This is a genomic window from Acinetobacter piscicola, assembly GCF_015218165.1.
In the GTDB taxonomy this organism is placed as follows: domain Bacteria; phylum Pseudomonadota; class Gammaproteobacteria; order Pseudomonadales; family Moraxellaceae; genus Acinetobacter; species Acinetobacter piscicola_A.
The window spans coordinates 1,844,320-1,901,094 of sequence record NZ_CP048659.1 but is presented as its reverse complement, the minus strand read 5'-3'; the positions used below and the strand labels follow the sequence as shown (position 1 = coordinate 1,901,094).

General features: G+C 38.7%; 70 protein-coding genes, 1 tRNA gene, 1 pseudogene and 1 CRISPR repeat array (2 of these 73 cut by a window edge). Of the genes and pseudogenes, 12 read left to right on the top strand and 60 right to left on the bottom strand.

Annotated elements, in window-relative coordinates:
- Window positions 1–40, top strand: the end of a protein-coding gene (locus G0028_RS09315) for a DUF421 domain-containing protein (RefSeq protein ID WP_180045156.1). Its footprint begins 638 nt before the window's first position; the window shows 40 of its 678 coding nt (coding positions 639–678); its start codon lies beyond the left edge, outside the window; its stop codon occupies window positions 38–40.
- Between the two features lie 109 nt (window positions 41–149).
- Window positions 150–2,221: a CRISPR direct-repeat array (repeat unit 28 nt; unit sequence TTTCTAAGCTGCCTACATGGCAGTGAAC).
- Between the two features lie 226 nt (window positions 2,222–2,447).
- Here G0028_RS09315 and G0028_RS09310 read toward each other — a convergent pair.
- The 50 genes from G0028_RS09310 to G0028_RS09065 form a co-directional block, all read right to left on the bottom strand.
- Window positions 2,448–3,200, bottom strand: coding sequence for a TIGR02594 family protein (locus G0028_RS09310; protein WP_180045155.1), 753 nt, complete (start codon window positions 3,198–3,200; stop codon window positions 2,448–2,450).
- Entirely contained in the window at window positions 3,197–3,511 is a 315-nt protein-coding gene (locus G0028_RS09305) for a hypothetical protein (RefSeq protein ID WP_180045154.1), read from the bottom strand. Before G0028_RS09305 ends, G0028_RS09310 begins: the two co-directional genes overlap by 4 nt.
- 74 nt (window positions 3,512–3,585) lie before the next feature.
- Complete coding sequence (locus tag G0028_RS09300; RefSeq protein ID WP_180046642.1) at window positions 3,586–4,029, bottom strand: hypothetical protein; 444 nt, start codon at window positions 4,027–4,029, stop codon at window positions 3,586–3,588.
- 66 nt (window positions 4,030–4,095) lie between these two features.
- Window positions 4,096–4,326 carry a hypothetical protein gene (locus G0028_RS09295; protein WP_180045152.1) on the bottom strand — a complete coding sequence of 77 codons (231 nt, stop codon included), beginning with the start codon at window positions 4,324–4,326 and terminating at the stop codon, window positions 4,096–4,098.
- Window positions 4,319–6,214, bottom strand: a complete 1,896-nt coding sequence (locus G0028_RS09290; RefSeq protein WP_194088764.1) for a hypothetical protein — start codon at window positions 6,212–6,214, stop codon at window positions 4,319–4,321. Before G0028_RS09290 ends, G0028_RS09295 begins: the two co-directional genes overlap by 8 nt.
- A gap of 14 nt (window positions 6,215–6,228) precedes the next feature.
- Entirely contained in the window at window positions 6,229–6,627 is a 399-nt protein-coding gene (locus tag G0028_RS09285) for a hypothetical protein (RefSeq protein WP_180045150.1), read from the bottom strand.
- Window positions 6,624–6,926 carry a hypothetical protein gene (locus G0028_RS09280; protein ID WP_180045149.1) on the bottom strand — a complete coding sequence of 101 codons (303 nt, stop codon included), beginning with the start codon at window positions 6,924–6,926 and terminating at the stop codon, window positions 6,624–6,626. The genes G0028_RS09285 and G0028_RS09280 overlap by 4 nt, the downstream gene beginning before the upstream one ends.
- The gene (locus tag G0028_RS09275) at window positions 6,923–8,200 is read right to left on the bottom strand and encodes a hypothetical protein (RefSeq protein WP_180045148.1); all 1,278 of its coding nucleotides are present in this window, start codon (window positions 8,198–8,200) and stop codon (window positions 6,923–6,925) included. The genes G0028_RS09280 and G0028_RS09275 overlap by 4 nt, the downstream gene beginning before the upstream one ends.
- Before the next feature lie 55 nt (window positions 8,201–8,255).
- A complete protein-coding gene (locus G0028_RS09270; protein WP_180045147.1) occupies window positions 8,256–9,875 on the bottom strand; it encodes a hypothetical protein in 1,620 nt (539 codons plus the stop codon).
- Window positions 9,875–11,842, bottom strand: coding sequence for a hypothetical protein (locus tag G0028_RS09265; RefSeq protein WP_180045146.1), 1,968 nt, complete (start codon window positions 11,840–11,842; stop codon window positions 9,875–9,877). Before G0028_RS09265 ends, G0028_RS09270 begins: the two co-directional genes overlap by 1 nt.
- Before the next feature lies 1 nt (window position 11,843).
- On the bottom strand, window positions 11,844–12,254 hold the full coding sequence (locus tag G0028_RS09260; RefSeq protein WP_180045145.1) for a hypothetical protein: 411 nt from the start codon (window positions 12,252–12,254) through the stop codon (window positions 11,844–11,846).
- Window positions 12,255–15,212: a tape measure protein gene (locus tag G0028_RS09255; RefSeq protein WP_194088763.1), complete on the bottom strand. Its 2,958-nt coding sequence runs from the start codon at window positions 15,210–15,212 to the stop codon at window positions 12,255–12,257.
- Between the two features lie 108 nt (window positions 15,213–15,320).
- Complete coding sequence (locus tag G0028_RS09250) at window positions 15,321–15,548, bottom strand: hypothetical protein (protein WP_180047557.1); 228 nt, start codon at window positions 15,546–15,548, stop codon at window positions 15,321–15,323.
- 79 nt (window positions 15,549–15,627) lie between these two features.
- A complete protein-coding gene (locus G0028_RS09245; protein ID WP_180047554.1) occupies window positions 15,628–16,422 on the bottom strand; it encodes a hypothetical protein in 795 nt (264 codons plus the stop codon).
- Window positions 16,412–17,734: a DNA recombination protein RmuC gene (locus G0028_RS09240; protein ID WP_180047552.1), complete on the bottom strand. Its 1,323-nt coding sequence runs from the start codon at window positions 17,732–17,734 to the stop codon at window positions 16,412–16,414. The genes G0028_RS09245 and G0028_RS09240 overlap by 11 nt, the downstream gene beginning before the upstream one ends.
- Before the next feature lie 65 nt (window positions 17,735–17,799).
- Window positions 17,800–18,414, bottom strand: a complete 615-nt coding sequence (locus tag G0028_RS09235; RefSeq protein WP_227554796.1) for a hypothetical protein — start codon at window positions 18,412–18,414, stop codon at window positions 17,800–17,802.
- 19 nt (window positions 18,415–18,433) lie between these two features.
- Window positions 18,434–19,174, bottom strand: a complete 741-nt coding sequence (locus G0028_RS09230) for a hypothetical protein (protein WP_180047551.1) — start codon at window positions 19,172–19,174, stop codon at window positions 18,434–18,436.
- On the bottom strand, window positions 19,158–19,334 hold the full coding sequence (locus G0028_RS09225; RefSeq protein WP_180047550.1) for a hypothetical protein: 177 nt from the start codon (window positions 19,332–19,334) through the stop codon (window positions 19,158–19,160). Before G0028_RS09225 ends, G0028_RS09230 begins: the two co-directional genes overlap by 17 nt.
- A gap of 8 nt (window positions 19,335–19,342) precedes the next feature.
- The gene (locus tag G0028_RS09220) at window positions 19,343–19,780 is read right to left on the bottom strand and encodes a hypothetical protein (protein WP_180047549.1); all 438 of its coding nucleotides are present in this window, start codon (window positions 19,778–19,780) and stop codon (window positions 19,343–19,345) included.
- Entirely contained in the window at window positions 19,770–20,267 is a 498-nt protein-coding gene (locus G0028_RS09215; protein ID WP_180047548.1) for a phage virion morphogenesis protein, read from the bottom strand. The genes G0028_RS09220 and G0028_RS09215 overlap by 11 nt, the downstream gene beginning before the upstream one ends.
- A gap of 6 nt (window positions 20,268–20,273) precedes the next feature.
- A complete protein-coding gene (locus tag G0028_RS09210) occupies window positions 20,274–20,720 on the bottom strand; it encodes a gp436 family protein (RefSeq protein ID WP_180047547.1) in 447 nt (148 codons plus the stop codon).
- A 7-nt stretch (window positions 20,721–20,727) separates the two neighbouring features.
- A complete protein-coding gene (locus G0028_RS09205) occupies window positions 20,728–21,012 on the bottom strand; it encodes a hypothetical protein (protein ID WP_180047546.1) in 285 nt (94 codons plus the stop codon).
- A 10-nt stretch (window positions 21,013–21,022) separates the two neighbouring features.
- A complete protein-coding gene (locus G0028_RS09200) occupies window positions 21,023–22,099 on the bottom strand; it encodes a major capsid protein (RefSeq protein ID WP_180047545.1) in 1,077 nt (358 codons plus the stop codon).
- Between the two features lie 12 nt (window positions 22,100–22,111).
- Window positions 22,112–22,489: a hypothetical protein gene (locus G0028_RS09195; protein WP_130075324.1), complete on the bottom strand. Its 378-nt coding sequence runs from the start codon at window positions 22,487–22,489 to the stop codon at window positions 22,112–22,114.
- Between the two features lie 3 nt (window positions 22,490–22,492).
- Window positions 22,493–23,449, bottom strand: coding sequence for a hypothetical protein (locus G0028_RS09190; protein WP_180047544.1), 957 nt, complete (start codon window positions 23,447–23,449; stop codon window positions 22,493–22,495).
- Window positions 23,424–23,627: a hypothetical protein gene (locus G0028_RS09185; RefSeq protein WP_180047543.1), complete on the bottom strand. Its 204-nt coding sequence runs from the start codon at window positions 23,625–23,627 to the stop codon at window positions 23,424–23,426. The genes G0028_RS09190 and G0028_RS09185 overlap by 26 nt, the downstream gene beginning before the upstream one ends.
- A gap of 3 nt (window positions 23,628–23,630) precedes the next feature.
- Window positions 23,631–24,896, bottom strand: coding sequence for a phage minor head protein (locus tag G0028_RS09180; protein WP_180047542.1), 1,266 nt, complete (start codon window positions 24,894–24,896; stop codon window positions 23,631–23,633).
- A 2-nt stretch (window positions 24,897–24,898) separates the two neighbouring features.
- Complete coding sequence (locus tag G0028_RS09175; protein ID WP_180047541.1) at window positions 24,899–26,365, bottom strand: DUF935 family protein; 1,467 nt, start codon at window positions 26,363–26,365, stop codon at window positions 24,899–24,901.
- Window positions 26,366–26,367: 2 nt separating this feature from the next.
- Window positions 26,368–27,927, bottom strand: a complete 1,560-nt coding sequence (gene terL / locus G0028_RS09170; protein WP_180047540.1) for a phage terminase large subunit — start codon at window positions 27,925–27,927, stop codon at window positions 26,368–26,370.
- On the bottom strand, window positions 27,905–28,381 hold the full coding sequence (locus G0028_RS09165; protein ID WP_107009939.1) for a DUF2280 domain-containing protein: 477 nt from the start codon (window positions 28,379–28,381) through the stop codon (window positions 27,905–27,907). Before G0028_RS09165 ends, terL begins: the two co-directional genes overlap by 23 nt.
- A gap of 57 nt (window positions 28,382–28,438) precedes the next feature.
- Window positions 28,439–29,077: a putative metallopeptidase gene (locus tag G0028_RS09160; protein ID WP_180047985.1), complete on the bottom strand. Its 639-nt coding sequence runs from the start codon at window positions 29,075–29,077 to the stop codon at window positions 28,439–28,441.
- 57 nt (window positions 29,078–29,134) lie between these two features.
- Window positions 29,135–29,584: an XRE family transcriptional regulator gene (locus G0028_RS09155; RefSeq protein ID WP_180047987.1), complete on the bottom strand. Its 450-nt coding sequence runs from the start codon at window positions 29,582–29,584 to the stop codon at window positions 29,135–29,137.
- A complete protein-coding gene (locus tag G0028_RS09150; RefSeq protein WP_180047988.1) occupies window positions 29,581–29,808 on the bottom strand; it encodes a hypothetical protein in 228 nt (75 codons plus the stop codon). Before G0028_RS09150 ends, G0028_RS09155 begins: the two co-directional genes overlap by 4 nt.
- A gap of 62 nt (window positions 29,809–29,870) precedes the next feature.
- A complete protein-coding gene (locus G0028_RS09145) occupies window positions 29,871–30,299 on the bottom strand; it encodes a hypothetical protein (protein ID WP_180047990.1) in 429 nt (142 codons plus the stop codon).
- A 36-nt stretch (window positions 30,300–30,335) separates the two neighbouring features.
- On the bottom strand, window positions 30,336–31,007 hold the full coding sequence (locus G0028_RS09140; protein ID WP_180047992.1) for a DUF4760 domain-containing protein: 672 nt from the start codon (window positions 31,005–31,007) through the stop codon (window positions 30,336–30,338).
- Window positions 31,008–31,306: 299 nt separating this feature from the next.
- The gene (locus G0028_RS09135) at window positions 31,307–31,546 is read right to left on the bottom strand and encodes a hypothetical protein (protein WP_180047994.1); all 240 of its coding nucleotides are present in this window, start codon (window positions 31,544–31,546) and stop codon (window positions 31,307–31,309) included.
- 161 nt (window positions 31,547–31,707) lie between these two features.
- Window positions 31,708–31,783 (bottom strand) — tRNA-Arg (locus tag G0028_RS09130).
- Between the two features lie 415 nt (window positions 31,784–32,198).
- A complete protein-coding gene (locus G0028_RS09125) occupies window positions 32,199–32,534 on the bottom strand; it encodes a hypothetical protein (protein ID WP_180047996.1) in 336 nt (111 codons plus the stop codon).
- A gap of 111 nt (window positions 32,535–32,645) precedes the next feature.
- Window positions 32,646–33,134: a hypothetical protein gene (locus G0028_RS09120; protein WP_180047997.1), complete on the bottom strand. Its 489-nt coding sequence runs from the start codon at window positions 33,132–33,134 to the stop codon at window positions 32,646–32,648.
- A 5-nt stretch (window positions 33,135–33,139) separates the two neighbouring features.
- The gene (locus tag G0028_RS09115) at window positions 33,140–33,535 is read right to left on the bottom strand and encodes a hypothetical protein (RefSeq protein ID WP_194088758.1); all 396 of its coding nucleotides are present in this window, start codon (window positions 33,533–33,535) and stop codon (window positions 33,140–33,142) included.
- Window positions 33,532–33,879, bottom strand: a complete 348-nt coding sequence (locus G0028_RS09110; RefSeq protein ID WP_194088762.1) for a hypothetical protein — start codon at window positions 33,877–33,879, stop codon at window positions 33,532–33,534. Before G0028_RS09110 ends, G0028_RS09115 begins: the two co-directional genes overlap by 4 nt.
- Window positions 33,872–34,432, bottom strand: a complete 561-nt coding sequence (locus G0028_RS09105; RefSeq protein WP_180045546.1) for a hypothetical protein — start codon at window positions 34,430–34,432, stop codon at window positions 33,872–33,874. The genes G0028_RS09110 and G0028_RS09105 overlap by 8 nt, the downstream gene beginning before the upstream one ends.
- A gap of 48 nt (window positions 34,433–34,480) precedes the next feature.
- Window positions 34,481–34,642: a hypothetical protein gene (locus tag G0028_RS09100; protein ID WP_180045547.1), complete on the bottom strand. Its 162-nt coding sequence runs from the start codon at window positions 34,640–34,642 to the stop codon at window positions 34,481–34,483.
- Window positions 34,639–34,821, bottom strand: a complete 183-nt coding sequence (locus G0028_RS09095; protein ID WP_180045548.1) for a hypothetical protein — start codon at window positions 34,819–34,821, stop codon at window positions 34,639–34,641. The genes G0028_RS09100 and G0028_RS09095 overlap by 4 nt, the downstream gene beginning before the upstream one ends.
- On the bottom strand, window positions 34,818–35,579 hold the full coding sequence (locus G0028_RS09090) for an ATP-binding protein (RefSeq protein ID WP_180045549.1): 762 nt from the start codon (window positions 35,577–35,579) through the stop codon (window positions 34,818–34,820). Before G0028_RS09090 ends, G0028_RS09095 begins: the two co-directional genes overlap by 4 nt.
- Window positions 35,579–36,421 carry a hypothetical protein gene (locus G0028_RS09085; protein ID WP_180045550.1) on the bottom strand — a complete coding sequence of 281 codons (843 nt, stop codon included), beginning with the start codon at window positions 36,419–36,421 and terminating at the stop codon, window positions 35,579–35,581. Before G0028_RS09085 ends, G0028_RS09090 begins: the two co-directional genes overlap by 1 nt.
- The gene (locus tag G0028_RS09080) at window positions 36,418–36,684 is read right to left on the bottom strand and encodes a hypothetical protein (protein WP_180045551.1); all 267 of its coding nucleotides are present in this window, start codon (window positions 36,682–36,684) and stop codon (window positions 36,418–36,420) included. The genes G0028_RS09085 and G0028_RS09080 overlap by 4 nt, the downstream gene beginning before the upstream one ends.
- Window positions 36,681–36,914 (bottom strand): hypothetical protein, encoded by a 234-nt coding sequence (locus tag G0028_RS09075; RefSeq protein ID WP_227554795.1) that lies wholly within the window; start codon window positions 36,912–36,914, stop codon window positions 36,681–36,683. Before G0028_RS09075 ends, G0028_RS09080 begins: the two co-directional genes overlap by 4 nt.
- A 196-nt stretch (window positions 36,915–37,110) precedes the next feature.
- The gene (locus tag G0028_RS09070) at window positions 37,111–37,431 is read right to left on the bottom strand and encodes an XRE family transcriptional regulator (RefSeq protein WP_180045552.1); all 321 of its coding nucleotides are present in this window, start codon (window positions 37,429–37,431) and stop codon (window positions 37,111–37,113) included.
- Window positions 37,432–37,439: 8 nt separating this feature from the next.
- Window positions 37,440–37,652, bottom strand: coding sequence for a transcriptional regulator (locus G0028_RS09065; RefSeq protein WP_130075292.1), 213 nt, complete (start codon window positions 37,650–37,652; stop codon window positions 37,440–37,442).
- A gap of 139 nt (window positions 37,653–37,791) precedes the next feature.
- Here G0028_RS09065 and G0028_RS09060 point away from each other — a divergent pair, with 139 nt between their 5' ends.
- The 9 genes from G0028_RS09060 to G0028_RS09020 all read left to right on the top strand — a co-directional run bounded on the left by G0028_RS09060 (window position 37,792) and on the right by G0028_RS09020 (window position 44,540).
- Window positions 37,792–38,553 carry a helix-turn-helix transcriptional regulator gene (locus G0028_RS09060; protein ID WP_180045553.1) on the top strand — a complete coding sequence of 254 codons (762 nt, stop codon included), beginning with the start codon at window positions 37,792–37,794 and terminating at the stop codon, window positions 38,551–38,553.
- A gap of 274 nt (window positions 38,554–38,827) precedes the next feature.
- Window positions 38,828–39,187 (top strand): hypothetical protein, encoded by a 360-nt coding sequence (locus tag G0028_RS09055; RefSeq protein WP_174492742.1) that lies wholly within the window; start codon window positions 38,828–38,830, stop codon window positions 39,185–39,187.
- A gap of 274 nt (window positions 39,188–39,461) precedes the next feature.
- The gene (locus G0028_RS09050; protein ID WP_174493590.1) at window positions 39,462–40,691 is read left to right on the top strand and encodes an acetamidase/formamidase family protein; all 1,230 of its coding nucleotides are present in this window, start codon (window positions 39,462–39,464) and stop codon (window positions 40,689–40,691) included.
- Window positions 40,692–40,891: 200 nt separating this feature from the next.
- Window positions 40,892–41,356, top strand: a complete 465-nt coding sequence (locus G0028_RS09045; RefSeq protein WP_174493591.1) for a hypothetical protein — start codon at window positions 40,892–40,894, stop codon at window positions 41,354–41,356.
- On the top strand, window positions 41,356–41,652 hold the full coding sequence (locus tag G0028_RS09040; protein ID WP_180045554.1) for a DUF3820 family protein: 297 nt from the start codon (window positions 41,356–41,358) through the stop codon (window positions 41,650–41,652). Before G0028_RS09045 ends, G0028_RS09040 begins: the two co-directional genes overlap by 1 nt.
- An 11-nt stretch (window positions 41,653–41,663) precedes the next feature.
- Complete coding sequence (locus tag G0028_RS09035; protein WP_194088761.1) at window positions 41,664–42,458, top strand: hypothetical protein; 795 nt, start codon at window positions 41,664–41,666, stop codon at window positions 42,456–42,458.
- A 10-nt stretch (window positions 42,459–42,468) separates the two neighbouring features.
- Window positions 42,469–43,749 (top strand): hypothetical protein, encoded by a 1,281-nt coding sequence (locus G0028_RS21295; protein ID WP_180045556.1) that lies wholly within the window; start codon window positions 42,469–42,471, stop codon window positions 43,747–43,749.
- A gap of 137 nt (window positions 43,750–43,886) precedes the next feature.
- Window positions 43,887–44,195 (top strand): response regulator, encoded by a 309-nt coding sequence (locus G0028_RS09025; protein WP_180045557.1) that lies wholly within the window; start codon window positions 43,887–43,889, stop codon window positions 44,193–44,195.
- Window positions 44,196–44,252: 57 nt separating this feature from the next.
- A complete protein-coding gene (locus G0028_RS09020; protein ID WP_180045558.1) occupies window positions 44,253–44,540 on the top strand; it encodes a DNA-binding protein in 288 nt (95 codons plus the stop codon).
- Here the strand turns inward: G0028_RS09020 and G0028_RS09015 are convergent.
- Window positions 44,537–45,556: a tyrosine-type recombinase/integrase gene (locus G0028_RS09015; RefSeq protein ID WP_174492748.1), complete on the bottom strand. Its 1,020-nt coding sequence runs from the start codon at window positions 45,554–45,556 to the stop codon at window positions 44,537–44,539. The two genes, G0028_RS09020 and G0028_RS09015, sit on opposite strands and share 4 nt — an antisense overlap.
- Before the next feature lie 144 nt (window positions 45,557–45,700).
- The gene (locus G0028_RS09010; RefSeq protein ID WP_180045559.1) at window positions 45,701–46,285 is read right to left on the bottom strand and encodes a YceI family protein; all 585 of its coding nucleotides are present in this window, start codon (window positions 46,283–46,285) and stop codon (window positions 45,701–45,703) included.
- Between the two features lie 412 nt (window positions 46,286–46,697).
- Between G0028_RS09010 and G0028_RS09005 the strand changes: the two genes are divergently transcribed.
- A complete protein-coding gene (locus G0028_RS09005) occupies window positions 46,698–47,969 on the top strand; it encodes a mechanosensitive ion channel family protein (protein ID WP_174492749.1) in 1,272 nt (423 codons plus the stop codon).
- A gap of 102 nt (window positions 47,970–48,071) precedes the next feature.
- Window positions 48,072–48,734: pseudogene (locus G0028_RS09000) on the top strand (transposase).
- 224 nt (window positions 48,735–48,958) lie between these two features.
- Here the strand turns inward: G0028_RS09000 and G0028_RS08995 are convergent.
- From G0028_RS08995 to argC, 8 genes are all read right to left on the bottom strand, one after another.
- Window positions 48,959–49,600 carry a hypothetical protein gene (locus G0028_RS08995; protein WP_174492750.1) on the bottom strand — a complete coding sequence of 214 codons (642 nt, stop codon included), beginning with the start codon at window positions 49,598–49,600 and terminating at the stop codon, window positions 48,959–48,961.
- Between the two features lie 95 nt (window positions 49,601–49,695).
- Entirely contained in the window at window positions 49,696–49,911 is a 216-nt protein-coding gene (locus tag G0028_RS08990) for a hypothetical protein (protein WP_130073642.1), read from the bottom strand.
- A 183-nt stretch (window positions 49,912–50,094) separates the two neighbouring features.
- Window positions 50,095–52,083: a transketolase gene (tkt, locus tag G0028_RS08985; RefSeq protein ID WP_180045560.1), complete on the bottom strand. Its 1,989-nt coding sequence runs from the start codon at window positions 52,081–52,083 to the stop codon at window positions 50,095–50,097.
- A gap of 350 nt (window positions 52,084–52,433) precedes the next feature.
- Window positions 52,434–52,787: a YnfA family protein gene (locus G0028_RS08980; RefSeq protein WP_130073644.1), complete on the bottom strand. Its 354-nt coding sequence runs from the start codon at window positions 52,785–52,787 to the stop codon at window positions 52,434–52,436.
- A 74-nt stretch (window positions 52,788–52,861) separates the two neighbouring features.
- Window positions 52,862–55,138: an ATP-dependent Clp protease ATP-binding subunit ClpA gene (clpA, locus tag G0028_RS08975; protein WP_130073645.1), complete on the bottom strand. Its 2,277-nt coding sequence runs from the start codon at window positions 55,136–55,138 to the stop codon at window positions 52,862–52,864.
- Window positions 55,139–55,147: 9 nt separating this feature from the next.
- On the bottom strand, window positions 55,148–55,564 hold the full coding sequence (clpS, locus tag G0028_RS08970) for an ATP-dependent Clp protease adapter ClpS (protein WP_130073646.1): 417 nt from the start codon (window positions 55,562–55,564) through the stop codon (window positions 55,148–55,150).
- An 18-nt stretch (window positions 55,565–55,582) separates the two neighbouring features.
- Entirely contained in the window at window positions 55,583–56,332 is a 750-nt protein-coding gene (locus tag G0028_RS08965; protein ID WP_130073647.1) for a DUF6776 family protein, read from the bottom strand.
- Window positions 56,333–56,411: 79 nt separating this feature from the next.
- A protein-coding gene (argC, locus tag G0028_RS08960) for an N-acetyl-gamma-glutamyl-phosphate reductase (protein WP_174493592.1) crosses the window boundary here: on the bottom strand, window positions 56,412–56,775 show its end. 692 nt of this gene lie beyond the right edge of the window; only the last 364 of its 1,056 coding nucleotides appear in the window; the start codon falls outside the window, past its right edge; it ends in the stop codon at window positions 56,412–56,414.

The window sequence follows — 56,775 nt, the reverse complement described above, 5'->3', positions numbered from 1 at the left end:
GCATTGGGTTTTATCTATTAATACTAAAAGAAGTAAATAATATCAAAGTGTTCAACTTATAAAACAAGTTATACAGAACAAACATAGATATTTTAATTTCAAATCTCACTCACCTTCATTGCACTCACTTTAAGATATCTGATTACATGTTTCTAAGCTGCTTATACGGCAGTGAACATACGGCACACCCGTATTTAATGCATCTTGCACTTTCTAAGCTGCCTACATGGCAGTGAACCGAGCACTATAATCCCCGCTTTGACTTGGCTTTTTCTAAGCTGCCTACATGGCAGTGAACAAAAGCAAACGGAGGCTTAGCTTTAAATAAATTTTCTAAGCTGCCTACATGGCAGTGAACGAAAAGCGATGCAGATGTTAGCAGATGACAGATTTCTAAGCTACCTACATGGCAGTGAACGTACCTGAACCCCCAAAGAACTTTCTGATTGATTTCTAAGCTGCCTACATGGCAGTGAACGGCTCAATCGGTTTTGTTTATTGGGTTAAGTTTTTCTAAGCTGCCTACATGGCAGTGAACATTTAAGAAATGCCAAAGGTTTGTGATTTCGTTTTCTAAGCTGCCTACATGGCAGTGAACATGTATCATTCATTGCCTGCGTTAATTGTTCTTTTTCTAAGCTGCCTACATGGCAGTGAACTAACTTCCCCGATTATCCAAGTTTTGCAAATTTTTCTAAGCTGCCTACATGGCAGTGAACCACGGTTCAGTGCAGAGAGCAAAAGACTATGCTTTCTAAGCTGCCTACATGGCAGTGAACATCACTCATTTCTAATTTAGATATATATTCTATTTCTAAGCTGCCTACATGGCAGTGAACAGCATTGACCCTACTTGTGTACCTCAAGAAGTTTTCTAAGCTGCCTACATGGCAGTGAACGTTACTTCATACTCAATGCTTAAATCAGACGATTTCTAAGCTGCCTACATGGCAGTGAACGTACTGCTATCTCAAAAATGGACACCTACACATTTCTAAGCTGCCTACATGGCAGTGAACTGGTCGTGGCTGTTCAATGGCAAAAGAGGGTTTTTCTAAGCTGCCTACATGGCAGTGAACTATGCCCACACCTGACAAACTTTTAAGCAAATTTTCTAAGCTGCCTACATGGCAGTGAACTTGATTTCGTTCAACTGTGAGCGTTTTAGGTCTTTCTAAGCTGCCTACATGGCAGTGAACAATTGTGAATCGCTGAAACGCTCTGATAGTGTTTTCTAAGCTGCCTACATGGCAGTGAACTGGCAATCTATCATTTTTCAATTAAGAACATATTTCTAAGCTGCCTACATGGCAGTGAACAAGAAGTAATCCGCAAACAAAATGAAGCTGTTTTTCTAAGCTGCCTACATGGCAGTGAACCGCCTTTTCAATGCCGCCGACTTGATCAATTATTTCTAAGCTGCCTACATGGCAGTGAACGTGATAAAAAGACAAATAAGCTCGTATGTCTATTTCTAAGCTGCCTACATGGCAGTGAACGCAGCTACCATCGGATCAGTAAAAATATTTAATTTCTAAGCTGCCTACATGGCAGTGAACCAAAACTATATAAAATATAATGCGATTTTTGATTTCTAAGCTGCCTACATGGCAGTGAACCACCTTTAGGCATCTAATAGCTCCTTGTAATTTTTCTAAGCTGCCTACATGGCAGTGAACAACTTGATCAACACTAGACCCAAATATTTGCATTTCTAAGCTGCCTACATGGCAGTGAACTTTTACGCTTTATTAGTGGATTTAGCTTTGGTTTTCTAAGCTGCCTACATGGCAGTGAACGCATCTTATGTTTCGGAATGCTCGCTATGATTTTTCTAAGCTGCCTACATGGCAGTGAACTGTCAAAAGGTGGGCGTGGTTCAGGAAAGACTATTTCTAAGCTGCCTACATGGCAGTGAACGATAAGTTGAACGGATCTATTCCTTTGCTAGATTTCTAAGCTGCCTACATGGCAGTGAACTTCTCATTGATGACTTCATGACTTATTTGGATTTTCTAAGCTGCCTACATGGCAGTGAACGAAATTGGTGATGTGTCATATACTTTTGTTGATTTCTAAGCTGCCTACATGGCAGTGAACTCAGGAAATTCATTTGCTAGTTCATTCGGAAATTTCTAAGCTGCCTACATGGCAGTGAACGGCTCAAAAAAGAGCAAAAGCGGTTTTTCAGAGTTTCTAAGCTGCCTACATGGCAGTGAACAGTAATAATATAGTAAAAATTAAAGATATAACAGTGAGTTAAAACTTAAAATATCAAAATACCCAAGTTTTAAACCATGTTTATAACCTATTGATTTTATAAATATGTTAAAGAGTCAAAAAATATTGGGTAAAATCATCTCTTACCCAATAACTTAATTTAACATCTACTTCTATTTAAGGCTATATATCTATCATTTAGTATAATGAATTAAAACTTTAGTAACTTATGATTCACTCAACTTCGTTGCACTCACTCCATCTAGCAATGCTAATTTGTAACGAGACTCTGCAGGTCGACTAGTTTTCCCATACCAACGAAATTCTTGAAAATCTGAATCACTATATAAGGCATAAGAAACAGCATTGCCTTGGTTTCCACCTAAGCAGACTAATTTTTTAGTTTTTTGATCACGACCAACTACGAAACACACATGACCACCACCCTTGCGGGTTTTAATTGCAACACACCCATATGCAGGCTTTGCGAGTTTAGATCCGTAGTTCACATAATCTAAGGCGCGGTACCAATGCTTTGGATATTTCACACCTGCCACTTTCAAACAGTGCGCCACAAAGGTCCCACACCATGGCGTTTCATCATCAGTGAACCAACCGCCAAGTCCTTTGATCCAAGACAGGATTGTTTGGTTATGTTTTTTACCTACAATCTCACGTAAACCAATATGTTTTTTCGCTTCAACCATCCATGCTAAATCATTTGAATTTTGCGGTGTGGCCAAAAGACTATTGATACCATTTAGCTGCGGTGCATGTAACTCTGGTTGATAGATCTTCTTGCCGATCAAGCCGAGTAGTGGAATTACAATTCCAATAATGATGCCTTCATGTTCTTTTGGAATGAGTTGGAAATCTAATGCCCATTGCAAAAGTGGAATTAATACAAGCATAAAAAAAGCTCCCAACATCGGGAGCTTGACTGACAAATATTGCCATGGGTTTTCATTGATTAATTTCATTTATTATCCTCTCGATGGCTTTGCATAATCGCCATATCTTGTTTAAGTTGATTAATTGAATTGATGGTCCATGTGCCACCAGACAATGCAACAGTCAGCACCACACCAAGCCCCCACTTCAACATCGCAATCGCACCCTGTGCTTTATGGTTTTGCTGCTCAAGCAGTTCCACTTTTACTCGTTGCTGATCAAGTGCCTGGTGATACCCTTTATTAATTGCATTAGTTTCCACCAACTGCTCTGATACTCTCTGCAGTCGATCTGATACTTCATTTAACTTTTTCCAAAGTGATGCGCTTGGCTCATTCACGTATGCCCCCTAATTTTTGGCAATAAAAAACCACCCGAAGGTGGTGTGTTTCAATTTTTTACTTAGGTTCAAGCTCATCTACATTGATTAAGTAATGCTTTTTTGAGTGAGCCATCCCCATCAATAATATCTGAGATTTTGCATCTATTTCCCTGACAATCAACTTTATAAGTCACTTTCTTCTCTTTATAGAATTCACCATAAGGAGCTAGTGTTACTTTTACAAGGTTTTGTCCTACTTTTTGAAAAGAGGGTTTTTGACGATATTCTGGATCTTGGCTTTGCCACATTTGATCCTGCCAAGCTTGACCACAATCTTGCCATCTACCTTCTCTTAAATTGTTTTGAGCCTGCTCTAAACTCTTATCATAATACAAAGCTAATAACTCATCTCCTTTTTCCAATTTTTTACCTTGCTGATAAATTTCTTTCAATAACTGAATCTGAGGATCTGTATTTGCAAAAACACTTCCACTCAACATGAATGATGATAATAAGTAAATAATTTTATTTTTCAAAATACACCCCATATTTAAAAATCATATTGAAAATAAAAACATGATTATAAATAATATTTTAAAAAATCAAACATCTATTTGAACAACTTCACCATTTGGTGCAAGTCGTTTAATCTCTTGATTTGATACAAAAACCCGATCATTTAGTTTGTACACTGTGCTACTTGTGCACATCACAAGGCCCGAATCATCTGCAACTAAAACCTTATAATTCGGATGATTCACACTTGTAATTGTGCCAACGAATTCAGGTGCTTTCGGCATCAAATCAATTAAACGCTGTAAAACATTACTCATTGAGAACACGCTCCACTGTTAGATTTTGATTGACTATAGCGTGCGTAAATGACACTGAAACACTTTCTACAATACCCCACCACTCAGCATTGAAAGCAATCACATCACCCGGTTCACATTCACCTACATCTTTTTGAATTGGGATTTCCAAACTATGGGTTTCGATCATTCCTGCTTTAGCGAGTAACGCTTTACCATAGCTGCCCATAGATACTGCTGTAAACAATGGATTACTGACTGTTTCTTGCAGTACATCACCTGCAGTGCCTGTACGCTTCACTTGCCCTGTAAAACCTGTGCGGTCATTTGTCAGGGTGACACCGTTATAGTCAGGATAAGGCTCATAATCAGTGGATTGGCTTGTCACTAAGCTTTCGGGAAGTAGTCGATCATAGTCATCAAATTGCATTGCATCCCAAAATGTCTTTTTGTATTTGGGTCGAATGCTTAATGTGTTAGAACCCTTTTCACTATAAACAAAGCCCCCACCTGCTTCAGCAATTTGTTTAATAATTGTGATTGGTGTTTGATTGGCATAGCTCAGGCTGTTTGTTGGCACGATCCAACCAAGCTCATCAATTAGTTGCCAATTTAATTGTGTATCACTATTCACTCGATCCAATTCAGCCTGTACTAACTGTACTGAAGTGCGTTCATTTTCTTGTAAAAATGAACGTGTGGGCGAGTAAGGTGCATCAAGTAGTGCGGTTTGACTACGCCCTGTCAGTGTCCAAACGTCTTCAGCAAAACGTCTTGAGCGGCTGCGATTCTCAAGCAACATGTGATGAATATTGTCATTCACTTGAATTTTCAGAATGACAGGTTGTGCATTGATTGGCTCAAGTTTAGCAATCTCGGATGCAGGTACAGTTAAGTTGTAAGACCAGCACCACTGGCTGCGGCTTGTATTGTAGCTGCCATCAATGACCTTTATTTGCTCACCATTGTCTAGACGGCTAACTTCTACTTTATTCACGATATACCACCAATTTCGAGGCGCAAGTCTCGGTATGCAGTCCTCATCACCAAAATTCAAAACAACATTGTGCGAATCCACTTCATGTAGTAAGCAGATAAAATTAAGATCGGTTGACCCACTATATTGAGGGATTTCAGGTTGTGGCCAAGGTAGAACTGGATGCTTGCGATAATAAATTGAATGCGCTTGCTGCCAAGGAATATCGGATTTGGTGATGAGCTCTAAGCCTTTATCCCAGCTAAAACCAATCCTTTTTTCAAAAATATGAGCAACTTCATGCGAGAAAGTAAACTGCTTACGTTTTCTTACCAACTCATCCCAATGATTGTCGCGTTGAACTCTCAATTTTTTACTTTCATCAAACAATACATTGCGAGCAATAACGCATTTTTCAGCATGATCCCAAGACACACTTTTTGCAGTATTTAAACCTGTACTTTCTTCAAAAACAGCTTGAATGTCACGCTGTAAAACCCGTGTTCGCTCATACTGATTTGAAATATAGCGACTTAAACTTTGCGCTTGCTCAAAATAAAAAGCGCTATTTTGTGCTCTAAAAATTGGCTTTGACCAAGATGCCCTTACAGCACTTAGATTTGTAAAAGCGCTTTGAAATCCTAAATCACTATTTAGTGTCACACCCACGATATGGTTAATATCAAAAGTACCCACAGCATCAAAAGCAAATGAAGTGTCAATATGGATATTTGCTGAACCATGTACATCAATTGGTGGCTCAACTATTCCAATCGCTCTAAATCTAAATGATGTATCAATGCTGATGTTTGCGTAATTAAACCCATCTTCAGCACCGAAATTTAAAACCAAATTGTGAGAATCAATTGGTTTTAATTCTTGGGTAAAATTTAGAGTGACATTTAAAGCATCGGGTGGTGTGTAGTCAGACATTTACCACCTCATTTTTAAAGCTGTGGGCTTAAATAAATCACATCAAGTTTTGTACTTGATCCTATGACAATGTCATGATTATCTAAAACAATATCCATTCCAACACCTACATCAATATCAACAACAGCAATTCCTTCACCATTAAATAATCTTGCCCATTGTGCAGTACCAGATTTTGTTGCAATACCCGCATTGGTTGGATGTAACTCAATATTGCTTTCATTTACTGCTTTAGTACATGGTTTTTGAAGATCAAGTACTAAAAGTTTTGCTGAGCTGTTTGCATTAACACTCACTGATGCAGGTTTAGCATCATCGTAAAAAACAAGGGTAGCATTTGCGCTACCCTGATCTAAGAAATTTGCTGTTGCTTGAAGCATAACTAAGCTGGTTTTTAGCGATGGCTTGCTCATTTCGGCACCACATTATCTTGAATGACTGCGTTGTATTGTTTTGCTGAATCAAAAGCAACAAGAAAACAATCAAGTGAATTATTTAACCCGTGGATTTGGTAATCTCCATTTGAATCAGGCTTTCTAACTGCAAGTGGTTGTAAGTTTGCTTTGTTGTATAAAACCACCAAACAATTTTTATACTTTTCACCTAGTTTTTTGGTTGAGCCCTTAATGCTTGCAACCGTATTTTTTGCTCCAAAACCAACATTTTGCAATAAATTTCCACTTGGCATGGCTTTTCGAGAAATCGGCTTCATTCAAGTTCTCCAAGATAATAAACTAAAGATCCTACAGTGCTAGAACCTGATACCCAAGCAGAATCATAGATATACATTGATGCATCATCTATATAAGAAACTGTTGCATTTGTAGAGCCAAAATTCTTCCCATTATAAGATATGTGTTTTAGATTTCCTCGCAAAATTTTTGAGCTATCATAAAATGGGATTTGCAATACAGCAGAACTCCCACCACCATATAAGTCACTATTGCCCGAAGTAAAGTCGGGTAAAATAGGAAATGCGGAAGAGTGGGCTTGCTTTGGTTGCGCTTTATTAAGAAAAGGTGTTATGAAGCGTGCGTAACTCTCTCCATGAACAAGAGGACTCCCAAACACTTCAGTAGACAAGTAGTTTGTGCTGGCATTAGCAAGAGAGATTCTTGACATTAAGAACCAACTTGGATCAATGCTATTTTTAATACTACCATCATACAGTCCTGCACCATAAACCCGTTTATTCCATGCAGCAGTTCCAACAGGCATTTGTAAGTAGAATGCATTACTGTCACCAGTCAATGTAAAATTTCTATCTCCATTTGTAATTCCACTAGAATCAGGCCAACTTTGGTAAAGATTTCCTGATCTAGCCCAAATCCATCGACTCCAACCTCTTACAACATTTGCACCCGTACCTGTGATTTTCCAATTCTTTGCAGGATCGGCTGGATCGAAAGGAAGCTGTAAGACTTCAGGGTTCTCATAATCATCAATATGAGTCATATTTTCAAGCAAACCCACCATTGCGTATTTCGCATAACTTGAATTGTAAACACCACTTGTGCCATCTGGACTTGTGAGTGATTCATCTACACGAATAAATGGATGCTCAGCACGCGGATTTTTAGCACGATACACACGCTTTACATCATTCTGATCACGAAAAACAATCTCATAGCCAAGTGATGCAAGTTTTCCTGTACCTTTGGTGGTAACGCTCTTCTCGGCAATCGCTGTGCTTGGCTTTAAAATCAATTCAGTTGCGCTTGGTGTGCCTTTGATTCGATATTTTTGATTTAAAGAATTTGGTGTAAAACCTGATAATTCTACAATTTGAAATAATAGTGCATTGTGCGCAGAGTACAGCGTGATATGTACATCACCCTGAGCATCAATTGAAGCTGCTGTGATTTCTGTAAATGCAATCCCTGTAACCAGTGTCTTATCTAATAAACGTATCAAGTCCCCCCAATTATTACCCAATACCAAACCATTTAAGTGGCTGAAATACTGAACATCTACATCTGTCGCCATATTCTTTTACTCATAAAAAAGACCGCACTAAGCGGTCATAAAATTAACTTAATCTTTAAACAACGCGATCAATATCACCACGTAACATGATCTGAAATTGATCTGAAATTTGAGTGGGTTCTGATTGCTTCACAGTACGAATACACCAGATCGGAAACGTTGCAGCAATCGTATTGAAGCGTAAAACATTACCACTTGCCCAACCTGCACCCCAGCCTTCCTTTTTAACGCTGAAATATGGTGCGCCTGTCACCGGGTTGATGGGTTCACAATCTGTATTCACAGTGCCTGTGCCAATTTGTCCCGATGTTTCACCAATAATTCTAAAATTCGTATTGTCGGTGAACACCAGTGCCCAACGCTCCTGTGCTGCACCGTTATTTGTGACAGCAATCGGATATAAAGCATCATTATACTGTGCTGAAATTGCACCACCTGATGCTTCATCTTTCCAGTCATTATTCCATGTCTGTTGTACAAACTTGCGTGTATAACGTGCTTGCATATCACCAATGACTAACGCAGATCCAACAATCGAGTCGGCAGCACTGTAGTTGTGTGTTACAGGCTTAGTAAATGTCACTTGCCCATTGATCTGCACATCTTTAATCAAACCCATATCTTGATAACGATATTTTGCAGACAACGGTGGAACCAAAGCATTTAAAGCAAAGTCACCGCTTAGTGTGAACTTACCGTAATCATAATCTACAACATACATGTCATAAGGCACTTTGGTGCCAGCACTATCTTGTAACTCGCAATACGCAATCCGCTGGTCATCCAATGCATAGGTTTTACCCGCAACATGATCGGCCATTTGATACATTTTTGTCGCACTAATAATACCAATACCGCCTGCGCGGAAAATCGGAACACGCCCATCAAGCGGTAAGCGTGTTGCACTCAGTCCAAGGATCTCAGAATCAAGCGGAATATAACTGTACGCCACAGCATTGTAACGCACAGATTCAGGTGCAACCCACACTGGATAATTGATATATTGTTTACCATTTTCAGCGTATTCAAGCTCTACGCTATACCAATTTTTTGCTTCAATTTCTGCGCGATTTTCAGCTGTGATTTCCGTCTTTTTATAGAAATATAGATCGACAAAACCTGTATCGTAATTAATCCCACCATGCGCCTCAGCAGTTTCAATCACACCATTGTCATCAGCTCGTAAAGTGAGTTGACCAAATTCCAAAGTGCCCACGACCACAGTTAAAGAGCTTGGGCGAATCGGAATAGCCGGTGTTCTAAAACTCACTTGGTTAATCGGTGGGATATCTGTTGTTGTCGCTAGACTCTGTAAGACAAGATTATTATCAATGTTTGGTGTCCAGCTACTTAGCTCGACTTTGCCTGTACCGTACTGAACTGTACCCGACAATGTTCCGCTGTTGTTCGATGGATCTACATCACGATACAACGTGCCAACACGATCAATAAACGTATTATTACCTAGTTTGAAGCGCACTGATCCTGTAATAATTTGCTCATCAAAACCATTCGTTAAATCAAACTGTAGTTTCTCAGCAGTGATTTGCTTCACATCAGCATTGGTTCCTGAGCTATCACGATATTTAATCTTAATATCAGGGCTACCACTATATGCAATGTGGCGCGAATTAACTTTTTCAATTTCAGTTGTTTGCGGTAGAAAAAAAGACATTAGGCAGTCCTCACTCCAGACGACATATATCGCACACCCTTAAAGTGCATTTTCTCTGTCGTTTTGTCTAAAAATGGGGTAACACTCACCAACCCCGAAGCATAAGTAATAGTGCCTTGCACATTACCAAATAGATCGACCATGTTGCCTGTAGTGGCATTGATTGGCTGATCGACCAAGGTGACTTCTGCGAGTGTAGAACCGCGCACAGGCACCACAATTTCCACACTATTTGGCTGAATTGCTGCACCACTACCAATGTTAAGCACTAATTTTCCATCCGCATCAGGACTACTGACTTTGCTTTGTTCAAGCGCAGTGCCGTAGTTGTAATTCACCGTAAATACCGTACCTTTTTGCGGTAGCTTATTCGGGACCAGTCGCCCTGTACCTTTGGCGTAGTTTATTGTGCCTGTGGCATCACCAGTGAATTTTCCCTGTGCATTTGATGTTGCTGTTTTGCTTTGCCCCTCAAGCATCCAAGTGACCGTCACACTATTTGCAGCAATACCCTGTTGTGCCAAATCAAATTCAAATGCTGCAGGTTGCACTGCGAGATTTGATCGAATAAAGGTGGTGATGGGTGTGCCCCAAAGTAGCAAAATTGGTGTATCCACATCGGGTAAAGCGCCTGTAGTGAGTAGCCAAGAGCCTGTTTCATAGCTAATGGTACCTGAGCCAAAAGACGAACTCGCACCTTTTAACATCCCTGAACCGTCGTCTTTCAACACATAGAACTTACCTTGTGCCATGTATGAAATGGTGAGAGATCCAGGTGCAGGAATCGGAGTGATGACTCCCGTCCAATTGGTACTTTGATTGTTCTGCGTCACGGGTAAAGCATAAGAGTGATATGGCTGTACAGGTGCGGAAGCAGGCTTAAATGTGATATTTAAAGTTGTATTGCCTGTACCTGCGGATTGTGTCCATCGAATCAAGCCACGTTGATAATCAATCGCACCCACCTGAACGCCATTACTATTTTTTAAAATACCGCCCTGGTCTGTGATTGACTGATTAAATAAGATAAAAGCAACAGTACCTGGCATCACGCTTGATGCTAAATACAGATTTTGATTTTCGCCAATCGTGGTTGGATAACTCGCTGAGATGGTCCCATTATTCCCTGCAATTAATGTCATATTTTCAGAGTTGGCATTCACATCAATAATCGGAGTTTCAGACTGAGCAGCAGGAATAAGTTGAGTAAACATACTTTTTGCATTGACTGTATATGTACCTACATTCACATCATCTGCAACACCTGTGCTTGAATAATAATTTCCTGTGTCTGCGACAAGCGTTTCACGTAAAATCGAAGTAGATTTTTCACCGTTGTACCACTGACGAACAGACACTCCGACAAAATCCATAAGTAGAGGATCATTCAAAGTATAGGTAGCAACTTTATATTCGACCTCCTTATTATCAATGATCATTTTGCCAATGCGCGTTTCAACTTTTGTGATACGCACGTATTGCTCAAACTCTAAAGCACCACCTTCATTTGAAATAATCACGAAAGAATTCCCCGCACTGAGTTCCGTTTCACTTGGAAACATCACAGTTTGCAGAATCTTCATACCTTTCCAGTGTGTATCGAGAGGCAAGCCGACTGCTTGACCACCTTTTGCCAGATAGCTTTCAACACGGTTTTGCGCACTTTGACGCTCGTCTGTCCAATCTTTAGTACTGAACAGTGTTGCCGAAACGTTTGGATCTTCAGGTAGTTCAGAAATAAATACCGTAGCACCCATTAAAACATCGGTGTCATTTGTCGTCACAGCAGGAAATATCTTCCGCATCGACACATCACCCATGGTGCGGTCGAGTTCTGAGATGTCGTTAAATAAATTATTACTTTGGCCATCAATAAGCTGTTGACCTGAGTACTTGCCGCCACCATCAGTGGTATCACTCAACCGTTCAGACTTATAAATGACAAGGTTATTGGTTTCAATTGGCATGTTATAACTCCAAGAATTTCAGTGTTGCTGAGTAATAGTCATCTTCAGAAACAGTTGGAATATCCTTGACTGTTTTAGGGTTTGAAATTGCACCTTCTTGGTGATTAAACATCACATTAAAGCGACGATTGTCGTGTGGGTAATCAAACTCAAGTGTGAATTGTTCGTCTTGCAGTGCTGACCAATCTTGTAGTTTTGACAACTCGCGACGCTTGATCCACCCCATGCCTTCATTGGCTGGCACTAAAGTAATAGGTCGCCCTGCCTTCTTTTTGCCTTCTTGAATAATCAAAGAGCCATCAATTGCAAACTGCTGTTTCTGCTCAATCGGCTTGTAATCAAATTCATCAGACCAAAAAAAACCGTTCTCAATTTGAACGGCTTCACTGGTTGCTACACGTATTAGTTTCATTTAACTACTCTTTTTAATTGCTTCGAGTTCTGAGAGCATTGACTCAAGATCTTTTCCTGTTGATGGATTTCCGTAAACAGCAGCTGACTTGTTGCCTGCTGCAATTTCATATTTCACTGTTTTACTTGGCTCGCTCAAATTTGCAACATTGGAGTTTGGTACATAGTTTTGGTACTTCTCCAGGGCTTCTTTGACAAAATAAGTGTTAGAAATCCCACCACCACCGCCTGCAAATGCACCAATTGGATCATACCCATTTTTAGCAAGCCATGTTGTAGATGCACTCTTGTATCCATCCATTGGATTTTTAGAACTATTGTAAATGCCTTGGGCAATTTGCTTCGCTTTCTTTGAGTCATACCCCATTGCTTCGAGTTCTGCTGCAATTTCTTGAGCATTATACGCCATACGGGTTTTTGAACCTTTAACACCTCTATTGGCTGTGCTTTTTGCATCAAGTGCTTTTGCCCACGCTTCGGTTGTTGATAATGCCTCTTCACGTGCTGTGGCACCAAGGTCACGAAAACCTTGTTGCGCACCATGAGCTGCATCACGGACACGGTGCATGGAGTGTTCCATTTGAGTTCCAGCATCCACTGTAACTTTCCCCGCCTCGTTTACTGAAGAAGATAATCCAACAGATGCAAGCTTTGCTTCATACCAAGCGATTTTTGCAGCATCACCTGAAGCATAAATTTTATCCGCCATGTTAATGAGTGCTTCTCTTACTTGTTCTGTTGATGCAGTGCCTGACTGCTGCATTACATTAAAAGCATTCATTTGTGCGGATGCCATTTTGCTTGCTTCAGCACTCGAAGTCACACCAAGCAATTTGTAGGCTTTTTCGATTTCAGAGATATTTTCAGGTATCTTTCCATTTACTTGGTCAAGATACTCCATTCCCATTTGAACTTGTTTTGCTGAAAATACGCCTTGTTTTTCAAACTCAACTAACTTGGCTTTTGCAGCATCGATTTCAGATTGATTCTTGGCTGCTGAAGCCCATTTTTCCCAGCCCTGATACAAAGCTTCTGTTGCTTGAACTCCTTTACCGCCTAGTTGCTCTATACCAGTTGCGTAGTTATCTAAATGAACTCTATTTGCTGCAAACTTTTCTGAAACCCTATTTAAAGCAACGTCAAGATCAAGCCCTAACGCTTCTGCTCCTTTCCTTGCTTTCGTCAAGGTATCAGTTTGAGTGTTAATAGCATCAGTTCCAGTTGTCATTGCTGACACAATGCCTTTCCCTGCACTATCAAATTCAACCTTCAAGCCCTGTGCTGCCATTGCGGTTTGCAAGGTTTTTTGTGTTGCAGCATCAGCAGCTTTTTGCGTACCATCAGCAGCCGTTAACTGTGCATTTACCCAGTCTTGAGCTGCTTTGATTTTCGCATCCTGAATCTTTTTACTTTCACCCTGATAGGCTTTTTCTTTGGCATCTAGGTCAGCCAACCCTTTCATTGCTAAATCTATAGATGCTTGATTTCCAGTCTTTCGTGCTTCAAATAATTGCTGTTCTAAAGCAAGCCTCTGATCACTAATAGCCTTATAGTCAGCAGCATGTTTTGATTCTTGTGCCTTTAATTCATCTAATTTTTTTTGATTATTAGCAATTGATTCTTGATTTTTCTGCTCCTCAGTTTTTCCAATATCCTCATAGGTTTTTACTACAGCCCATTTATGGTTTTCTGCGAGTTTGACCGCTTCGCTACCGTTCTTTTCGGCTTGAGCAAACATTCGGTCTGATGCATTTAAGGCTTGTTGCGCTAAAGTATCGAAACCCAAGAAACCTAAGACTTGCGAACTAAGTGCATACAAACCACCCGAAAGAAATTGAATGCCTGATAAAAGCAACTTTAAGCCAATATTAAAACCTGTAGCTACGTCTGAGATTGTCGCAAATGCCATTCGCAACATGTTTAAAGCAACCTCTAACCCATTAACCTCATCTTTGCCACTTAGTAAGGCTGCAAAAAGTGGGGAGACTGCATCTAGAGCAGTTGTAAATGCACTCCAAATGGTTTCACCTAGAGTGGCCACATTTGAGATTAGAGATTTTACAGTTTCGTAAGCATCACTAAGCGTTGATTTAAGTGTGTTTATTGTGGAGGAATCGATGCTTTGTAATTTATCCCCGATCCAAACAAAACCCTCCCCAATATCATCAATAAATATTTTTAGGTTTTGAATATTGTCTGCGAGCATCGTTAGCCATTGCGCTACTTGCGATGATGTTCCACTCGCTTGATCCATCTGCCCAATCAAAATTTCCCAACTTGTTGAGATACGTTGCAAGGCATTACCAATGGTTGTTGGGAATTGATCATAAGTTTTTTGGACTGACTCAGCTTGACTACTAATCGCTGTAACTACACGTTCAGATGAAAGCTCCCCTGCTTCTGCCATCTTGCGCAGTTCGCCTGTAGTTACACCCAAGCCTTTTGCTAGTGCTTCAGCTAAACCGTAACCACCTTCCATGATTGAGTTAAATTCTTCACCGCGCAGCACACCGCCTTGCATCGCTTGGATAAACTGAGTTACGGCTGCATCAGCTGCTTCGGCAGAGCCACCGCCGATCTGAATCGCTTGTGTGACTGTTTTAGTCAGGTCTAATGCTTGTTGTTGAGACATCCCCATGTCTTTTGTGACAGTGTTTAAGCGTGTAAATAAGTCAGCAGTCGTAGTTAGATTTGAGTTTGTGCTGAGCGCAATTTGATGTACACCTGAAATCGCTTGCTCAAAATTGCCGCTTTCTTTTGTTGCGATATTGATGCGCGTTGAAAGATTGGTGTATGAATCGGCTGCTTGCGCTAAACCTTGTACACTTAGACCAACACCCACCGCAGCCATAGCAGCAACCAGAGCATTTACAGCAAATTTGGCATTATTCATGCCTTCCTGTAGCCCCTTAGTGACTGCATTTAAGGTTAAGTTGAAATCCATTGATCCTGCAGCCATTTTGTATCCTCAACTTTTCTATAGGCAATAAAAAACCCCGAACTAAAAGTTCAGGGTTTAGAAAAAGGTTAAATTTAGGTGTTAAAAAAGCACCCTAGGGTGCTTTCATTAATTTCCACACTGAGAACACACCCAGCGATTTACAGCAGCTGAGGCGGGCTTTGCAATTGCATGCCACATTAAAATTAACACCCAGACAATCAACCACAAACCACCTGTAAAAATAGTTAATACCAAATGCATTAACCAACTTATTTCTTTTGTATTTTTTTGATGCAATGTTTTTCTACCGCAAGAATTGCACATCATCATTTGTTGAGCTACTTTTTTAGCCATTCCCCCACCCTTTTTGAATAAACATTTAAAGCTATTTTAAAGTGTAAATATAGCATGCACTTAGGTAAAAGCCTTTGGATTACCTAAGTTTATTAAAATAAGACTCACGTGCTATTCTAGAATTCTCCATCTCCAATTCCCTTATCTCTATATTATTTTTTAATAATTTTTGAACAATTTCAGATGCTTTTAATTGATCCATATCAATATTTAATTTTTTACATAAATTACTTATTTTTCTTTTCACTGTAATTTTATTATTCAAGAATTTAGCATTAAAATAACTCTGTAAAGCTTCTTCATAATGTTCATTTCTCTCCATTAACTCGGCTCTAATTTTAAAGACCTCAGCTCCACTATAAGCACCATGAAAAGTATCAAATAATAATGGAATAGTTTTATCTATCGAGCTTATTACACGCTTACAAGCATCTTGAGAGAAATTTTGCCTTTCAAGGTATCTTTTTAAAAGATAAATTGAACATTCACCACCTGCATTCAAACAATTTCGATAATAACTCTCAATATTAGGAATTTCTCCATTTTGATTTATCTCGAACTCCCCATATTCAGTAGAAATAAATAGCCTATCGCAATTATCAAAATAAAATTTCCCCCTTATTCCACACTCTAAGATTCGACCAAATAGTACATTACCGGCAACTAAATCAAAAAGAAAACTTTTATTACTATCCTCATGATCACTTCTAAACAATTGAATAAAAAAATATTTACCAGTCAGAGATAAAATTCCATCATTAGATAATGCATTAAGCACTCTAGAGAAAATTATTTTTTTATCTTTATAAATCGTAATACTTGTTTTTAACTGATCACAATTACTTACTACTTTCACATCATAATTATTCTTCACTTTCCAACTCCAACATTTGATCAGCCTGTGAACTCGGCAATTCCTGTACTTCTTTTAATTTACGCCCTACAGCTCTAGTTCGCGTCTGTGCAGCATCGATACTATTTGAGGCTTCTTCGAGTTTCTTCTTCACTTTATCAAGAGCGTCACCATATTTAGTCCACTCAGTTTTAACAGCACCAAGTGTGTTCCATACTTCACTAGATCTTTTTTCAATAGCTAATGTTCTAAATCCCATCTGTAAGCTATTTAAAATTGACCATAGTGTGGTTGGACCTGCAAAAACCACCCGATAATTACGCTGCACCACATCAACTAAATTTGCTCGCTTAGTAACTTCAGCAAATAAACCTTCAGTTGGTAAATACAATATCGCAAAATCTGTTGTAGCAGGTGGATTGATATACTTTTTAGAAATATCACTGGCACACTGCTTAATACGCAATTCCAATTCTTTAAGAGCAGACTCTACACCAGAAAGATCTGTATTCTCCTGTGATTCCACCAAACGTGCATAAGATTCCATAGGAAATTTTGCATCAATTGGAAGCCAAACAATTTCTTGATCCTTATTTTTACTCGGAATCTTTACCGCGTATTCAACACGCTCAGAATTGTTTTTCGTTGAAACATTAGCAGCGTACTGATCAATCGTTAAAACCTGCTCAAGCATTGCACCGAGTTGAACCTCACCCCATGTACCACGAGTTTTCACATTGGTTAATACTTTTTTGAGATCACCAACACCATTCGCTAAAACTTGCATCTCTCCCAAACCTTTATGTACAGATTCAAGGCGTTCACTGATTAATTGAAATGATTCAGATAAGCGTTTTTCTAATGTGCCCTGTAATTTCTCATCTACAGTTTGACGCATTTTCTCCAATTGCTCAGAGTTATCCTTTTGCAAACCAATCAATCTCTCTTCAATCTTATTTCTTAATTGTTCAGCTTGTAGATTATGTGATTGATTTAAAGTACTGATTTGTTCGACAAACGAGTTCAAGTGTTTAGTCTGCTCTTCAGAAATCAACTTTAAGCTTTGATGCATAGTTTGTGCATACGATTGAAGTTCTGCTTTTACAGCACCTCCAAGCTCTTCACGTGTTTGACGAGATTGTTGGTTTGATTCTTCTCTATTACGACCAAACTCATGCCCTGTAAAACGTTCAATTTTTTCAAAAGCTTGCTGGATAGGATTAAGAATTTCATCCTTATCACTTGATGATGAATTGCTTTTTAATAAAAGTAAGATTTGTAATATTGCTATTATTAAAATCCCCACAACCATAATTATCTCTACCAGTTCCACAAACTCCCCCATAAATTAAAATATTTTATGAAGTGATCTTAGCTTATTGTTTTAAATCATTATAGCTATTCCTTATTAATCTCTTTTGTATAACTCGTATAACCTTTTTTATCAGCATAATAAGCAACGCGCATTGTAGTGCTTTGGCTTAAAATATAGTTTCTCTCATGACGTTGAGCTGCTTTTAAATATTCTAAAAACGCACCAAAGCTATAATTTAAAATATCTTTATGTTTATGCCCCTTACTAATTAGTAATTGAAACGAATCAAACCATGTTGTTTTATCATTTTTAATTTTTTTGGTTTTAATATCTTCTTGATCAAAGAATGCTTTATTCACATTGATCACATCTTTAAATAATTCAATAAATCTATCTGCATCATTTTGAATTGTTTCATCAATTTGCGCACCTGTTACATCTGTTACAAGCAAGCACATCGATATTGCTTTAAACTTATTAGCTTTAATTGCAGCTTCAATACTTTCATCTGAATAATTTCTTTTAAGTGCTATTCGAATAGGCTCAGCAACTAAAGCCCAGCTTTCCATTTCTTTAACTTTAAATTGCCTAATTTCTTGATTATATTGGTTGATATGTACATCATTATTTGCAAGAAAAAAATCATTCATGATGAAATCCTTAAAAACAGGCACAAAAAAAGACGCTAAATGCGCCATCGTTTGTGCCTATGTTATTTTAGATACGGAAACGGTCAATATGTCCGAAAATACCGACTTCATTATCTTTTGCTTTACTAATGTCTGCTAAACATTCACCTGAGATATCGCAACTATTCCATTCTTCATTAATCAAATCGAGTTCTGTTTCTGGAGAAAACTCAACTCGCCAAAGCGTCACAGCAACCTTATCGCCAGAGTAAGTATCAATACCTTTAAAAAAGAAACGATATTCACCGCCTAAGTTATCAGCAACAGTAACGCGATCAACAACACCCGCTGTACCTGACCACTTCACATCACCTGTTACTGCTTCATTAAACACTACAGTACCAAAAGCTTCATCAACTTCATATTTCGTGTTTGGGATTGCAACATCAGAACCATCTTTAAAAGTCATATTACTTAAGTTGCGATAACCAAGATCAATGATTGAATCCTTTTCAATGCTTCCAAGAGATGCATCCGCAATTGGACTGCTTGCCACCTCAATTGATTTACCACTTAAAATCAAAGCAACATTTTCTTTATTCAGCTCTTCAAGTGTGCCGCTAATTTCAACACCTGTTTGCTTACGAAGTACTGCATCTTTGGCGCGATTACCTGTTTTACTTTCAAAATGATCAACCGATTCTGATTTGATTGCTAACTTTAAATCAGGCATATTTCCCACAGAACGCAAACCTGCAGGTGCACCATTCATCATTTTTGCTAAAAATAACTCGCCTTGCAGGGAGATTAAATCAGGTTTGTTCGACATTTTTTACTTCTCCTGCTTTTTTAGATGCTGGCTTAGCTTCTACTTCTTCAATATTGCCTTGCACCAAATGATGTTTAATTTCAGCTTCAGTGAAGCCGCCAACATAGTCACCTTCTTTAAAGCGACCGATTGGCTTTAGAGCCTTATATTGTTTAGTCATAAGTTTCCTTAGGTTTTAAATGATGATTCAAAAAGAAATGGGAAATAAACTCGACCCGCCTTGCCTGCAAAGTTCACGCCCGCAGAAACACGTACAAACGGCGTTACACCTACAAGGTTTGGTCTAAACCCTTGCATTGCTTTTAAGATATTGCGAATGTGTGGATCTGCGAGTTTTCGGATATTCGTTGTTTGACCTGATTGAGCCGTTGGGTCATAGATCATTAACACCACCAACCATTGTTGATGTACTGTTGTTCCTCGTCCATTCGCTGCACTTTCTCCCACCCGATCACCTACATAAATAATGGCTACTGCGGTATTTTGTGGGCTCATTGAAAATAAGCTTTCTACAAAAAATGGGGTAAGTACTTCGCCAATGTCTGGCACTTCAGTTTCAATTCGCTTTTTAATCTCATCTTCTAATGCGAAATAATCATTTAGCATTGTTTAATGCCTCCCTTAAATATTCCTCTATTTCAAATAAGATCTCTTGTGAATCATCTACTGAGATACCCAAAAATGGACGTGCTGGAATCGTGACAGATTTAAGTTGAACCCAACCACCGAGTGGCGTTTTAAACTTTAGATACTCCCCTTTCTTAGGTTTAACTACACCACCAAAATGCATCAATGGTGCATATATCAAGTTTGTTCCGACATTTATTTTATTTCTCTGAACTCTTGCGATAATAGATTTGATTAAATGCCCATCTTTTCGCAAAGTCTGACCACCTTTCTCTTGAGCACGCCACGACTTTTGCCATGGTTTGTCATCAGTACCTATTCCTGTATAAAATCTCTCTTCTGTGTTATGAACTAGAATATCGCCAATATCACGCCAAAGGTCAGACGGATCAGCAACTTGTTGCTCAACACGGCGCATGAATTCAATAAGCTTATCTTGCCCATGCATCTGGATGGAGTTAGCCATAGATACCTACTCGATGCTTGGCATCATATCTAACACCACATCACCAAATACACCACCTCGATACGTCGTACCAATCGGCATTGTTTGAGGTGATGTATCTGCTTTTACAACTTCTTCCTGACCTGCAGTATCAGTGATCTTGATTGTTAAAATTGCCTTACCATCTGCAACGCGCTTTAAAAATGCGATTGCATCTTCATAGCGTTTACGGATTTCCTCACTCGCTTCATTTTTCCAAAGAAAGTAACGAGCGATATCACAAATGATAATTTTCAGATTCTTAGGAACTTCAGGTAATGGGATGGGGTATTTCACCCCCACATAACCATCAGCAATATCTGAGGCATCTTGAATAGCGGAATTGATTGATTCAACTCCATTTAGCGTGTTCTCAAGATTGACAATTTCATATTCACTGAAACGCAGGACCATATCACTACGATCCGCGTACATAGATCACCTATTTTTCAGGCGCTGCTGTCTTTTTAATTTCAGCAGCAAGTTTCTTTTCAGATGCAGCAAGCGACTTTTCAAGCTCTGTCACTTTGGCTTTTAAGTTAGCATTTTCAGCAGTCAAGCTCGCTAACTGAGCTGCTGTACCATCATCCTTTTCAAGCTCTGGCTCTTTCGGCTCTGCGATAGCACCAGATACTAAAAGGGCTTGAATGCGTTCATCACTCAAGCCCTTAATTTCATCACCTGGCATAAAATGCCCGATGGATTGTTGCGCAATATACTTTGGCATTTTTTACTCCCTACACAATAAAGCCTGTACCACCGCACACACCATTTTTATTTGATGGCACAGCCAATGGAGCAGATTCGGTCATTAAGAAAATACCGCTTGGATCTTCGTTATACCACTGACGGTCAAAATATTTCTGTACAGCGCCATTTGCTAATGTGTTTTTAATTTTGCACTGAGCAATAGAACCATTTAGATCAGAGATAGCACCAAAATAATCATCAGGAATAAAGCGTTTAACACCAGATTTCAAGCGATAGGTGCCGTCATAAACCCAAAGCTCCTTATCATCCAAGTAACCTTTAAAAGAGGCATCTTCTTGAACATTTAGGCTTGGTTTATATGGCACAGCAATACCTGCATAAGGCTTAATGAAGCGCTCTTTAAACTCTTCATTTGCAGATAATGCAGCCCAAACCTTGCCTGACATTAAATAAGCTTTCGAGCTTCCACCATTTGCGTCAAGTAGTCGCTTTTCAATCAATTCCAAATCTGAAACTGGTTTTGCACCTGCTTGATTCCACGGAGTTGCAGGTGTAAATGTTAAGGATGCATCACGATCGTAATCAACCATGTTGTATTCATAGTCATCTGACTGGAGCAGATATTTACCATTCAATAATAACTCGGTTGCCATCAGTAAAATCGAGTTATCAATCGCATCATGATTACGCTTCATTACTGCAATTTGAGCAATGATCATTTTCTCTTGATCAGATAGCTTTTGACTACCTGTTGAGATAATACCTGCGGTACGCAAACGCTCCATTAAAGCTTCATCAAATGACGTTGCAGCAGTGACCATATTTTTAGGTTTGTAATACGCAGGCTTAACAAAATCAACTTTTGCAGCGCGTTTAGTGTCAAATGGTTTACCAGGTTGATGTGGTGAAACCAATGGAGCAAGATCATGAACCGTATTAAGTTCAGCCAGTGGAACTTCATCGCGATCAAACGCAGGGCGATTTGGATAAAACTTTTCTAAAATCCAAGTGCTCATTGGTTTGTAGTTTGAGTGGATCAGCGCCAACTCGCCTACATCAAGTAATTCGAGTGGTGCACCATCAATAATAAATGATTGAGCCATTAATTTAGATCCTTATACTTTTGAGAATTCAATATGGTTTAGGGTTGCTTTGGCGCGTGCTGCATCATATTTGGTAGGATCTAAATACACACCAGCCAAACAGATCGCTTCAATATTAAATACACCACCAAAATAAATCGGGATTTCTACCCCGTCTGATGCCATTTTTGTTGCCTGAGCAGCTGTGACATCTTGGCCACAAACAACGGTCCATGTTTTTTCATCAAGTGCATGATCAACCACATTGGCTTCAGATAGTGTTAATAGATCACCTGCTTTATATGCCTTCGCGGTTGTAACCTTGGCATTCGCACGGCGCAATTTAGAAACATCTAAATTAAATGGGCGCGTTTCGCGAGTTACCGTACCTAAATATGTTGTATTACTCATGGATTAAGCTCCCTTGTTTTGCGCTGCAAATGCTTGAGCACCTGTAGTAAATTGGTGCTTCTCTTCACCACCCTGCTGCAAAACACTTTGCCCGCCTATTGCTTGATGGCTAAACAAATGTGCAAGCTGTGGTGGTACCGTGTTGTTTGGCTGTGGTGCTGGTGTAGGCTGCCCGCCTGCAAACTGCTTCATTTGTTGTGACATGAATGCAAAAGATGAATCATCCATATTGGTATAAGATGTTTTTTCTTCTGCGCTAAATTGCTTATTCAATACAGTTTCAAGTGATTTGATATCTTCTTCACGCTTATCTGCTTTAAACTTTTGGATATCTTTTTCAAGATTTGTATTTTTCTCTTCCAGCTCTGCAATACGAGCTTTCGCTTGTTCGAGTTCGGTCACGTCTGTGTCCTCTTTGCTATTAAATTGTTTAGGTTGATGGCTTGCTGCTACGGCGTTGGTATTATCATCTGCGCCCAATGCACAGAAAGACACTTCACGAATACGTCCACCACGAAACACAGTGATTGGGCCTTGATGGATCTTTCCATTGACTGATACGGATGCACCTGCCTGAATTTCTTCAATGGCTGATGGTTCAATTCGCACAGACATCTGCCACGGAAATCCATCGTCCGAGTCTTGGGCGACCTGAGTGCCAAACTCATTACTCATCAGATCACCTGAAACAGTTAAACCTGTTTGATGGTCAATAGAGTGTGTATTAATTGCCCCTGCACGTTGCCGTGGTGAATGTTCTAACAAGGCAGGAATACGCCCTTTCACTTCCATAGAATCCAAATCAAAAACGACTCGATCCCAATACCAATGGTCAGTGATGGGTTCTCCACTATAAGCAACACCCGAGAAGGTACGTTTTTTCTTGCCCTCTTCGGCTTGATTGACATTCAACTGCCCAAGCTGAAAGCAATATTCACTTTGTTTGTTTACCTCTGGCATTTTCATGCTCCATAAAAAAACCACCTGATAAGGTGGCTTTAAATTTGATTTCTTTATCTGCTTGGATGTATTTAATAGCGTATGTCATTAACAACATGTAATACCGAAGATCATCCCATTTGCTTGGGTATATCTCGTTATCCTGATATCCGCTTTGCATCACGTCCCAATCATTCATACATCACCCATAGAAAGCTATAAGCTCACCATTGGCCACAAACAACCGCTTTGCAACTTCATCTGTGCGCTTCAACACAATATCTGTATCAGTCACACTCACAACTTCAAGATTTAAATCAGGCGCAAGCAATGAGCCATTTAGACCATTGATTTTAGACAGATCAATCGCATGACCTTTCATGTCTAAAATCGTGATGTTCTTCCCTGCTTGTTCCGCTGTCTTAAACAATGTTGGTGTAACAATTCCAATCACATTGCCTTTTTTCAAATTGAATGAATCAAAACCCTTTAGATTATTGCCTGTAAGCTTGCTTTTCAGATTCTTTGCAAAACCAAACACCGACTTAAAAGAATCCATCATCCAATTGACAATAGATTTTGACTTTAAATCAATATCTTTCTTCTGCACTGAATCTCGCAGCAGATCTGTAAGCTTCTCATTCTCAGTCGTTAACTCAACTACAAAACGAGGCGCAGACGGCGCAATATCTTTGCCTTTGCTCGCCACATCTTCCATGAAATCATCCAACACTTTACGATTTGCTTGATCAAGCGGCTTTATTGAATCAACAATCGCTTGTTCAACTTCCTGTTCAATTAAAGCCTTACTCTTGATCTCAAGAATTTCTACTGAATAAGGAATATCAAGCAAGTTATTCGCTATCTTTTGATCAAGCACTTCATTCAAGTGCTTTCCGTAAGTTGCTGGATTAAAGCTCCATCCTAAATTGCGGGCCACATTTGGCAAATCATCATCCGAAGTAATACCGTATTTTTTCGCTTGCTTCTCGGTCAGTGCTGTCACATGGCATCGACACATAAAATCCCACGGCGGGTAATACAGTGTCCAAAACGTATCATCAATATGCCGAATGATTCGATCTAAAGCTAAATGAGTTGGGCGAACTCGACCATCATTGATTGCGCTATACATCAAATAGGGTCGAGTTTCTTTGTTTGCTTGCTGTTGCTCCCATCGACCATGCGCATAAGCCATTTGCATATTGGTACGATAGATATTCGCTAAATGATGCTCTGAAAGACTAATACCCTCAGCTTCAACTTGTTTTTTAAAGTCATTGAAAGTACTGCCATTTTCAAGTGATTTGTTGACAAGCTCAAGCACAGTCTTAATTTGATCAATTGAAGCCAATCGACTCACTGTAGCTGCATAATGACGAGACTTTAAATCCAACAAATAGAATTCTTCAGGCAATACAACATTACGACCACGTGCATAGCGTAGTGCTTCAACATAATCAACCATGTTCACTTCCCTTGCTGTGCATGCACATACCCCATAACATCAGCCATATATAGTGCCTTAGCCATGATCACTTCAAACTCATCAACAGATGCGCCTTTAGTCACAGAATAAAGCTTGTTCACCAATTCATCTGAGTCTTTTGAATCTGCAATAATTTGTTCTAGATCCGATTCATTCAGTAAAACCTTAGGTTGATTATTTGCAACCTTCTCAAGCTCTACTTGTTCAGGCTTAAGGTTTTGGACTTGCGATTTAAAACTAAAAGCATGTCTTGGTAATGCATGAAATTGGGTCTGTGGCATCGATACAGGCTCAGCCACATCCCCATCTTGCAAACCATATTCACGTTGGAAGTATTGTGGTGTGAGGTTAGCACCAGCGTTTTTTAACTTCACATCACGATCTGCTTTTTTCTCATCAAGTGACTTTTCTTCACCAATGATGATGCGATGTGATTTCCATCCATTAATGTCACATAATGCATTAATGATGTTTTGAATGGTTGGCACGATCATTCGAATATCAGCGCCCAGTTTATTTCTCTCAACCTCTAAATGCACATCTCCTAATGCGCGAGATCCACCACCATCTGTACCACTGGTGAGTGTTCCACCCAAAATTACTTTTTGAATGCGTTTTTCAAGCGTTCGATCAAAAGCTTCAAATGCTGCGCTACCACCTTGATTGCCTGATGCAGAAACCATCTCTACTTCATCTAGGCGATCAATCGCAATTACAGATAAAGCGTGCGCATCTAATAATGCTTGCTTCATCTTTTTATTATCGATGGATTTACCTTTGAGCAAAGGGTTACCAAATCGCTCAACAAATTTAGCCCAAAACTTAAATGCTTTTGTCTTAAAAAACCACACCCAATATAAGCGGCTTAGAAGTGCTTCACCATATGGCTGTTCATAGGTTGCTTTGCATTGAGTTAGAAAGAACTTTAAGCGCTGATCAACCTCAATAGGTTGAGCCATTCCATCCTGACGATACAATAAACGTCCGTCATTTTTAGGCTCAAACCACTGCATTGGCTTTTCACCTAACCACTCCCACCCCAAATAAGTTGTATTTGTGTCTGCGTGATACATGGGAATTTTTGAATAGACAGCCTCAAACACTGAATAACCAAACCAACGCGCGTTCTGAGTACCAATAACGATCTTGGACCACCATTTCCGAATCTGTTCATTAATAATGATTGACTCTGTTGTGTCAGCAGGTTCAATCCGAAACGGCGCTGCCTCAAGCTTATCTTGTCTCTTTTCGACACACTGATAAATATCATCATCTGAAAGTAGAACACGCAACTTGTAACGCGGCACACCTGCTTTGCGCAACACATCATCAATATCGGGCGCTTTATTACTCATTAAGTATGAAATTAAAGCACTCTCAGCTTCATGTGAATACAATCCGCCAGCTTCAGGATTATTACTAATCACTGTTTTTTGTTTCTTAGCCATATTTAACCTGTCTCTGGTTCATTGTAGTTTTGCAATACCACAGCCTCATCAACCGCATCCATCAATGTGTCCACTTGGTCATCATGGTCGTGCGTCATATTTGCCACAAGTGCTTCACATTCTTCTAAAAATGGCGCAACCCACGGCGTATTAATTGGCAGCATGACAAAGCGATCTTCAGGACGCATTTCATAACCATTTTCAATATGCGGCTGCACATCCATTAAATGCGTTAATTTGTCGATATTTCGCTGAACTGGCACAACCTGAATTCCACTATATGTGCCTAGTGTTTGAATAAGCTGAGTACCTGCTGCCTTGTCCTCTACTTTCATATAGCGAATAGGCTTTAATTCCCATGTGTACTCTTTATGCTTATCTAAAAAGTTCTTTGCTTGTTGATTAAGCTCAGGTGCAGTCCACTTTCCTCGCAAAACATCAATAATGTAGAGCTTCCCATCTACACCCAGACCAGCCAACATAAACACAGACCAGTCGTTATGCTCTTTAGTCTTTTGTGCCGTGTCGACAAATACTGCTCGCCATTGCAACTCAGGTAAGTCTTTATATCGACCAAACCATTCGCCTTTAATCAGATCCCCACCAAGTTTCTTTGGTTTTTGTTGATACTGACTGTTGAACGTATAACGCGAGACTGTTGCACCATCTTTATCCTTGCCACCTTTTTCAAGTTGCAATAATGATTTTAAGGATTCTTTCTTTGGCCAATAGCTTTGCCGCCCTTGCTCATCACGCTCCACATTAAGAGGTACAAGCTTTTTGATCTCTTCTGGCAAGGTTTCAATAAAAGCATCATCAATTAGTGCAGGGATTGAAACATGCTCCCATTCACCCGGCACATTTCCAGTAATAACAAAGTTGGTTGGATCCTCAACATGCAAACGCTGCATAATCATGATAATCGGGGTATCTGATTTAGCTTTACGCGAGTTCACGGTGTTTAAAATCTTACGATTCGCCTTATCACGCGCAGGCTTACTAAACGCATCCTCGGGCTTTAAAGGGTCATCAAGGATAATGCATCCTGTGAAACCATCATCAGCTAAAGTACCCGCACGGCGACCTGTAACCTGACCACCCATAGAAGCTGCATATACATGCCCTGCTTCATAACCATCCACCGTGGTCTTCCAGCTCGCTTTTGCATCTGTACTTGTAGAAATATCAGTCGACCAAAGATTTTGGAAATCCTCAGATTTCACAATATTTCGTGCAGTTGCAGACACATCCTCTACGAGTGACTGAGAAAAAGATAAGTATAAAAATCGAGAACGTGGATTTAAACCTATACCACGTGCAATTAAATTTGTTGTTAGTTCTGTTTTACCCGCACCTGGTGGGACATTAATCACAATATTGGCAATATTACCTTTAACAACTTCATCGATAAGCCATGCCACATAAGCATGATGCCAATTCACTGTAAATTTAAAACCCATACGAGGTTTAAAGAAACGGCGTGTGAAGAACAGGTGTTCATCTTCACACTTGGTACGCTCAACTTCTAATTTTACGGGATCAGTATTCACTCTCGAGTTCATCAATCGCCCGCCTTACATCTTCTTTGGTTGCAGTCACATAGGTCACGTTCTCATTTTGAATAGGTCCGCCATTTTCACCCGTCACTTCTGTTCGGTTGGTGTATTGACCACCGATGTCTTTAGCTGCTTGTTCTTGAATTTTTAATCGAAGAACATTGTTCTTTGTAGCTAAAAACATATTTTCGTAACGCTGCAGTCGAACAACTAGATTTGCGATTGGAATATGTTCGGGTTTACCTAAAAACTCCGAACGCGTTATTTCAAATTCTTTTTTAAACTCTTCGCTTAAATCTTTACCTGCTCTTTTGGTTGGATCGTAACGCTCACACTGTTGTCGAGAAACATTTAAGTTTTTATATTCTTCGTTGACGAGCTTTGCTGTTTCTTCAGGGGTATTAAACTGCGCAAGTGACCGAACAATAAAGAGTTTCACCTCTTTTCTGAGGGCTGCCATAAATATCCACCTGTCAACGTACGTCAACGTAAATAACCAAAAAAAGAGCCCTTAGGCTCAAATCACACACGTCCCACAACACTTAGAAATATCAACATCAGGAACAAACGGCGTATTCTTTGTGATTTCGACCAAACGCTTAACTGATTCATTCGCTCCCCAACGTTTGACCACGCCAAAGAACTCTTCAACATCATGACCTGCCAAATAATGTTTAGGTAAACCTGTCATATCGCTATACAGCATTTCACCATCTTCATCGCGTTCTACACCAATGTGATAAAGCTCATGATCTAATAACGCGCAAAAATTACGGTCATTGGTGTTTTCACAATAACTCGCATCGATCGTAATTAAATACGTCGGTACAAAGCCAAACCAATCCCGCATCTGTTGTTCTTGTCGTGCTTTCTTCCAACCGCCAACGTTGAACATCACCTTTTCACATTGACCTAACACCATACGTTTTTTAGATTGAGCCGCAGATGATGCCCAAGCAAATGCTAGAAACTCGTCATTGTCATGAAGTAGCTCAGCAATGTGGTCATGGTCAGGATTATGTAACGCACCACCAATAGTCAGGAAATTTGCCACAACCCAAGCTTTTAGATCTACAGCGGGTGCTATACGAATGCTTTCTTCTCCCTCAGCCTGATCAATCAATTCAGCTGGTGGGAATGGTCTGATTTGTTGCATATTTCACCCAATAAAAAACCCACATACAATGTGGGTTTTAATCAATCACTTCACTTTTTAAACCAAGGCACTTGCCACTTCATAATGTGCTTTATCTAATTTCCCTTGATTAAATAACCAAGTTGCCACTTCTGGCCATGAATACATCGCTGACTTTGAAGATAGTCCATACATTGGTTTTGGGAAATTCCCATCCCCACGCTTATTTAATGCATACAGTGATAATACTTGGCGACTTAAGCTCGCACGTTCTGCCATTTCCGATAAGGTAGAAAAACCTTGCTCTTCAACAATTAAATCTTGATAGCCTAATTTACGAATATCATTTAATGCTGAGCGTATTGCTGTTACTGCATCAGCAGCTTCACGATCAAATTCTAAATAAACTGTATCATTGTAGCTACATAGCAATGCGTCATCACAGCCTGCTTCAAAAAAGCGATCTTCTAAATCTGCAAGATCTGAACGAGCATCACGTACCACAATGGTAAAATGATAAGTATTCATTGTTCATCTCCATTACATTGCTTCACTTTACGCAGGATTTGTTTAGCATGCGTTTCAGGATCTTTCGGCGTACTCCAAACACTCATTTGATGTTCAGTATGCCCCAATATGCATTTTAATCTACAAAATGCATGTCCTGATTTACCCGTTTCAACAATATCCCATCCATTCTCAACTGCATATTCAATCGCTTCTCGGATATGCTTATTTGGATGTTTTTTCATGTCTTATCCTTAGAGAATGCTTATTATTATACGCTAGTGTTGTCAAGTGTCAACAAAGTAGATTATTTAAGCTGCTGAAAATGAGTTCCCTCTTCTTCAAATCTCTCCAATTTCCCTTTAATCCAACGAATTACAGAACCTGACTCAACTGCATGTGGTTCAAATCGTTCAATCGTATAACCCATGTTTTCAGCGAGTTCATATTTATTAAATGCGTTTGCAATCTTCTTACCACCACGGCCCACTGACCATGAGCTACCCACAATTTCAATAAGAAGATTGAGCTTCACAATATAGAAATCAAATCGCCAATTTTTCGTGGGCTCAAATTGAAATTTTCTTCGATAACCAATGTTATTTTCTTCTAGTTCTTGGAATAGGGTTTCTTCAGCTTCTAAATATTTTTGTGTTGCTTTGGGTAATGGGCGAGTTTTGGATTTAGGCTTTAATGGTTGCTTCTTGGTAAGTGCGGTGTATTCGGAAGTCTCCATACTTTTACCCCATAAAATAAACCACCCGAAGGTGGTTTACTTGATATCTTCTGATTTAAGAGGATTTGCTTTCCAGCGATTAGCTAAACACTCGAATTCTTTAAATAAAGTATCCTTTTTCGCAGCCTCTCTTAATTCAGAAACAGCTCCATTGCAAATACCCCAAAATTTAAGCATTGTTGAGCAATACATTCTTTTAAACATTTCCTCGTCTAAAAGATTTTTATTTATGCCAATAGCATAAAATTCATAACGATTTAGTACTTTCAACAAGTGCATCCTAACTTCTGCTTCATTTTTAGTTAAGGCACTTTCCTTAACACTCAGGAGTGAAGCTAGATGCTCTCTAGTACTCTCACTATCGCTCAATAAAGCATAATATTGTTTAGGATTCTCATTAAACCTAAGAACAACCATCTTTGAATGAAAAATAGTCTCATCTTTATTATCATCCAAAATAGTATCTAAAGTAGCTCTTTCTCTTGATGTTTCTTTTGAAGAATGGATTGTTGTGTATGCTATATAAGCCGAAATGGCAAACACTATTAGTTGCGAAAAAACTAGCCAATCACTAATTTTCCACCCACCCAAATCTAAGTAAGATAAAACATCATCCGAGATTAAGAACATAGATATTAAAAAAGCAGATAACGCTAAAAAAAACGTTATTCTGCTTTTGGTATTCTGTGAAGTTAGGGTGTTACCCATCCCAACCCTCGAAAGCACAAGTATTTGATGCAATAGCTTTATCTTTATTAATATAATTCATGAACATAGCCATAAATACCTCCAAATAATAGTGATAAAAAAGCCCAATTGATCATTTGATATTAGGCTTATTCACAACTATATGCACTATGACCATTCCTGTCAATGCCTAACTGTAATGAATTGTCAAGCCCTACAGCCTGCTTGGATGTTAAATACTGTCGTGCTACATCACCCGTACATGATGTCACCTTGATGTGGGCAAAAAGAAACCCTCCAAAGAGGGTTGATATATTTAACTAAAGCACATCTTGTAATCCAATATCTGAAACACTATAAAAAAGTATTTCAGTTCCAATTGGGTGTTTATCTAAAAGGATTTGAGTAACCTCATCCTTGTCTATAGCACCATCCCTATTGGTAATTTGACTAGATTTCACATAAGTCGTAAAAGCAACATTATCTGCAAAATAACTTATCAAGTGCGCAGGCTGCTTTCCTAGTGGTGGATTCATTTTTACTTCAGTTTGAAATCCCATATCTTAATCCTAATTAAAAATTAGATTAAACGATAAGCTATTCACAAACATTATTCAAGCCAGAATGTAGTTACAAGTATATGTTTTTTATAAAAAAATACACTATTCAAAACTATTACATTATCCAAAACTACTTATCTTATTTATGTTGAGTAAAAATATGGCACGCCATACAGGATTCGAACCTGTGACCATCCACTTAGAAGGCGGATGCTCTATCCACTGAGCTAATGGCGTATTAAAAAGGACATGGCAATCTGCCACATCCTGCCTTTAATTTCGATACTGATCAGCTCGGCAACTGATCTACCGCTACTCAACACTACTGCTTCTCAAAGTTAGCTATTGATACGCTTTGTGTCTTTCAGTCTCTTTTGGTCGGGGAGTCACCCACAATTTAAGGCTCTGAGGCTAACTCAATGTGTGACGAAATCACATTGGATTCAAACCGATTTATACGACTAGTTTCGCATCACACCCTTTGCGCTTATAGCTATGTAATTAGATTACACAGCGTCACAAATCCATGTTGCCGAAGCTAACTTTTTCATGAGTCAATCCTCAATTATTCACACATGAATAGCACATGCACCTTTTAAAATATAGGCGTAAAAAAGACGCCTAAGCGCCTTAAAACTATGTTTCTACAAGTTTATTCAGGATTATCAACCAAACAAGTCGCTAATAAAACTGCATATTCATAAGTCATATTAGACGTATATTGTGAAATATCCTGTTCATTACTTTTATAATAATCATCATTATATGTATCTTCCACTATTTCAGTGAACTCTTTCGTTAGGTTTTTATCCGTCTTTATATCCGTATATAAAACTTCTAAACCTTTTACTCTTTTTAGCGCTATTTCTTTTGACACGCCATCAATTTTCCAAAATCCCGTAAGTACATGTAGTTGAGCAATTTTTTCACAATAATCTGCATGAGCAAATGAAGGAATAAGCATTAAAAGAAAGATTATTTTTTTCATATAATTTTATACTCAAAACAAAACCCCGCAAATGCGAGGCTCTAAAACTTCAGTGGTTTGCTTAAAACTTCGTCCACTATAACAGAAATATGCCATATCTCGTGCGCACACTCAAGAAGTTTCTTTAAAATCTTCAAATTTAAAATGGCTGAATCGACTTCTAATAAATGCCTTACCGCACTTTATGTCTTGCCGAATTTGATTAACAGTAGTGTCAGAACTTACAGCAATTTCACGTAATGAATTACCTAAGACATGATGTGACCAAATAGATGATAGCCAATCTTGCAAAATCTCATCATTAATAGATTGAATATCTAAAAACAAACGTTGAATCGCACGCGCCTCATTACTATCTAACTCGCAACACGTACCCTTACGGCGTACACATAAACGATCCTTTAGCTCTACATCATTCATATACATGGCGAGTAGCTTTTCACGCTGCTGCTGCGTAATACGTTTTGTTGGCATAGTCTTTACAACTCGCACCATCGTTTCATTATCACCATTGATCCAAGCACCAAGCTGACGACACCATTCTTCGAAACTATACTTCTTCCAATCCGTTGCTTGCATAATCGTAACCGCTGCATTCATACCCATCACTCCACCAACCGTCTAATCTCATCAATCGCCTTACCGCTTTTCACCTGCTCAGTGCTATACCGATACACTGAATAACCCAACGCTGTAGCTGAGTTGTATTTCTCCATATCTGCTATGTAGCCTTTCCCTCTTGTGTGCCTCCCACTACTCCAAATCCCACCTTCAACCTCGATCAAAACATTGCTACCCACAATATAAAAATCCGCCCTCCACTTGCGTTCAGGATTAAATTGAAACTCTGCCTGAAACTCGATGTTGTACGACTTTAAATGCTGTGCGAGCGTAGCCTCACCCTCACTGACTACTCGTTCTTTTTTCACTGTCATGCGGCGCTTGCTACGGCGTGGTTTTGCATACTTGGCTTTGTATTCAGCGGTTGATATGCTGCTCAAATCACTCGCTCCAACATTGTCAAACATGAACGATATGCAAACGCATATTCTGAGTTGTTATTCTTTACAGCATCACTCACAGCAAGCTTTAAGCATGAGATTAAATGCAAATGCTGACTATTCAGCTTTGACCATTTACTCTTGTAATGCTCAAGCTCTTTTTCAATAACCTCTAAACGCTCAACCGATTCAACATAAGAGAGTTGGTTAAAGCATTCGCCATATTTGCAATATCCCGCCTCTGGACAATCCTGTGCAGCATTTTGGCAACGACTTATTGCATTGCCATAAATTTCATGATCAGTGCTTAGTAGATCAGCTTCACACGGGATGCGCTTAATCATACTCACCTCGCAAAATCTCTCCCGATTCATCTTTTGGATTAACTAAATGATTTAAGTGACTAAGCAACTTTGGTAAGACTTCCTTATGCGAAGCATGAGTAGATGCTAATACGTCTAAAAATTGACGAACATAAAACTCCAAGTCTTCAATCCGTTTGTCTTTCTTCTTTAGCTCCCTATACAGACAACACTGACCTCCCGCCAAGTCATCGTTATATTGTTGAAGCAGCTCAACCTCAGCCTGTTTTAATTGCCACACATCTGACATTAATTGAACTTCTGGCACCATAAATCTGTAGTCAGAATGATTTATTCTCTCCTGTTGAAATAAGATTTTTGGCGATCTATTAGGGAACTTTGTAACAACGTATGCCTTGAACTCTTCGGAATTACCTAATAGTTGGTCTACCTTTTTTCTAGCCTCACTAAAATCACCAACCAACATTGCGCCACCTTCAATTTTCTCATGGCTTAACTCTGCATAAGCTGCAAGTTCTTCCGCCTCAGATCGTCCGTAATAGTGGTGTTCAATAGCAGTGCTTAATGTTTCCAAATCAACCCAATCACTATCCGAATAACGTGTTTGCCATTTACTTTCAAACTATTGCTCCACAAAGTATCCAACTTGTCGAAAGTATGTCTTAAAGCTCAATCCCCACTTAACTGGAAAATTAGATTCAGGCGCACCTGCAACAATCGCCTTCGCTTTTTCAATACCACCCACTTTTTCGATCAAGCTTTCATGGTTGTTTATAGTTGTCATGCCGCACCTCCAAACACCTTAGGGCCATCCCAAGCCTTACAATCCTCAGCTTTAACCCAACCAATTGTGTTTGAGCCAAATCCTAACCATCTCACACCCTTGCTAATACGGATTTGCTTGATCTTATTAGGGCGACCTGTACTCGGGTGTGTGACGTAATTGCCTATTTGAAAATTCATACCGCACCACTCTTTTGCACACGCTGATCTGCCCAATTACACTCAACCACCGTCAAACCATCATGTTGAAAGCGAGACCAAAGACGATCTCCTAAGTCTTTTTGCAATTCAGCTAAAGTGAGATTTGAAATCAGCATGGTCGGCTTACCTGCGTCATAACGTGCATATAAAACTTTATGGACCAGTTCCAAGCGCTTTTCGCGATCGTGTAAACCGTATTCATCCAAGATCAATAAGTGGTATTGAGTAAAATCATGAATTACAGATTCTTCAGATTGACCTTTGCTGTCCTTATCCCAAGCATTCATGATTTTTTGAGTAAGTTCTTCGCTGGTGATATAGCGAACATACAGTCCTTTGCTGAGTAGAGTTCTTGCTGCTGCACACGCTAAATGTGTTTTACCAACGCCAGTACTACCCACCATGATTAAATTTGATTTAACGCCCATTGCGATTGATTTGGTGTAACTCACACACTGACTTCTCGCATTTGCTTGACCAGGATTGTTTGAATCCAACATGTAATTTCTAAATCCTGAATTTGCATGACGAGCTGGAAGCATTGCGCTTGAGAAATGTTTATCACGAACCATACGATCTACTTCAGCTTGGCGATCTTGATTGGTTGTTTCAACGTGATTCACGGCGCACTTAGGGCAAGTTTGAAATGGACCAGACTGAACCTTAGCAATACGGTGTATGGTGCAATATGCTTCCACTTGTTGAAAACCGTGGTTGATTAGAGAAATTGCATTCATCAGTAAAAATCCTCTGGTATGTCAACATGATCAACAGGTCCTTCGTACTGTGGTTGATTTGCCCATGCTTCGTTGACATTGCGATTTGCAGGTTGAGTTTTTTTGTTTTCAGCGCGTGGTGGTTTTTTCGCTGTTGATTTATTGCGCTTAATCCACTTCACAAAATTTGAATACATTTGAGTGTCTGTGATTTTTCCTAGTTTTAAACTTGGCGAATAATGCGAGTTCACCTCAATCAAAACTTGCTCAGCTTGATCTTGAGTCATTGCTTGTTCACCAGAGCGCTGTAACCAAGAATTCAAAGAATGCAAATCAGGTACCCAAAGATTTAAAACTTCATCGACAGAATTTTTAGGCGAATTCTCTTGTGTGTTTATATCTGTAGTAATCTCTGAAGTAATCTTGTGTATAACGGATTGATGATCTGACGACCCCGAATTAATGTTTTGCTTATCCCCGAACGCTAAATCTTCATTTCGGGAATTTGCAATTTGAATTTCGCTGATTTCAGCTTTGATTACGTTGGTTTGATACCAATGATCGAATACAGCAATATCTAATTTATAGAAAATCTTATGCTCTAATCGTTTTTCAGTCTCAACTAGAATACCTAGTGAACATAGTAATTTTCGAGCTGTACGCTGTTGGCTATATGTTAGCCCTGTTTCTGCCGTCCACTCTTCAGCAGTCTTATAAACGCCAAGCTTATTATCAGTTTTATCACTCCAATAGATCAACTGAGATAGCATGATGCCAGCAAGTGGATTACCTAATGCAATACCAATAGCGGGATAATAAGCAACTGCTCGACCTAGACCTTTTAGTGTTGAATAGTGACTCACGCTACACCTTCCTTGATCTGTAAAAATCGACCGTAACGTGCCACTCTTCCAGCACGTACCAAGCTTGCAGCGATTTCACTCGCTTGCCACAAAGAGATCCTGTGGTAGTTCATCAATGATTCAATGAATTCTTGCTGTAACACCATGGCATTATTTTCATCACGATTGATCTTGCGTAAATTGGCTTTGCGCACTGAGAGCAATGAACCAAGCGTGTGTAACGCAGGTTCATGCCAAGATTGAATGATTTGCTCAGTGTTCATGACACCTCCGCTAAAGCATGTTCAGCTTCGGTTAAACGGCGGTTGGCGTGGAGTTCAGCGACGGTGGCTTGGCGTATATTTCTAACGCTCACGCAAAATCCAGCGGCAATTGCCATAGTTTTGCTAATGCCAGATTTAAATAAACTAACTTGTGCTGTATCACCTACGGCATTCTCAAATACATAGAGATTGTTGGTATTAGGTCGCCAAGCCTCTGTTATACACACCACATCACCGACCAAGAAATCACTTTCAGTCGATTCTAATTCCAGCGAATTCGAGGGAATTAAACAGTGATTACACGGCTCGTTTTTAAACTCGGTACACTTGTTAGTGCATGGGTGTTTTGGTATATTTGATTTCATATTCATTGGTTTCCTACTTGTGAATTGAGACCGCTTTCCTGTTCGCGCAAGAAAGCGGTTTTTATTTAAATAAAATCCGCATGTAGTCAGGAGAATTAAAACAATTTCTCAATAGTTCTCGTGTCGCCTCTGCTGTTTCAACAGAACAATAAACATCGTCTGCAGCGACTATCTTTAAGCCAATAAGCTGCAACAGTTCGCAAAAAACATCTAACTCGGACAAACCATTGTTTTTCTTTTCATTTTTCATCTTTGAAAGTGTTGTCGGATCGAGACCTAATTTGCTCGCAATCTCTCCATTGTTTACAACTGCAAGAGATTGCAAAATCATCGATCTTGCATTTCTAGCACTTTCTGATAATTCGATTAATACTTTGCTCATGAGTTCTCCTAAGCAACAGCCTGATTTGTAGCTTCTTTATTTGTGTTTGAAATTTCATTTACCAAAGCATCTAGAGCAGCACCTTTTTCATACTGAACGCTTTTTTGAATTGAACTGAGAATGCGGGAAACGGAACTTTGCTTAATGCCCGTCTTAAGCTGAATAGTTTGTTGCGTATATCCCTTAGATTTTAGAAATAAAATCTTCTCTTTTAGTGTCATGGTTAAAATCCTCACAACGTGACTAATTCTTATTTTATGCATATTTGCATAATAGTCAATGCAAATGTGAGTTATTTTAGTCTAAATATGCTTTTTCGCATAATATAGTTAATGCGATTTTTTATAGGTATCGTGATAAATGAGTTATCTCAAAAGCAATATTGATTATTTGCTAAAGAAAAATAAAACGAATCCAAATGATTTAGAGCAGAAGCATCCACAAATTAAGCAATCAACTCTATTTCGTATTCAGAATGGAATTACCAAGGATCCACGTAGATCTACGCTTGAACCTTTTGCTAAATGGGCTGGTGTAACCGTTTCTCAACTGATTGAAACCGACTTATCTCAAGTGCCAGCAGATGAAACGGCGCAAAGTAAAGTTTCTTTAGCAAAAGACAAAGATGTTGAATTTGCCCCTGTTAGATTTCGTGAGGCTGATATTCCTGTTAATCCTAATCATGTACGAATACCTATTTACAAAAACATCAAAGCTGCTTGCGGTGCGGGAATTGAGAACTTTTTAGAAGACATTAGTGATTATCTGCAGGTTGACCCACTTTTCTTAAAAATGATGGGTGTTGAATCAAATCCCCAAAACTTAAGAATTATTTATGCAGCTGAATACAGCATGTACCCAACAGTGGCACCGAATAGTCCATTGTTTGTAGATATTTCAGATAAAGATCCGAGTACATTAAAAAGTGGCAATGTATATGTCTTCATGCATAACTACGAATTAAGAATGAAGCGTATTTTTGTTAGCTATGGATCTAATACTGTAAGGCTTGCTAGTGACAATCCTGATAAGAATAGATATCCAGATGAATTTATAACGAATGAACAGCTTAATGAGATTAATTTTGTGGGACGTTTAGAGTTGGCTTTGGTTAAGCCATAAAAATTAAAAACTGCGAACCCGACGCAGGCCTTTGGATCGGGTGGAGAAAATAATGGGGATACTTGATAATATTATTTACATGCCATCGGTAAGAACTAGTAAGTATAATTTAGGGGCTTTAAAAGAATTAAGTTCTGCCGTTAAAGCACAAATAATACCTAGGGTCATATATCACTAAAATATCAATTGAGCACAGCCACATCCCCCATCCCTATGATGGCTTTTCTTTTTCAGTATAATTGTATCTTTGACATTTAATATAAAGGGTAAAAACTTGAAATACTTAATCGGTTCTTCACTAATTGCTATCGCATTGACACTAACAGGTTGTAACTCGTCTCCTATACAATCAACCAAACCCGTGGAAAGCACACCAAGTATTCCTGCAGAAACCCAAGTAATTAACTTTGTAGGACCAATGGATCTTACCATCCAACTAAAATCATCAGACAACTTTGAAACGGCAGAAATGACTGATAACTCTGGACGAGTAATTCACTTAAAAGCTGCAGTATCAGGAAGTGGTGTCCGTTTGGCAAATGATGATGGTGTATCTATTCATTTTAAGAATGGTGAAGGAGTGGTTGAGTTCGTAAAAGGCAGACCAGTTAACATTACTGAATACAAAAAATAATCTTTAAAATAAAACCCACATGATGTGGGTTTTATTTCATATGAGCCAAATAAAATCAGAGGGCAACTAAAAGGTGCATTTTATGCATCAAAAAATAGTTCTTCTACAAATCTTGTGCAATATCAAATATAAAATAATAATATTCGATAAAATACCGATAACTATGTCTCACTCTCACCCCAGAATTTGAGTGTATTTCTTAAATATTAAATTGGCATCGAATTTGCAACTAGAAAACTACAAATCTTAAAATTTACTTAAGAACGGAGTTTTTATTTTGAAAAAGTCACTTTTATCACTATTCGTTGTGGGTTGCTCAATCTTTAGTTCTGCTTATGCTGATGATTTTGTTGTACTAAAACAAATCTCTGATAAACCTACAATTCTTAAAAGTGGACCTTATGCTGGTAACTATTATGTTCCATCTACACTTTCAACAATTCAATGGGGCTACTTGCCAAACAAAGACTCTAAATCTGTATTAACTATCCCATCTGGCAGTACAGTAACATTTGATACAGTTTCTCATGAAGGTTTACTTGAGGATCAAGGGCGTGATGCAGAAAAGTATTTTAAATCTAAAGGTGTAAAATCAGATTCTATTTTGGATGAAGCTAAATTAATTACCAAATCAAAACTAAAACATGACTTCTTTAAAGATGGTCCACACATTATTACAGGTCCTGTAGCGATTGAAGGTGCCATGCCTGGTGATGTACTAAAAGTAGAGATTCTTAAAGTTGAGCCTCGCGTTCCTTATGGGGTAGTTTCAAACCGACACGGTAAAGGTACACTGGTTGGTGAATTTCCTAAAACACCAGCAAGTCCAAACCCTTCAGTTGATAACCCTGCATCATTCGGTAATGTTTCTATCTTTACCCCTATCGAAAAAAATGAAAAAGGTGAATATGAAGGTGTTATGAAAACAGCCTCAGGGAAGTCTATTCGCTTTCCGTTATATCCATTTATGGGAACCATGGGAGTTGCGCCAAATACAAGTGAACCTGTGAATTCAGTACCACCATCATTCTTTGGAGGTAATATTGATATTAATGAACTCGGTGCTGGCGCAACAGCCTACTACCCTGTCCAAGTACCTGGTGCTATGTTTTACACTGGGGATGGTCACTTTGTTCAAGGGGATGGTGAGGTTTCTTTAACGGCTCTTGAAGGATCAACTCGCGCTACATTTAAAATTACTCTACTCAAATCAGGTCGAGACAAAATACTTGGTAAAGAGATTAAGCAACCCTTAGCAGAAAATGCAGAATTCTGGATCACCCCGGGTTTAGATGCTGACCTTGACGAAGCAATGAAGAAGTCTACTCGTGAAGCTATTGCATTCCTTAAAAATGAGTTTGGTATAGAAGAGGAAATTGCTTACGCTTATTTAAGTGCAGCAACTGATTTTCAAGTTTCTCAAGTTGTAGACAAAACTAAAGGAATTCATGCCATGATTCGTAAAGCAGACTTTGAAGAATTTAAAGAAGAAAATAAAAAATAATTAAATATTGAAACAAGAAACCCTGCAATTGCGGGGTTTTCTTTTGTCTATTAAATCACAAATGCATAAATAATGCATTTATGCATAAATTCATATTGCATTTAATAATGCATATATGCATAATTGAATCACAGGCAACAAAAAAACGCATTGACCTCTTAACTCCAATGCGCTTTTTACAACTTAATGCGAGATCAATTATGAATGCAAAACTAAATTCCATCAACCCCACTGTTACACACAGTGTACAGCCAAAGCGCTTTTTCCAAGTATTCGCGCTCAGTGCTCTAATCACTACGGGTGTAGCTGCTTTCATTCATGAGCCTAAGGCCACTGAATACAAACCGCCTTTAGCATCTGAATACATCCCTTCCACTTATGCTGTGCAAACCGTTGAAATCACATCAATGAGCACAGGCTATGCGGTTATCCAACTTGATGACTTTACTGTGAAGTTCCCTTTTAGCTATGAAGCACATAAAGACAGCAACGGCGTACCAGGTTATGACTTCACAGCTGTAGAAATTAAAGAACTCGGCGAAATCAAAGTCTTTGATGAAAAAGGCAACCCATATCGCGACTTCACCGACCAGATCGACCACCGCAACTTTAATAACGTGCTCGTGGGTTTTATTGAAAAAAATCATTTGGTGGAGGCGATCTGATGACAACTTCTACTCAAAAACAACAAGTGATTCACTTCGGGAAATACCGTGGCACTGCCCTTGCAGATCTAAAGCATAGCTATGTGCGTTGGTTGCTTACATTAGAAAATCTTAATGCTGCTTTACGTGAAAAACTCAATCAATTGCCTTGGGTTCAAGAAGAATTAGCACGTGAGCGTGACTTTCAAAGACGTAAAGCTTTGGCAATCATGTTAAGTAAGCCTTGCTTCCAACGTGATACACGCTACTCAGTGAATCAACGCATTGCCTATAACAATGCTAAATACAATAACTAAGGGGGCTGGTCATGACAACAAATAATCTTAAGATTTGGAATGATGTTAAACAAACTCCTAGCAACTTCCTGAAAAAAATTGAATTTGGTTATCTTAAAGGTAAATCTGATATTAACCCACAATGGCGATTAATGGCCATGACTCAAGCATTTGGTCCTGTAGGTCATGGTTGGACATATCGAATTGTGCGTACCTGGTCTGAAGCTGCACCCAATGGATCTATTATGTGTTTTGCAGAAGTTGCTGTTAAAACTAAATTCGAAGGTGCATGGGGTGAAGAATTCTCGGGTATTGGTGGTTCTGAAATTGTTGAGATAGCTAAAGGTCAATTAAAAGCTAGTGATGAAGGTTACAAGAAAGCAGTCACTGATGCATTGGGTGTAGCATTTAAAGCCGTGGGTGTAGCCGCCGATGTATATCTTGGAAATTACGATGGTAGTAAATATTTATATGAGTATGACCATGCTTATCAAGCAGACAAAATACTTACTCAGTCGCAAAATCAAGGCTCACACCAATCTAATCAACAACAAAACCAGAACATGCAACAGCCTGTTCAACAACAAACTACCCCACTAAAACCCAAGGATACTCGAACACAGCAACAGATCTATAACTCTGCCTTAGCTGCAATTCAAAAGACTGAAGATAAAAGTGTTTTGCTCACTGCTGCTAAGACATTTAAAGGCACAAAATATGAAACACATATTAATAATGCCTGTCGTGCTCGAGCAGATCAAATGGGTTGGCCAACAAAACAAACCCAACAAAATCAAAACTCACCACAACAAGCAATGCACCACTGAGGGATAACAAATGGATATTTTAAACGCTAAACAAGCTTTTGAAGCAATGTCATCTGGTCAAGCAGTGTTGTGTCGTGCAGTCGGGCAACTGCTCGACTTTGGCGAGTTGAGTCAGTTCCCTGCTACTGTGTTCTTTGGTGCTGATTACGAGTTTTGCCTTGCACCTCGTTTTATGACGATTGGTCAATTAGATCTAGAAGTGCCTGAGTGTATCCAAGGTGCAGATGATTTAATCAATTCTGCCATGTATTACGCACCTAATCTTTTAGATTTAAATCGTCCTATTGAAATTTTAAGTACTGCCGACAATGTTACTTATTTAAAACGTTTGATCGCATCAAAGCTTTTACACAAGACTGCAGATGACGCAATTGCGCATGCACGTGCATTCATTACTTTAAACGGCGGTTCATTAGATCCTATCGAAGTTGAAGCTCCAGCTGCGATTGAAAGCACTATCGCAGAAGTTAATAAATCAATTCCTGTTGAGACTGCAGAAGAAAAGCCTATTAAAAAGCGTACACGTAAAGCCAAAGAACCTGTGGTTGAAGCGGAACCGGCACCAAAAAGTAACCCTGCTTTCACCGTTGAAGATGTTGATGCAATAGAGACGGATGCAAACGCAATAATTGAAAAGTTCACCACTCAAATTGCCAATTGCACCACGACAGATGCAGTGCTTTCATTGCGCCCAATATTTCTCGCCAATGGTCATTTGGGGCGTGAACAGCATCAATACTTGTGCAAACTAACTGAAGACAAATTACTTGAGTTAGATCCCAAAACGTATACACCTCAGTCTAATATTGAGATTGCAAGCCAAGAAAATGTAACCGTTTCAGAAGACAAACCAAATGAGGATTTTTCTCTAAATAGTGATGAGGAAAAATCTCACATAAGCGCTGAAATCAAACAGGACCTAACGTACAAAATTTTTCAAATGAGCGCTGAGGAATTGGATGCCATTACGACTGAGATTCACAACAATCCTAAGTTGATATTTACACACAAAAATCATCTGGATGGGCATATTGAACTTCGTAGAAAAGCTTTGGCCAAAGAAGCAAATGCAGAAGCTGAACGTGAATATCAAACAAAACTTACAGATTTAATCAATAGAGCGAGTCAAGCACAAAGTCCTGCTGAAGCCAATGCTTTGGTTCGATATACAAATAAATGGTCAGCTGAACAACGCCAACCTTTATTACAGGCAATTCATAAACGCTTAAGCGAGTTGAGTGTTGATGCTCAACCTATTGAACAACCACCATCATTGATGGTGCAGATCTAAAATGCACCCGACCTTACCACGTTAGATGCACTAGAAATTGATGTTAGTGGTCGTCATCCAGACATTCAGCCGAAACTCATGGGCTACATTCGTGCACGTCGATTTGAGTTAGAGAATGGACCTAATGGAGATGCTCAATGAAACAGGTAGTTAAATCAAAGAACCTCGATGCGTTTCGCATCTGGTTCGCAAAACTCGGATATCAAGTTACACGCTTAAAAGGTAAAGGTTTTACAGCTCGCACCAATAATCGATATATCAGAAAACGTCATCACTATGTTCTTGTGACTGATTCACTAAGTGGAAATCAGGCAGCTTATGAACTCGGTCAAGAATTTGAAGACCACCTTCGTGCACCTGAACAGACTTGTACAGAAAAGGCAGGAACAGAAATCCTGCAACTAGTCAAAGGAGATAAAAATGGAGTTTTGTCTTTTGTTGCTTGAAATTATGTTGCTCGTGAATGGATTTGTATTTATTAACTTTGAATTGGAGAAAGATTAATGGGGGCACTTAAAAAATATGTTGTCACTTTTGAAAGTACAACTCCGCCTCAAATCGTATTAGGACAAAACATTGGTGGTGCTGTTGTTAAAGAATTAAAAGAAGTTGAGATTAAATTGGTCTCAGCAGCTCAACTCGCTAAAATTTACAACCTAAGTGTAAATACAATTCGAGATAAGTTGGCCAGTATTAATCAAGGTACGGCAGGAAAATTCCTTTATAACCCAACTCATGCACACACATTGTTAACACAAAAAACCAAAAGAGGCAGACCGAGAGCTAATTAGCTCTCGGTTTCATTAAACATCTCAACTAGATCCTGCGCGTCTGGGTTGTAATAAGTATTGATTAATATCCCAATAGTCTTATGCCCAGTAATTTTCGCCAAAACTTCCACAGGTAACTTCCTAACTTTCACCATTCGTGTAATCGCTTCATGCCGTGTATCATGAAAATTAATATGTGGTAGCCCTGCTTCACCTCTTACTCTAATCCAAGTTCTACCCAATGACTTCTGCTTTACAGGAACAATATAATCTTGATCCAAAGGAATGAGATCTAAAAGCCTTTTAGCTTCTTTAGATAATGGTACATTTCGAGATTCACCGTTTTTTGTCATGGGTAGAAAGATAAAACCGTCTTTTATATGTTCACGCCTCATTGCTAAAATCTCGCCTTGGCGCATTGCAGTTTCAAGTGCAAATAACATAGCCCAGCATGTGTAATGCATCACTCTAGTTGGTTTTTTTGTTATATCCCATTTAAAAAACTGAATTAATCTTTCTTGATCTTCAATACTGATCCGCTGATTACGCCCCTTGCCTTTATCTGGCTTAACAACGGTTTGCCAAACATTACGGTCAATTAAAAATAATTCTTTTTGTGCATAGGTGATAATGGATGAAAACATTGCAAATTCTCGCAATGCCGTACTGCTTTTAACTTCCTCAAGGCGCTTGTTACGCCATCTAACAACATCATTGGGTGTAACGTCATGAATAGACTTTGTGGCCAGATCACCCAAAATTCTGTCGATATTATCTAACTTATTTCGAATCACATATGCAGACTTTAATTTACTGCCTTTCTCGAGATAATATTTTTCACAAAGTTGCTTAAATGGGAAGCTAGGTTTAATACCTTGATCAACTTGCGCTTTACCAGTCTTAAGTTCTAATAATTTCAAAGCAGCCCATTGTTCACATTCTTTTTCAGTGTCTCTTGTGGCACTGATTCTCTGCCCATTAAACATTAATTCAATACGGAATGAGTTGCCTCTTTTGCGTGGCTTTGGGATCTTCATTTCTGGCGTAATCTTGGCGTAATAAACTTACAATTATTCTTATTTTATAGTAAAAATAGGTAAAATACTCATCTTTTAGCGCAACATAAACGACAAAATAGCTTGTGCTAAAAAATAATTTTTCAACACAAGCTATTGATAATGTTACTTATCTGTAGCAACCGAAGCTTCAGTAGTGATATTTACAGTGATTTTATCGCCAACATTTGGCACATAACCACCAACACCAAATGCAGAACGGTTAAATGACGTTGTTGCATTAAAACCAATTGCCTGTGCTTTAGTCATCGGATGCACGCCTTGTTTGTTTAGCACTGCATCTAATACCACAGGTTTAGTCACATCTTTCACAGTTAAGTTACCTGTAATTTTGTATTTGTTTTTACCTAGAGCTTGTACTTTTGTACTTTTAAACGTGATGTTTGGATATTTTTCAGCATCAAAAAAGTCAGCAGTTTTTAAATGCTCATCCAAAGCTTTTACATTGGTATTTAAGCTTGCTAATGGAATGGTTACATTCACTGAAGAATTTGCAGGTTTTGCATTATCTACAGAGATTGTTCCCTGAATGTCACTGAAATTTGCTGATGGTGTAGAAAAACCAAAGTGATTCCAATTAAATACTGTCGCCGTATGCGTTGGATCAATTTTATAATCCACAGGTTTTGCAACCGAAGCTACAGCAACTGATGCAACAACTAAACCGAATGTAAATGCTTTAATGTTCATGTTTTTAATCTCACTTCTGAATGTTTTCAGTTTAAACTTTTTTAATCTTAAATCAGCGTTACTTGTAAAACGATATGTTGCATGAATAGAACAATCAATCCAAATAATGGTGATTTCTCAACCAATCAAAATATCACTGTTAAAAATTATCTTAAAAACTAACTGAAGTGAAAATCAAGATAAATATATGTAAAAAGTTACCTGCTATATCCATGCTTAAGCTTAAATCTTTCCATTAAAGCTGAACAAAAAATACGATACTGATTGCTTATGTTGGCTTAAAACAACCAAACAGCATTTTGCAGATAGATCATTTCTGTGCAAACAATGTAGCAAAATCGTTATTAATCAGGATATTGTCATTACAAATCAATAGAATTGCCTTAATCAAATATATGAGAGGTTTTTACTTTTGGAAAAGTTTGCTTTTATCCAAAATATTCAAGATTGGTCAGATCAATATCCTTGGTTAGAGATGCTAACTTCACTCAGTATTTTGATTTTTTTCGCTTTATTGGCAAATTTTATTGCTAAACAAATTGTGGTACGTGGCATCCGCAAATTGATTGAAAAATTAAAATTCGCAAATCGTGATATTTTGTCACAGCATAGTGTTATTCGCCGAGTTGCGAATATTGTTCCTGCAATTGTCATCATTAATGGTATTGTCACAGTTCCACATTTATCAGCAAAAGTGATTTCTATAGTACAAATGTTGGGACAAGCTTTTATTTTTGTCACGATTGCCTTAGCGATCAGTGAATGTCTCAGTATTTTTAATTTAGTCTATCAAAAAAATCCGAAGTCAAGAAACAAGCCAATCAAAGGCTATTTACAGTTAATTAAACTGATTATTTACATTGTCTGTGCTTTGCTGATTTTAGGTACATTCCTGAAAAAAGATGTGTTTAGTTTACTTGCTGGCTTTGGTGCAATGGCTGCTGTGTTAATGCTGGTGTTCCAAAATACCATTTTATCCTTAGTTGCTTCCGTTCAAATTTCATCTTATGACATGGTACGGATCGGTGATTGGATCGAAATGCCATCGTTAAATGCGGATGGTGATGTCATTGATATGTCATTACATACCATTACGGTACAAAATTTTGATAAGACCTTTACCACCATTCCTACCAACAAATTGGTCACAGATACCTTTAAAAACTGGCGCGGAATGAAGCAGTTAGGTGCTAGGCGTATTAAGCGTTCTATTTTTATAGATCAAAATAGTGTGCATTTTCTCAGTGCGCAGGAGCAGAAAAAATTAAAAGCTTTTTTATTATTAGATACATATTTGGATGAAAAACAAAGTGAGTTAAAAGAGTTTAATCAACAATTTTTAAATGATGCTACATTTAATCAACGTCGCTTAACCAATCTTGGGACGTTTCGTGCTTATGTCACTGCTTATTTAAAACAGCATTCGGGTATTTCTCAAACTCAAACGGTTATGGTTCGACAAATGCAACCAACCAGTGAAGGTTTACCATTGGAAATTTACGCTTTTGCCAATACTACAATTTGGGGAGATTACGAGATGATTCAATCTGATATTTTTGATCATCTAATCGCAATCTTACCTGAGTTTGGTTTGAAGATTTATCAGGCCCCTTCTGGCTCAGATCTACAAGCTATGTTTCAGCAAAATCATATGGTAAATCACGATCAGCATGTTTCATCTTAAAGATGAATATTTCATTGCACTCAGTTGCGGGTGCAATGGAGATTATTTTAAAAAATACAATTGATCTCTTGCGAAAGTAAAAATCATCTCAATATAAATTTCATGAGATATCAGAAATTAAACCTTTTTTCAGATTCTGAATTCAAACCTTTGGTTGACGTACCTCGTCAGGTTTTTGCTGAGATGGTAGAGTTCCTAAAAAATCAAAATCAGTTAAAAAGAAATCAGGTCGTCCTCATACTTTAAGTATAGAGGATCAATTGTTATTAGCCCTCAATTAATTACCTAACCACAACACTCAATTGGAATGAGCAGCAAATTAACATGTCGCTGAAAGTAATGTGAATCGAACCATTAAAAAAGTTGAAGATGCATTGATGAAATCAAGATGTTTACCCTACCAAAACGAAGTATTACCACAGCAGATGAACACTTTAACTGGGTTATAATTGACGCAATAGAATGTTCAATAGAACGCCCGAAAAAAAATCAGAGTAAATTCTACAGTGGTAAAAAGAAGAAATTTATACTAAAAGCGCAAGTAATTTATCATCCGAAGAGCAAACAAATCATAAGCATAGATCTATCGAATAGCAGTCAGCATGACATTAAGCTAGCAAGAAAAACAATGAATAAATTCAAACATTGTAAATATGTTATGATTGATTTAGGATATTAAGTGAAAGCTATGGAAATAGAAGGAAAAGATTCGGTTCACGCATTAACTTAATCGCTGTACTAGTCAACTGCATAAACTCGCAATGAGTACTTTCGCAAGAGCTTTATTAGATGATAAATGGATTTATACTAGTAACAGTTATAAGGGAAATGGTTATAATAGTTTCAAGAAAATAGCTAAAGATGAGAGATCATGGTGTGATTTAATTCACTCTTTTATCTAAATAATTTTGAAACCCAAATTAGTCATAATTAAATAACATAAATCCAAGTGTTATAATATCGGTAAACACAGAAGGCTCAAAAACAAACTACAGCTTAATTATAAGATTATAACTGTACTCAGCACATTCAAATTCATCTAAAACGTGTTGTATTTCTATCGGAATGAGGGATTTAGCATTCGGTAATGTAACAATATAGACGAGATCATACCACTCAACTTTTTGCATATTATCAGTACAATAAAAATCATTTCGATCATGAAAATACTTTGTGTATTGCCCCTCGATATCTCTAAGTTCATATCCACATTTATGCTTTAAAAGTAAGTCAATCAAATTAACGATAGATTGTTTCTTCTGAGGAAACAAATCTGGTTTTTCAAACTGAGTAAGCATCAATTTACTTGCTTGTTTTAAATATTGGGTATCAAAATTATCTGACCAATCTAAGCCCATATAAGCCCATGCAGATAAGTTCTCTACAGCTTCCATATTTTGAATTAATATATCCGTACTTTTAAAACATCGATATTTAAATATTTTTTGTTCGGGTACTGTTGTATAAAGAATTTCCGTGTCAAATCCCAATCCACAAGAGGCAATTTCACTCTCCCTAAATAGCTCATCTCTCAATTTTAAACACCATTCATTTTCATAAGAAGGAATATGATTGGCAGTGATTCTACAAATTGCTGCAAATAAATCAGGATGGATATCTAAATCTGACATCTTATTCTCTTTTTTTCAAATGATTTTAAAAGCTTACATTTTCAATTAACAAAATTAAAGCCCCATTTAGGAGCTTTATATTTATCAATTTCAACTTACAACTTTTCTACCAAAATTCGATCGATTTGCTTTAAACCTGTTTGCTTTTCATGGTTTTTACGGCGGATTTTGATTTGCTTATCTTCAGCCATATCCTGAAGTAACAACTCTACAGCAACCATTGATTCAAGCGGTAAATCTTGACCAATCCATTTTTGCTCACCCGCATCCATCAGCACAATTTCATCGCTAATTTGCTCATAAAGACTCATACTTTCCTCACTTATGGTATCTAATTCACCATATTTCATGAAAACGAAATGACGTTGCTCACTATATACCTTTTAATAAAAACTGCTAGTAGAATTTGATCATTTTACGCACAATTTTAAAAAGATATCACCAAAATAAAAACGCCTCACGAGGAGGCGTTTCCATCTATAACAATTTATAAATTAAGCTGTTAATTCTTTTACAGCAGCAACAACAGCTTCAGTGGTAATACCAAAGTGTTGATACAAATCTTTCGCAGGTGCTGATTCACCATAAGTCGTCATACCAATCACTTTGCCGTCTAAACCAACAAACTTCCACCAGTAATCCACATGAGCAGCTTCTACAGCAACACGCGCACGAATATTTGCAGGAAGAACCGCTTCACGGTAAGCAGCATCTTGTTTTACAAATTCCTCAGCACATGGCATAGACACGACACGCACACCATCAAGCTGTGCATATGCTTCCATAGCCAATGAAACTTCAGAACCTGTTGCAATGATGATTGCTTTTAATTCACCTTTTTCTTTCGCAAGGATATAACCACCTTTTGCCACGTCAGCGATTTGCTCAGCTGTACGCGTTTGGAATGGTAGGTTTTGACGAGAGAAAATTAAAGCTGTAGGACCTTCACTACGTGTTAAAGCAGATTTCCAAGAAATAGATGCTTCAACTGTGTCGCATGGACGCCAAGTATTTAAGTTAGGTGTACCACGCAAAGATGCGATTTGTTCTACAGGTTGGTGTGTAGGACCATCTTCACCTAAACCGATCGAATCATGTGTATAAACATGAATCACACGTTGTTTCATCAATGCAGACATACGTACTGCATTACGTGCATATTCCATAAACATCAAGAATGTTGCTACATAAGGAATGAAACCACCATGAAGTGCAACACCGTTTGCAATCGCAGTCATACCAAACTCACGTACACCATAATGCACATAGTTACCAGCAGCATCTGATTCTACACCTTTTGCACCTTTCCAAAGGGTAAGGTTTGAACCTGCCAGGTCAGCAGAACCACCTAAAATTTCAGGAAGTAATGGTGCAAACGCTTGGATAGCATTTTGGCTTGCTTTACGTGTTGCAATTGTTTCACCTTTTGCATTCACTTCTGCGATATAAGCATCTGCTTGAGCTAAGAATTCATCTGGCAAATCACCATTTAAACGACGTTTAAGTTCTGCCGCTTCAGTTGGATATTTTGCAGCATAAGCAGCAAAGGTTTCATTCCAAGCCGCTTCAGATGCAGTACCTTTTGCCTTTGCATCCCATGAGGTATAAACATCTTCAGGAATCACAAATGGTTCGTCTGTCCAACCTAAAGCTTCTCGGGTTAATGCAATTTCATCATTCCCTAGAGGAGCGCCGTGGCAATCTTCTTTACCTTGTTTATTTGGTGAACCTAAACCAATAATTGTCTTACAAATAATTAAAGTTGGCTTATTTGTTTCTGCACGTGCTTCAACAGTTGCAGCACGAATCGCATCACTGTCATGACCATCTACACGAAGTACTTGCCAGCCGTAAGCAAGGAAACGTTGTTCTGTATCATCAGAGAACCAACCTTCCACTTCACCATCAATCGAAATACCGTTGTCATCATAATAAACAACAAGTTTACCTAGACCCAAAGTCCCTGCCAATGAACATGCTTCATGGGAAATACCTTCCATTAAACAACCATCACCCAAGAAACAGTAAGTGAAGTGATCAACAACTTTAATATCTTCTTTGTTGAATTGTGCTGCTAACGTTTTTTCAGCAAGCGCAAAACCCACTGCATTGGCAATACCTTGACCCAATGGACCTGTGGTTGTTTCAATACCCGGCGCATAACCCAACTCAGGGTGACCTGGTGTTTTTGAATGCAATTGACGGAATGATTTTAAATCTTCAATTGAAAGATCATAACCAGTTAAATGTAATAATGCATATTGAAGCATTGAGCCATGACCATTTGACAATACAAAGCGGTCACGGTTCGCCCATTGTGGATTTGTTGGATTGTGATTTAAAAACTCACGCCATACCACATCAGCGATATCTGCCATCCCCATTGGTGCACCTGGATGTCCAGAGTTTGCTTTTTGCACAGCATCCATTGCGAGTACACGAATTGCATTGGCAATACGACGTTCATTCAGTGGGGTTGTCATAGATCAGAGTCCAATAAATTTGAAAAAATAACAATATGAATAGAGATTCAAAAACCCCTATATTGTCGTAAAAAAACAAGCAAGCGTAAAGCCTACAACAGCATATTTATCTATTCCTCACGTAACAGAACAAAAAATATGCAATACCACAGCATTATAAAGCAATTGGTTTAATTTCTTAGAAATTAAACCAATAAATATAAACTTTCATATCTTTTAAACTGATAAATAAGAAGCATGCTGTTCTCATCAATCAAAATGATTGTGCTACATTTAACCCTCACGCAGACCATTCAACACGTCAGCTTTTATCAACCATAAAATTAAGTACAAATCACTTTGAAATAAAATTAACGTAGCGTGCCATTAGGCTGAAGAATGATTAAAGCCGCGCCGCACACAACTACAATTCCACCCATCACATCCCAACGGCTCAGACTCACTTGGTCAACATATTTTAGCCACAGCAATGCCGTAAAAATATAAATCCCACCATAAGCTGCATAAATACGCCCAGATGCAGCAGGATGTAAAGTGAGTAACCATACAAACACAGCTAAACTCAGTACAGTCGGGAGCCACAACCAATGACTTTTACCTTGATTTAAAATCAAGTATGGGAAATAACATCCTAAGATTTCAGCAATTGCGGTCATGAAAAATAAAAAAAATGTCATGGTGATTTTAGAAAGCTGTACATCCATAAATGGGATCCCAAAGTAAAAATGTTAAAATAAAAAACCCGTGCTTATGACACGGGTTTTTATTTCAAATAAAATTAGGCAGGTTCTGCAGTTTGATCTTCAAACACTTCAAGGGTCAGGCCAACTGCTTTGCCATTTTCTTTTTTCACAGAAACGGCAACATTACCACCGTGATCAGCAAGTTCACCAAATAAAATCATTTCAGCCAACGGTTTTTTCAAATGCTCTTGAATCAAACGTTGCATTGGACGTGCACCCATTTGACGATCATAACCATTTTCAGCCATCCAATCCCGTGCAGATTGATCCACCTCAAGCACTACTTTCTTCTCATCCAATTGTGCTTGAAGCTCCGTTAAGAATTTATCCACAACAGAATCAATCACCGTGGTTGGCAATGCTTTAAATTGAATCACACCATCTAAACGGTTACGGAATTCAGGTGAGAATGCTCGCTTCATTGCATCTTGATTATCATTACTGTTGTCTTGCTCAGTGAAACCAATACTTGTACGAGAAATACTTTCTGCACCGATATTGGTCGTCAATACAATAATTACATTACGGAAATCAGATTTACGTCCATTATTATCTGTTAAAGCACCATGATCCATCACTTGCAGTAACAAGTTAAAGACATCAGGATGTGCTTTTTCGATCTCATCCAATAACAATACGCAATGCGGATTTTTATGAATCGCATCGGTGAGCAAACCACCTTGATCATAGCCCACATAACCCGGAGGTGCACCAATCAAACGTGAAACCGCATGACGCTCCATATATTCAGACATGTCAAAGCGGACAAATTCAACACCTAACAATTTCGCTAATTGTTTTGTAACCTCAGTTTTACCCACACCTGTTGGACCTGCGAATACAAAACTACCCACGGGTTTATCTGGTGATTTTAAACCTGCTCGCGATAATTTAATTGCAGATGCTAATGCAGTAATCGCTTCATCTTGACCAAATACCACCCGTTTAAGATCACGCTCAAGATGTTCAAGTACTGATTTATCATCTTTAGACACCGTTTTTGGTGGAATACGTGCAATCTTAGAGACAATATCTTCGATATTTTCAACAGTGATCTGGGTATCATCTTGCTCAGCTTTTAAACGGCGTTGTGCACCCGCTTCATCAATCACATCAATGGCTTTATCAGGCAAGAAACGATCGTTAATGAATTTTGCAGAAAGTTCAACAGCCGAGACTAAAGCTTGATCATCATATTTCACATGATGGAATTCTTCAAACTTGGTTTTTAAACCACGTAAAATATCAATGGTTTCTGAAATAGACGGCTCATTTACATCAATTTTTTGGAAACGGCGTGATAAAGCATGATCTTTTTCAAAGACTTGGCGATATTCTTGGAATGTCGTTGAACCAATGCAACGTAAAGTACCATTTGCTAAAGCGGGTTTGATCAAATTCGAAGCATCCATTGTGCTGCCCATACTTGAGCCTGCACCAATGATCATGTGAATTTCATCAATAAATAAAATCGCTTCTGGTTTTTTCTTCAACGCATTTAAAAGTTGTTTTAAACGTTTCTCAAAGTCACCACGATACTTTGTACCTGCAACCAATGCACCAATATCCAAACTAAACACTTCTGCATTGGCAAGTGGTTTTGGCGCTTTGCCATTCACAATAAGCCAAGCCAAACCTTCTGCAATAGAAGTTTTACCCACACCTGGATCACCCACTAACAATGGGTTGTTTTTACGGCGACGGCATAGAATTTGCGCAGTACGCTCAATTTCTTTTTCACGACCAATGAGAGGATCTGTTTTACCTTTTTGCGCTTCAGCATTTAGATTGAGCGTATAAAGTTCTAAAGGTCCTGCGTTTGCAGTCGATGCTGATTCTCCATCTAGATCATCAGACTCTTCTTCAACTTGAATTTCTTCTTTACGCCCACCATGTGACAAATATTGTGTCAAGGTTAAACGATTAATTTGATGGCGCTTCAATAAATATACTGCAAATGAATCACGTTCAGAATACATTGCAACGAGGACATCTGCACCCTCTACCGTACGATCGCCGCCACTCGATTGCACATGGAATATTGCACGTTGCAAAATACGGTCAAAGCTTTCTGTAGGATGCGGTGCTTGATCACTATTTTCACCCAATTTTGGCGTATGTTGCTCTACATATTCTTCTAATTCTTTACGTAGACTCACAATTTCTGCGCCGCACGCCTTTAATGCATTTACCGCAGAATCATTATCGAGTAAAGCCAGTAGCAAATGTTCAACCGTAAGAAACTCATGTCTCTTCTGACGAGCCATGCTAACAGCCAAACGTAAAGAAACTTCCAATTGACGACTGAGCATGTAACCCCCTTATTCTTTTGGCTCAATCTGACAAAGTAACGGATGACCTTGAGACCGAGCATAATTATTTACTTGGTTGGCTTTCGTTTCCGCAATGTCTCGTGGATATACGCCAGCTTCACCTTTTCCTTCATAATGTACTGTTAACATTACTTGAGTAGCTTGGTCAAGATTCAAAGCAAAGTATTGTTGTAAAATTTCGATTACAAAGTCCATGGGTGTGTAATCATCGTTCATTAAAACAACAGCGTACATCGGTGGACGTTTTAACTCAGGGGGTGCTGTTGCAACAGCTACATCCCCGTCAGCGTCTTCATTTTGCTGCGAATCACTTAAGCGTGGATTAAAATGCCAATCGATATATCCTGTTTCTTGAAAGGATAATTTCACTTCATTTAAATTAGTTTTACGTTTAAGAGTTCGCATATATTTTAATTTCATAAGTTATTGAGCATTTGCTTCAGCTTGTGGAACTTCAGAAGCAAAAGCCTCTGTACTTTCCACAGCTTTACCACGAGACCAAGCAAAGCGCTTAACCACTGGTGTTGCTCCATTGAGTCGAATTTCAATAAATTGTGGGGTAAAACCTTTCGGCATGGTCCAACGTCCAGTGAGGCGTTCAAAGTCTTCAAAATTGTAGCTACCATCTTCCATTGGAATGGTTAAAACTTCTGTGCCGCTAATCAAACGCAACTCAGCAGAACCTGTTGCACGGCGATTACTTGGACTCACTTGTACCAAGTCAATCTGATACTCATAAGCATTTTCAGGTAAAGCCTTAACTGCGAGGTTTTGCACAGTCAAACTTAAGCCGCCTCGTTGTTTTAACACATCTCGGTAAACCTTATTTTTACCATCCACTTGAGCCTTGTCTGATTTGGCTTGATTGAGCGCATCAAAAAGGTCTTTGGTATTGGTTACAGCAACATCACGTTCTTGCACAGCCGCATTCAGGCTTTTATTTAAGTTCGTCAATGTGGCTTTTTGTTTCTCCACCACCTCAACCAACTGCTCTGCATCCGCATCATAACCAACAACTGTTAAACCTTGACGATGTCCAACCGTATAACCTAAAAGCATACTTCCTGCACATAAGACGACACCACCCGCCAGAAGTGGCAGATTGCCATTCATAAAACTCTTTTTAGACTTTGGAGCGGGCTGTGACGCGGTATTTGTTTGTGTATTTGGCATCGTCATCTCTGATCAGTGATAGCATCAAAACACACATTTAACCGCAAAGTTAAATGTGTGTGAAGTTGAAAAGCGTTTTTTATGGTAATAATCCGATGTTTTGTAATCCTGCATCTTCATTAAAACCGAACATTAAATTCATATTCTGTACTGCCTGGCCTGCCGCACCTTTGACCAAATTATCTTGTACTGACAAGATCACCAATTTTTTCGGCTGTGGTTTATACAATGCAATGCGTAATTGGTTAGCACCACGCACTGAACGTGTTTCAGGGGAACTATTTGCAGGCATGACATCAACAAATTGCTCATTGGCATAAAATTCTTCATACAGACTTTGTACATCCATCGCATCGCCTGCATCAGTTAAATCCACATAAATCGTACTTAACATACCACGAATCATTGGCACCAAATGCGGCACAAATACGATATGATCAAAT

Excerpts from the sequence above, each read along its gene's own strand:
- G0028_RS09310 (WP_180045155.1), bottom strand. The coding sequence starts at position 3,200 with ATGAAATTAATCAATGAAAACCCATGGCAATATTTGTCAGTCAAGCTC.
- G0028_RS09295 (WP_180045152.1), bottom strand. The coding sequence starts at position 4,326 with ATGAGTAATGTTTTACAGCGTTTAATTGATTTGATGCCGAAAGCACCT.
- G0028_RS09290 (WP_194088764.1), bottom strand. The coding sequence starts at position 6,214 with ATGTCTGACTACACACCACCCGATGCTTTAAATGTCACTCTAAATTTT.
- G0028_RS09285 (WP_180045150.1), bottom strand. The coding sequence starts at position 6,627 with ATGAGCAAGCCATCGCTAAAAACCAGCTTAGTTATGCTTCAAGCAACA.
- G0028_RS09280 (WP_180045149.1), bottom strand. The coding sequence starts at position 6,926 with ATGAAGCCGATTTCTCGAAAAGCCATGCCAAGTGGAAATTTATTGCAA.
- G0028_RS09275 (WP_180045148.1), bottom strand. The coding sequence starts at position 8,200 with ATGGCGACAGATGTAGATGTTCAGTATTTCAGCCACTTAAATGGTTTG.
- G0028_RS09270 (WP_180045147.1), bottom strand. The coding sequence starts at position 9,875 with ATGTCTTTTTTTCTACCGCAAACAACTGAAATTGAAAAAGTTAATTCG.
- G0028_RS09265 (WP_180045146.1), bottom strand. The coding sequence starts at position 11,842 with ATGCCAATTGAAACCAATAACCTTGTCATTTATAAGTCTGAACGGTTG.
- G0028_RS09260 (WP_180045145.1), bottom strand. The coding sequence starts at position 12,254 with ATGAAACTAATACGTGTAGCAACCAGTGAAGCCGTTCAAATTGAGAAC.
- G0028_RS09255 (WP_194088763.1), bottom strand. The coding sequence starts at position 15,212 with ATGGCTGCAGGATCAATGGATTTCAACTTAACCTTAAATGCAGTCACT.
- G0028_RS09250 (WP_180047557.1), bottom strand. The coding sequence starts at position 15,548 with ATGGCTAAAAAAGTAGCTCAACAAATGATGATGTGCAATTCTTGCGGT.
- G0028_RS09235 (WP_227554796.1), bottom strand. The coding sequence starts at position 18,414 with ATGGCGCATTTAGCGTCTTTTTTTGTGCCTGTTTTTAAGGATTTCATC.
- G0028_RS09230 (WP_180047551.1), bottom strand. The coding sequence starts at position 19,174 with ATGTCGAACAAACCTGATTTAATCTCCCTGCAAGGCGAGTTATTTTTA.
- G0028_RS09225 (WP_180047550.1), bottom strand. The coding sequence starts at position 19,334 with ATGACTAAACAATATAAGGCTCTAAAGCCAATCGGTCGCTTTAAAGAA.
- G0028_RS09220 (WP_180047549.1), bottom strand. The coding sequence starts at position 19,780 with ATGCTAAATGATTATTTCGCATTAGAAGATGAGATTAAAAAGCGAATT.
- G0028_RS09215 (WP_180047548.1), bottom strand. The coding sequence starts at position 20,267 with ATGGCTAACTCCATCCAGATGCATGGGCAAGATAAGCTTATTGAATTC.
- G0028_RS09210 (WP_180047547.1), bottom strand. The coding sequence starts at position 20,720 with ATGTACGCGGATCGTAGTGATATGGTCCTGCGTTTCAGTGAATATGAA.
- G0028_RS09205 (WP_180047546.1), bottom strand. The coding sequence starts at position 21,012 with ATGCCAAAGTATATTGCGCAACAATCCATCGGGCATTTTATGCCAGGT.
- G0028_RS09200 (WP_180047545.1), bottom strand. The coding sequence starts at position 22,099 with ATGGCTCAATCATTTATTATTGATGGTGCACCACTCGAATTACTTGAT.
- G0028_RS09195 (WP_130075324.1), bottom strand. The coding sequence starts at position 22,489 with ATGAGTAATACAACATATTTAGGTACGGTAACTCGCGAAACGCGCCCA.
- G0028_RS09190 (WP_180047544.1), bottom strand. The coding sequence starts at position 23,449 with ATGCCAGAGGTAAACAAACAAAGTGAATATTGCTTTCAGCTTGGGCAG.
- G0028_RS09185 (WP_180047543.1), bottom strand. The coding sequence starts at position 23,627 with ATGAATGATTGGGACGTGATGCAAAGCGGATATCAGGATAACGAGATA.
- G0028_RS09180 (WP_180047542.1), bottom strand. The coding sequence starts at position 24,896 with ATGGTTGATTATGTTGAAGCACTACGCTATGCACGTGGTCGTAATGTT.
- G0028_RS09175 (WP_180047541.1), bottom strand. The coding sequence starts at position 26,365 with ATGGCTAAGAAACAAAAAACAGTGATTAGTAATAATCCTGAAGCTGGC.
- terL (WP_180047540.1), bottom strand. The coding sequence starts at position 27,927 with ATGAACTCGAGAGTGAATACTGATCCCGTAAAATTAGAAGTTGAGCGT.
- G0028_RS09165 (WP_107009939.1), bottom strand. The coding sequence starts at position 28,381 with ATGGCAGCCCTCAGAAAAGAGGTGAAACTCTTTATTGTTCGGTCACTT.
- G0028_RS09160 (WP_180047985.1), bottom strand. The coding sequence starts at position 29,077 with ATGCAACAAATCAGACCATTCCCACCAGCTGAATTGATTGATCAGGCT.
- G0028_RS09155 (WP_180047987.1), bottom strand. The coding sequence starts at position 29,584 with ATGAATACTTATCATTTTACCATTGTGGTACGTGATGCTCGTTCAGAT.
- G0028_RS09150 (WP_180047988.1), bottom strand. The coding sequence starts at position 29,808 with ATGAAAAAACATCCAAATAAGCATATCCGAGAAGCGATTGAATATGCA.
- G0028_RS09145 (WP_180047990.1), bottom strand. The coding sequence starts at position 30,299 with ATGGAGACTTCCGAATACACCGCACTTACCAAGAAGCAACCATTAAAG.
- G0028_RS09140 (WP_180047992.1), bottom strand. The coding sequence starts at position 31,007 with ATGGGTAACACCCTAACTTCACAGAATACCAAAAGCAGAATAACGTTT.
- G0028_RS09135 (WP_180047994.1), bottom strand. The coding sequence starts at position 31,546 with ATGGGATTTCAAACTGAAGTAAAAATGAATCCACCACTAGGAAAGCAG.
- G0028_RS09125 (WP_180047996.1), bottom strand. The coding sequence starts at position 32,534 with ATGAAAAAAATAATCTTTCTTTTAATGCTTATTCCTTCATTTGCTCAT.
- G0028_RS09120 (WP_180047997.1), bottom strand. The coding sequence starts at position 33,134 with ATGAATGCAGCGGTTACGATTATGCAAGCAACGGATTGGAAGAAGTAT.
- G0028_RS09110 (WP_194088762.1), bottom strand. The coding sequence starts at position 33,879 with ATGATTAAGCGCATCCCGTGTGAAGCTGATCTACTAAGCACTGATCAT.
- G0028_RS09100 (WP_180045547.1), bottom strand. The coding sequence starts at position 34,642 with ATGACAACTATAAACAACCATGAAAGCTTGATCGAAAAAGTGGGTGGT.
- G0028_RS09095 (WP_180045548.1), bottom strand. The coding sequence starts at position 34,821 with ATGAATTTTCAAATAGGCAATTACGTCACACACCCGAGTACAGGTCGC.
- G0028_RS09090 (WP_180045549.1), bottom strand. The coding sequence starts at position 35,579 with ATGAATGCAATTTCTCTAATCAACCACGGTTTTCAACAAGTGGAAGCA.
- G0028_RS09080 (WP_180045551.1), bottom strand. The coding sequence starts at position 36,684 with ATGAACACTGAGCAAATCATTCAATCTTGGCATGAACCTGCGTTACAC.
- G0028_RS09070 (WP_180045552.1), bottom strand. The coding sequence starts at position 37,431 with ATGAGCAAAGTATTAATCGAATTATCAGAAAGTGCTAGAAATGCAAGA.
- G0028_RS09065 (WP_130075292.1), bottom strand. The coding sequence starts at position 37,652 with ATGACACTAAAAGAGAAGATTTTATTTCTAAAATCTAAGGGATATACG.
- G0028_RS09060 (WP_180045553.1), top strand. The coding sequence starts at position 37,792 with ATGAGTTATCTCAAAAGCAATATTGATTATTTGCTAAAGAAAAATAAA.
- G0028_RS09045 (WP_174493591.1), top strand. The coding sequence starts at position 40,892 with ATGAATGCAAAACTAAATTCCATCAACCCCACTGTTACACACAGTGTA.
- G0028_RS09040 (WP_180045554.1), top strand. The coding sequence starts at position 41,356 with ATGACAACTTCTACTCAAAAACAACAAGTGATTCACTTCGGGAAATAC.
- G0028_RS09035 (WP_194088761.1), top strand. The coding sequence starts at position 41,664 with ATGACAACAAATAATCTTAAGATTTGGAATGATGTTAAACAAACTCCT.
- G0028_RS21295 (WP_180045556.1), top strand. The coding sequence starts at position 42,469 with ATGGATATTTTAAACGCTAAACAAGCTTTTGAAGCAATGTCATCTGGT.
- G0028_RS09025 (WP_180045557.1), top strand. The coding sequence starts at position 43,887 with ATGAAACAGGTAGTTAAATCAAAGAACCTCGATGCGTTTCGCATCTGG.
- G0028_RS09020 (WP_180045558.1), top strand. The coding sequence starts at position 44,253 with ATGGGGGCACTTAAAAAATATGTTGTCACTTTTGAAAGTACAACTCCG.
- G0028_RS09015 (WP_174492748.1), bottom strand. The coding sequence starts at position 45,556 with ATGAAGATCCCAAAGCCACGCAAAAGAGGCAACTCATTCCGTATTGAA.
- G0028_RS09010 (WP_180045559.1), bottom strand. The coding sequence starts at position 46,285 with ATGAACATTAAAGCATTTACATTCGGTTTAGTTGTTGCATCAGTTGCT.
- G0028_RS08995 (WP_174492750.1), bottom strand. The coding sequence starts at position 49,600 with ATGTCAGATTTAGATATCCATCCTGATTTATTTGCAGCAATTTGTAGA.
- G0028_RS08990 (WP_130073642.1), bottom strand. The coding sequence starts at position 49,911 with ATGAGTCTTTATGAGCAAATTAGCGATGAAATTGTGCTGATGGATGCG.
- tkt (WP_180045560.1), bottom strand. The coding sequence starts at position 52,083 with ATGACAACCCCACTGAATGAACGTCGTATTGCCAATGCAATTCGTGTA.
- G0028_RS08980 (WP_130073644.1), bottom strand. The coding sequence starts at position 52,787 with ATGGATGTACAGCTTTCTAAAATCACCATGACATTTTTTTTATTTTTC.
- clpA (WP_130073645.1), bottom strand. The coding sequence starts at position 55,138 with ATGCTCAGTCGTCAATTGGAAGTTTCTTTACGTTTGGCTGTTAGCATG.
- clpS (WP_130073646.1), bottom strand. The coding sequence starts at position 55,564 with ATGCGAACTCTTAAACGTAAAACTAATTTAAATGAAGTGAAATTATCC.
- G0028_RS08965 (WP_130073647.1), bottom strand. The coding sequence starts at position 56,332 with ATGCCAAATACACAAACAAATACCGCGTCACAGCCCGCTCCAAAGTCT.